Source organism: Streptomyces huasconensis (assembly GCF_021028635.1).
Lineage (GTDB): Bacteria > Actinomycetota > Actinomycetes > Streptomycetales > Streptomycetaceae > Streptomyces > Streptomyces huasconensis.
Genome location: NZ_CP086119.1, coordinates 6927402 through 6983816 on the forward strand (window position 1 = coordinate 6927402; position 56415 = coordinate 6983816).

Below are 56415 nucleotides of genomic sequence, written 5' to 3' on the forward strand. Positions count from 1 at the left end.
GGTCATCGGCCCCTCGGGGTCGGGAAAATCAACACTGTGCCGGACGATCAACCGACTGGAGACCATCCAGTCCGGGGAGATCAGACTCGACGGGCAGCCGCTGCCCGACGAGGGGAAGGCACTCGCGAGGCTCCGCGCCGAAGTCGGCATGGTCTTCCAGTCCTTCAACCTCTTCGCGCACAAGACCGTGCTCCAGAACGTCTCCCTGGCCCAGGTGAAGGTGCGCGGCCGCAAGAAGGACGAGGCCGACCGCCGCTCCCGTGAACTCCTGGAGCGGGTGGGTCTGGCCTCGCAGGCCGAGAAGTACCCCGCGCAGCTCTCCGGCGGCCAGCAGCAGCGCGTGGCCATCGCCCGCGCCCTGGCCATGGACCCCAAGGCGCTGCTCTTCGACGAGCCGACCTCGGCCCTCGACCCCGAGATGATCAACGAGGTCCTGGAAGTCATGCGGCAGCTCGCCCGCGAGGGCATGACGATGGTGGTCGTCACCCACGAGATGGGCTTCGCCCGCTCCGCCGCCAACCGCGTCGTCTTCATGTCGGACGGCCGCGTCGTCGAGGACCGGGCCCCCGAGGACTTCTTCACCCATCCGGAGAGCGAGCGCGCCCGGGATTTCCTCTCCAAGATCCTCAAGCACTGACGGGGGCGACGTGCTCGTGAAGAAACCCACCATGCCCACCGCCCGGCTCATCGCCGCCCTCGTCCTGTCCGCACTCGTCGCCACCGCCTGCGGCAAGGACGGCAGCCCGCCGACCAAGGGCCCCGCGGCCGGAAAACTCCCCGAGTACCGGGTGGCGACCGGCTTCCAGCTGCCCGAGTCGGGGACCTGGCGCAAGGCCAAGAGCCGCGGCCGCTTCATCGTGGGGGCCAAGGAGGACCAGCCCTACCTCGGCGAGAAGGACCCCGCGAGCGGCACCTACTCGGGCTTCGACATCGAGATCGCCAAGATGATCTCGGCCTCCCTCGGCCTCGACCCCCGGCGGATCGAGTTCAGGACCATCGCGTCCGCCAACCGTGAGACCGCCCTCCAGAACGGGCAGATCGACTACTACGTAGGCACCTACACCATCAACGACAACCGCAAGAAACTCGTCGGCTTCGGCGGCCCGTACTACATGGCGGGCCAGGGCCTGCTCGTACGCCACGACGAGGAGGACATCAAGGGCCCGCAGGACTTGGACGGCAAACGCGTCTGCTCGGCCGCCGGGTCCACCCCCTTCCAGCGCATCCAGCAGGACTACCCGAAGGCCACCCTCGTCGCGTACGACACGTACTCCGTCTGCGTCGACAACCTGCTGACCTACCAGGTCGACGCCGTCACCACCGACGACGCCATCCTGATCGGCTACGCGGCCAAGGTGCCCGACGAACTCAAGGTGGTCGGCAAGCCGTTCTCCGAGGAGCCGTACGGGATCGGGGTGCCCCGGAGCGACAACGCGCTGCGGTTCGCCGTCGACGACGCGCTCGCCGCCCGCGAGAAGAACGGCGACTGGAAGAAGGCCTACGACGCCACCCTCGGGCTCTCCGGCGTCCCGGCGCCGAAGCCACCCGCCATCGACCGCTACCCGGCGAACTGAGGAGGCGTCATGAACGTACTGACCGACAACTTCTCCACGTTCGGCGACGGCTTCCTCGGCACCGTCGAACTCACCGTCTACGCCTCGCTGCTCGCGCTCGTGCTCGGCTTCCTCATGGCCTCCTTCCGGGTCGCGCCCGTCGGCTCCTTCCGGACCTTCGGCACGGTGTGGGTGACCGTCCTGCGCAACACTCCGCTCACCCTGCTCTTCTTCGCCGTCCTGCTGGGCCTGCCGCGCTTCGGGCTCGTCCTGCCCTTCAAGGTGTTCGCCGTCCTCGCGCTCGGCTGCTACACCTCCGCCTTCATCTGCGAGGCGCTCCGCTCGGGCATCAACACCGTGCCCAAGGGGCAGGGCGAGGCGGCCCGCAGCCTCGGCATGTCCTTCGGGCAGACCCTGTCGATGGTGATCCTGCCGCAGGCGTTCCGGTCCGTCATCGCCCCGGTCGGCTCCAACCTCATCGCGCTCGCCAAGAACTCCGCGATCGCGGGCGCGTTCAGCGTCACCGAGCTGCTCGGCACGTACAAGACGCTCAACGAACTGGGCTACAACATCATCTGGACGTTCGTCTGGATCGCCCTCGGCTACCTGATCATCACCCTCGCCATCAGCGCGATCTTCAACATCCTCGAACAGCGCTGGGGAGTCGCCCGATGAAAGTCCTCGCCCACGACTCCACCGCCCTGTACGACATCCCCGGGCCCAAGACCGTGCGGCGGCACAAGCTCTACGGGGTGCTCTCCACCCTGGCCGTGCTCGCCCTCGTCGCCTGGATTCTCTACCTCCTCTTCGACACCGAACAGTTCACCGCCACCAAGTGGTCGCCCTTCGAGTACGAGGGCATCCAGGAACTGCTCCTGCGCGGCCTCGGCAACACGCTCAAGGCCTTCGCGATCTCCGCCGTCCTCGCGCTCGCGCTCGGCGGACTGCTCGCCATGGGACGGCTCTCGGACCACCGGCCGGTGCGCTGGGTGGCCACGCTCCTGGTGGAGTTCTTCCGGGCCATGCCCGTCCTGGTGATGATCTTCTTCGTCTTCGTGGCGCTGAAGGTGCAGCCGCTGCCGGCGCTCGTCGCCGGACTCACGCTCTACAACGGCTCGGTGCTCGCCGAGGTCTTCCGCTCGGGCGTCAACTCCATGGAGCGCGGCCAGAAGGAGGCCGCGTACGCCCTCGGGATGCGCAAGACCCAGGTCATGAGCCACGTCCTCGTGCCCCAGGCCCTGCGCGCCATGCTGCCCGCCATCATCAGCCAGTTGGTGGTGGCCCTGAAGGACACCTCGCTGGGCTTCCTGATCACCTACGAGGAGTTCCTCCACGCCGGGAAGCTGATCGCGTCGAACCTCGACTACGATTTGCCCTTCATCCCCGTGGTCATGGTGATCTCACCGATCTACATCGGGATGTGCATGCTGCTGTCGTGGTTCGCCCAGTGGGTGTCCAAGCGTCAGCGGCGCAATCCCAAGACGGAGGCCGCGGAAGTCGCGCCGGCCGAACCAGGGACGCTGCTGCCGGGCCGGTAGCAGCGGAAGCAGGCCCACCCGGCAGCAGCCGGAGATCACTGCTCGCGCAGCGGGACGGACACGTACGACGGGTCCGCCTGCGGTGAGGAGAAGGTCAGCTGCGCGCCGGACGGGTTGTGCTCGATGTAGAGCGGGTCGACCGTGTCGACGACCAGGGCGAGCCGGTGGCCTGCCGGTACGTCATAGGCCGTGGAGAACAGTTCGAGGTCCACGCCGAACGGCTTGCCGGGCGTCTTGCCGTGGAAGGTGTACGGCGCGTTGCTGACCAGCTTGCCGAGGCCGAGCGGGCCCACGTCGTACAGGTATGCGACGAGGGTGCCGCTCTCCTCGGTGCTGGTGAGCGTGGTGTGCAGCTTCGCCGTCCCGCGCACCCGCTGGGCCGACGCGTACCGCTCCGACTGCCACACGCCCGTGTAGCGGCGCGGCAGCAGCGGCACCGAGGCCGTCGGCGGGATCTTCAGGAACTGCTCCAGGGCGTTGGAGAGGATCGCGATGCCGCCGTTGGCGCCCGAGTCGACGTTCGTACGGATCGTGGTGGTCCCCGCCATGGCGATCTTCTTGCGGGTGGGGCCGACCGACTTCCAGTCCGGATAGCCCTCGTAGCCGCCCGTGGAGCGGGACTTGAGCTGGACCGGCTGCTCCTTGTCGATGCCGTTGGCCTCGCCCTTGAGGTGGTGGTCGAACCAGCGCTGGGTGGAGGTCCAGGTGTCGTTGGGGAGCCCGAGCAGACCGGTCGCCTCGGCCGTCGCGTGGTCGCCGGGGCGGAACTCCAGGCGCTTGGGGCCGGTCAGACGCTCGTAGAACTCGGCGTACTGGTTGGGCGGGAAGAGGGTGTCGCCCCAGGCGTTGCCGAGCATGATGGCCGCGCCGTTCGCGTTGATCTTGTCGAGGTGGGTGACGGGGGAGCGCTTGGCGCCCCAGGTGATCATCTCGTCCTCCTTGTCCAGGTTGGAGGCGAGGAAGTCCTTGAGCGTCTGCTGGAGTTCGGCGCTCGGGCGGCCGGTCAGGGCCCCCGCGCCGCCGAGCAGGGCGGCGGCCTGGACGTGCTGCGTGCGCCCGCTGTAGATGGAGTCGATCAGGTTGGCCCAGCCGCTCATCGCGGCCACCGCCTTGATCCGCTTGTCGTGCCCGGCCGCGAGCAGGCTGATGCCCGCGCCGTACGAGACGCCCGCCATGCCGACCTTCGTCGGGTCGGCCGGGGTGTTCGCCAGCGTCCAGTCGATGACCTTGGAGGCGTCGGCGATGTCCTCGGGACCCGCGGTCTCGATCTCGCCGCCGGACTGCCAGAAGCCGCGTGAGTTGTAACTCACCACGACATAGCCGGAGTTCGCGAGCTTCTGGGCCTGGGCGACGTACTCGATCTGGGGCATGGCCCAGCTGGTGGGCAGCACGATCGAGGGGTATCTCGTCCCGGGCTGCGCGCCCTTGGGGGTGAAGACGTTGGCCTTGAGCACCGTGCCGCCGTCGCCGGGGATGTCGACGAAGCGTACGTCGGTGGCGCTCGCCGTCGGGGGCGCGGTGGCGGGCGCCGCCTGCGCCGCCGGGGCGAGGCCGAGGGCGGTACCGGCGACGAGGGCCGCCGATACGGTCCCCACGGCGGTCGTACGCAAGGCATGGTGCGGCAGTCCCACGGGTCACTCCTCACTCGGGCGGTGCAAAGTGACCCGACGGTAACCGCCGAGCTTTACCGGGGGTAACCCGTCGGTAAGTTACGCCCCGGTAACGATTGTTGACGGACGTACCGTCAGCTCAGCGCGCTCTTGGCCTGCCACTGCGACCAGGAGAGGTTCCACTCGCCGTAGCCGTTGCCCGGGTCCGGCGTGCCCTTCGAGCCGCTGCCGGTGACCTCGAAGGGGTCGCCCACCTGAGCCTCGCGGTAGAGCCAGCCCGCGTCGCCGGTGCTCATGCCGACGCAGCCGGAGCTGCGGTTGGTGTTGCCGAAGTACGCGACGTTCCACGGGGCCGCGTGCGCGTACATACCCGACCAGGTCAGGCGCATCGAGTAGGGGACCATCTTGTTGTAGCTGTCGCTGCCCGACAGGCCGACGGTCTCGGAGCGCATGTTGATCGTGCCCTCCTTCGACATCAGGACGGAGGTGCCGCCCCAGGAGGCCTTCTCGCCGCCGGGGGTGCCCGCCGACATCGGCAGCGACCTGACCGTCTTGCCGTCCCGGACCAGCGTCGTCGTCTTGCTGTCCAGGTTCACCTTCACGACCTGGCTCTTGCCGACGGTGAAGTTCGTCGCGTAGTCGCGCACGAACCAGTCGTCGCCACCGGAGTCGATGCCGTTCAGCCGGGCGTCCAGCTTCACCTTGGTGCCCGACTTCCAGTACTCCTTGGGGCGCCAGTCGACGCGGTCCTTGCCGTCGTAGTTCTTGATCCAGCCCCAGGAGCCGGTGGTGCCGTTCGAGGTCGTCACCTTCAGCTGCTTCTCGACCTCGGCCTTGTTCCGCACCGGGTGGTCGAAGGTGATCGACAGGGGCTGGGCGATGCCGACAGTGGTGTGCTTGCCCGGGGCGAGCGTCACCTTGTTGACCTGCTGGGGCGCGGCCGTCTCGAAGGACGCCTTCGCGCTGCCGCCCTGCTCGCTGACGGCCTCGACCCGGTACGCGGTGCCGGGCGCCGCCACGCGCCGCGACGTCCAGGTGGTGCCGTTCGCCGAGACCTTGCCGGGCAGCTGCGCGCCCTTGGCGTCGGCGACCGTCACTTGCTTCAGCTTGCCGTCGGCCAGCTTCACCGTGACCGGCTCGCCCGCCTTCGCCTGCCGCCCCGTGAGGTTCACCGAGATCTTCGGCTTCTCGGCGGCGGCGGCCTTGCCGTCGGCCGCGTCGCCACCGCCCGAGCAGGCGCTCAGGGCGGCGGCAAGGACCGCGACTCCCGCGGTCGCCGCGTGGCGGGTGCGAAGGGGGCGTCGGCGGCTCGAAGAGCTCTGCGGGGACAAGGAAACGTACCTCCGTGCGAATGTGGACTGCCCGGAGAGAGGGCGTACGGGGCCGGCGGGTTGCCTGTTGTCCGGAAATTGACCGCTAGGTCACAGAAGGCCCCGGCGAAGTGCGCACACCGTGAGGGGGCGGTCACTTCGCGCGATGCGAGGCGCGCGACGAGGGCGCGGGTATCGGCGTCCGGGCGGCCTGCGTCACGTCCGCGACGAGTTCGACGACGTCCGGTCCGTACGCCTGTGAGTTGACGACCTTCAGCAGCAGCACGAAGGAGTCGTTGCCGTGCTTGCGCGCGAGCTTCTCGTGGTGGCGGGCGAGATAGCGGGCGGCCGCCTGGCTGGTGACCGCGCGCTGGCCGCAGAAGAGGAAGACCGGCCGTGCCTCCTGCCCCTGGCCGGCGGTGAGCCGCGCGAGGATCACGTACTCCGTGAGCCCCGCCTCCAGGCGGTACCGCTCGGCGCCGATCTGGAACGCGCCTCGGTCGGGTGCCGGCTCCGGCTCGGCGTTCACCCGCACGCCCGGGAGGAGCGAGTGCATGTGCGCCGCCATGCGACGGTTCACCACCGGGCTGCCCACGCAGAACTCCGTGCGGTCGCCGAAGCCCTGCCGGGCCGTGTCGTGCGCGACGATCTGGGAGTGCGCGCCGCACTCCTTGATCACCGCGGCCAGCTCCAGGAGCGCGGACACGTCGGGGTGCACCACCATCAGCTCGCCGCCGCCCGCGTCGCGGTTGACCACGAGCAACGACTCGGAGTTGTCCGGCAGCCCGAAGAACGCCTGCTTGCGACGGAGCCCGCGCTTGCCCAGCCGGCCGCGGACGAGCCAGCCGAGGAGGGCGCCGAGGCCGACCGCGATCAGGCCGAGGACGAGGTTGCGCACGTCTTCCGTCATGGGGGCGCATGCTAGCGGCACCTCGGAGACACGTTCGAGGGGGTCCTGACGTGGCGGGGCCCTCGAAGTTACGCTGCGCGGACGGCTGTTGACTGGAGGTACGAATGCGTCGCGCTGTCACACGTCATCTGACGCTATGGGCGGTCGGAGGGGTATTGGTGTCGGTCGGTGCCGCCGCGCCCCCTGCGCCCACGCGCTCGGCGGAACACACCCCGCCGGCCCCGGAGAAGGTGCCGGTCGCCGTCGGGTACGGCGGCGCGGTCGCCAGCGTCGACCCGGACGCCTCCGCCGCGGGCATCGAGGTGCTCCGCAAGGGCGGCAACGCCGTGGACGCGGCCGTCGCCACCGCCGCGGCCCTCGGTGTCACCGAGCCGTACTCGGCCGGTGTCGGCGGCGGCGGATACTTCGTCCACTACGACGCCAAGTCCCGCAAGGTCAGCACGATCGACGGCCGCGAGACGGCCCCGCGCACCGCGGACGCCGGGCTCTTCCTGGAGAACGGCAAGCCGATCCCCTTCGCGGACGCGGTCACCAGCGGCCTCGGCGTCGGCACCCCGGGGACCCCCGCCACCTGGCAGTCGGCGCTCGACGCCTGGGGCACCAAGAAGCTCGGCACGCTCCTGAAGCCCGCCGAACGCCTCGCGCGCCACGGCTTCACCGTCGATGAGACCTTCCGCGCCCAGACCGCGTCGAACGAGCAGCGGTTCAGGGACTTCCCCGCCTCGGCGAAGCTGTTCCTGCCCGGCGGGAAGCTCCCGGTGGTCGGCTCCACGTTCAAGAACCCCGACCTGGCCCGTACGTACGGGGAACTGGCCCGCAAGGGCGTGGGCGCGCTCTACCACGGGAAGCTCGCCAAGGACTTCGTACGCACCGTCAACAAGCCGCCCGTCGACCCGGCGTCCGGCCGCGTGGCCCGCCCCGGCGACCTCTCCCTGAAGGACCTCGCGGCCTACGGCGTCAAGCGGCAGAAGCCCACGAAGACGACGTACCGCGGGCTCGACGTCTACTCCATGGCTCCCTCGTCCTCCGGCGGCACCACCGTCGGCGAGGCGCTAAACATCCTGGAGCGCACCGACCTCTCCAAGGCGTCGAAGAAGAAGTACCTGCACCGGTACATCGAGGCCAGCCGCATCGCGTTCGCCGACCGGGGCCGGTGGGTGGGCGACCCCGCCTTCGAGGACGTACCGGCGAAGGAACTCCTCACGCAGCGGTTCGCGGACACGCGGGCGTGCCTGATCAAGGACGACGCGGTGCTCAAGAGCCCGCTCGCGCCCGGCGACCCGCGCCACCCCAGGCCGTGCGCCTCGGGGGACAAGGCGGCCCCGACGACGTACGAGGGCGAGAACACCACGCACCTCACGGCCGCCGACAAGTGGGGCAACGTCGTCGCCTACACCCTGACCATCGAGTCGACGGGCGGCAGCGGCATCACGGTCCCCGGCCGGGGCTTCCTCCTCAACAACGAACTGACGGACTTCTCCTTCGCACCCGCCGACCCGGCGGTGCACGACCCGAACCTGCCGGGCCCGGGCAAGCGCCCGCGCTCCTCGATCGCGCCCACGATCGTGCTGAAGCACGGCAAGCCGGTGGTGGCGCTCGGCTCGCCGGGCGGCGCGACCATCATCACGACCGTCCTGCAGACCCTCACCGGCTTCGTCGACCGGGGCCTGCCGCTGGTGGACGCGATCGCCGCGCCGCGCGCGAGCCAGCGCAACGCCGCGCAGACCGAGCTGGAGCCGGGTCTGTGGGACAGCGAGCTGCGGGCTTCCCTGGAGTCGATCGGGCACTCCTTCAAGCGGAACCCGGAGATCGGCGCGGCGACGGGTGTCCAGCGGCTGCCGGGCGGCAAGTGGCTGGCTGCTGCGGAGAAGGAGCGCAGGGGCGGCGGCTCGGCGATGGTGGTGCGTCCCGCCGAGTGAGCCGCCGCGCCCTGGGGGCCTCGCTGAGGTGAGGCCCCTATGCGGGCAGGCCTTTATGCAGGGGCGGCCTCTATGCGGGGAGGCCGCGCAGTTCTGCTCCGGTTCGTTGGCGGCCCAGCGGACAGCGGATGGGTGGCTCCGGGTCGTCGTGCAGGTGGCGCAGGGCGGGCAGCGCCTCGTGCACGGCGGCGAGCTGGGCGTCACCGCGTCCGCCGCGGGCCTCGCGGACGTCGGCGAGGTCCGCGATGAGCAGCAGCAGCGTGCTCCGCGAGAGGTTGTCCGGGTCCCGCGTCAGTTCGACCAGGAACGGGATGGCCGGGACCGCCGCCGCCGAGGAGGCCTCCTTGGAGACGAGCAGCCGGTCGGTACAGGTCGTGCACCGCGTCCATGGCGGTCTTCTTGTCGTCCGAGGCGACCTTGCCGATCAGGTCGGGGACCATGTGGCCGGGTCCGCGGGAGGTCCACAGTGGGCCCCAGTCGACCCCGTCCAGGCGCAGGCGGGGATCGCGGTGCGGCCAGAGTTTCGCGGGGTCGAGCCGGAGTACGGAGGTGCCGTCCGCGTCCGTGACGAGCAGGTCGGCGTCCGGGTCGAGGCCGAGGTGTGTGCTGCCGGTGCCCAGGCGCAGCGTGGCCACCGCGTCGGAGCCGAGGTCCCAGACACGGACCAGGCCGTCGGCCCACGCGGCGGCGAGCGCGGGCCCGGTCTCCAGCTGGGCGGTGGTCAGCGCGCGACGGGCGTGCGGCGGCGGGCGAAGGGGCTTGTGGCGGGTGCTCCAGTAGCGGATCACGCCGTGCTCGTCGCCGCTGAGGACGAGGCGCTTGTCGCCGCGCAGCTTCAGGCAGGTGAGCGCGGTGACGGGGGCGCGGTGCAGTGACAGGCTGAACGTCTCGGGGTGCTCGTCGTCGGTCTCCAGGACGTGGACGTGGCCGTCCGCGTCGCCGGCCACGAGGGCCGTCGCGTCCTGCTCGGCGGCGACCGCCCCGACGGCTCCGGGCCCGGGGCCGAGCGCGGCGGCGGCGCCGGGCACGGCGGGCGGCGAGGCGGGGCGGCGGGAGACGACCGCCCAGCGCCCCCGCGGCTCGGCGTTCCTCTCCGGCAACGAGACCGGCCCGAGGTCCTCCAGGTGCTGGGGCACCTCACTTGGCGGCCGGATCGCCTTCTCGCCGGTCCAGTCCACGCCCAGGGTCTCGGCGACCGCGATGAGCGCGTCGCGCGTCCGGGCGTTGATGACGACCTGAAGTCGGCGCCGTGCCCGCGCCCGTGCCGTATGACCGCGTCCGGGGGCCGTACGAGAACGCGTCGGTGCCCCTCTCCTGCCAGGGGAGCAGCCCCAGTGACCCGTAGCGTCCAGCCGTAGTGCGCGGGCATCCGCTCGAAGGCCGGCTGCGTCAAGAACTCGGACAACGAACGGTTCTGCTCGACCCACGCGCCGCCGACGCTGACGACGACGCGGGGGGCGGGCTCTTCGGCCTCGGCGGCGAGATGGCCCCACTCATGGCTGTAGTAGTACTCGGACATGAACACACACGCCGGGGTCCTCGTACCCTCACTCGCGCTGGACGGCCTCCAGCAACTCCCAGCGCGGCCGCGCCTGCTGATGCCGCCTCAGCCGCTCGGCGAACTGTCCGTAGTCGATGATCTCTGGTGTCGCCGACGCATCGTACGAATGATCTACGAGGGTGAATGTCCCCGCGGTGTCACAGTGCCGTCAGGACCCTGGGGCCGTCCGGGGTGATCGCCACGGTGTGCTCGGCGTGGGCCGCGCGGCTCCCGTCGTTCGTCCGCAGTGTCCAGCCGTCCGGCGCCTGGTGGTAGTCGTCACCGCCGCCCGCGATCACCATCGGCTCGATGGCCAGCACCATGCCCGGCCGCAGGGGCATGCCGCGGCCGGGACGGCCCTCGTTCGGCACGCCGGGGTCCTCGTGCATGCGGCGTCCGATGCCGTGGCCGCCGAAGCCCTCGGGGATGCCGTACCCCGCCTTGCGGCATACGGTGCCGACGGCGTGGGCGATGTCCCCGATGCGGTTGCCGACGACCGCCGCCTCGATGCCCGCCGCCAGGGCGTGCTCCGCTGTCTCGATGAGGCGTACGTCCTCGGGGCGCGGGGTGCCGACGACGAAGCTGACCGCCGAGTCGCCGGCCCAGCCGCCGAGCTGGGCGCCGAAGTCGATGGAGACCAGATCGCCGTCGCGCAGGCGGTAGGCGGTCGGGATGCCGTGCACGATCGCGTCGTTCACCGAGGTGCACAGGACCGCGGGGAAGGGGACGGGGGCGAAGTCCGGCCGGTAGCCGAGGAAGGGGGAGGAGGCGCCGGCCTCGCGGAGCACGTCGTGCGCGATCGCGTCCAGGTCGAGCAGCGATACGCCGATGTCCGCGGCCTCGCGTGCGGCGGTCAGCGCCTGGGCCACGACGCGGCCCGCCTCGCGCATCGCGTCGATCGATCGGTCTGTCTTGAGTTCCACCATGCCCATTACTATACCGGTATTTAAATGGGCGTCGTACGATGGCCGCATGGTTCGTACTCCCTTGACCCCTGAAGAGCGTGAGCGCGGCGAGCGGCTCGGGCAATTGCTGCGGGAAGCGCGGGGGGAGCGGAGCATGGTGTCGGTGGCCGCGGAGGCGGGGCTCTCCGCGGAGACCCTCCGGAAGATCGAGACGGGGCGGGCGCCGACGCCGGCGCTCTTCACGGTGGCGGCGTTGGCTTCCGTCCTGCACCTTTCCCTGGACGAGATCGTGCTGCGCTGTGAGCTGGTGCCGGTGTGAGGACGGGGCTGCCGAAACCCAGCGGTATCCCCTTCCCCGCCGCTCCGCGCCGGAAGCTTCCCACTCACCCGCCCGGAACCCGGCGTCGAGACGTGGGGGTAGGGGCGGGCGGGAGTAGCTCGGGGTGAGGTGTCGGGGTGGGGGTGCCCGGGACTTGGCGTTGAGGTGTCTGCGTGGGGACGCGCGAGGAGCCCGCCGTCCGGCCTCCAGTGCCGAGGCGTTTAGGTGAAGGCGCGGCGGGGGCGCCCCGCACCCGGCGGCCCGGGGGACGGCCCTAGGGTGGATGGCGGCCCGCAGCCGCGAACGCACCGGAGGGGGCGTGGGGGTATGTGCGCGCGGAGCACAGTGGTGGTCATGCCGAGGCGATGAGCAACCGCAGGCCCGGGCCAAGATGGCGAGCACGGACATGCCCCCGCGGCCCCGCCCCGCACGTGAACCCCAGGCGCCTCACGCACGCCCCCCGAATCCCGCCGGAAAACTGCGTGTAGTCGTCCAGTAACACGTCTGATGTTATCTTCCGGACCGGAAGACTCCAGTCTCCACGGGGCGGTGCTGGTCGGATGACAGTGGGACAACTCCCGGACCAAGTAGGGGAGTTCGCAAGGTATTTGAGGGAACTGCTGGACCGCCTGGACCAGGCGACCGGCTGGTGCGGCGTGTTCTGGCAACGCGACCCGGACGGCATGCGCGCCTGCCTGGACGGCGTGGAGGTCCCGCCCTGGGACGTGGTGCAGGCCCTGCTCCACGACCTGGCGGCCGACCGAGGCATCCCCGAAGCCGAGCGCGAGACACGCAGGGCCCGCACGCTGCACCGGGCGTCCCTCACCGCGTACGACGCCCGCCCCGGCGCCCGCCAGCTGCTGGCGGACCGGCTCGACCTGATGGTCGCGGAGCAGCGGGCCGCCCTGGAGCGGCAGGCGGACCTGGGCCGCCAACTGGCCGAGGCGACCACCCCCGACGAGGCGGACCGCCTCAACCTCGACCTCGCGTGGGTGCGCGACGACCACGAGCGGGCGACCGCCCGATGCGCGGAACTCCAGGAGCGGCTGGCCCGCCTGGACGCCGACGAGTTCCACGTCTTCGGCCCGCCCCCCACCGAGGACACGCCCGCCCGCACTCCCCGCGTCCCGGAGCAGACCAGAACCCGCCGCCCCCGCGGAGCCCGCTACGCAGGCCTGCCGGACACAGACACGGACACGGACACGTACGAGCAGACCGACGCACCCACACCCGCACCCACACAGGCACCCGCCCCCGCCCCCACCCAGGCACCCGCCCCCACCCAGGCACCCCCCACCACCCAGACCGTCCAGACCCTGCTCCACCTCCGCCACGAGGGCCGCACCGGCGAGGCCCACGCCGTCCTCGTGGAGGCCGCGGCCTGGCCCGCCCCCCACCTCCCGCCGCTCGCCGTGGAACTGCACCGCGCGGGCCTGGCCGCAGACTGGGCCACGCTCCTGTGGGAGGCCGCCTCGCTGCCCCCCGACCGCCTGGTCGCCCTCGCGGACGCGCTCGCGGGCGCGGGCCGCGCGGGCGACTGCCGGAAGCTGCTGCGGCAGGGCGTCGCGCGCCCGGCGCCGGAGATCGCCGAGGCGGTCCTCGCGCTGATCGACGCCGGCCGGGAGCGCGAGGCCCGCGCGCTCCTCGACTCCTACCTCCGCGTCCGCACCCCCGAGGACGCGGCGCGCTGCGCGCACACCGACCCGCGCCGCCTCATCCCGCTGCTCCTGGAGACGGCCCGGGCGGTCTCGGAGGACCGCCGCTGGGACGTGGCGCACGCCCTGCGCGTGGCGGGCTTCACCGCGTGACGACGGCTGCCCCCGGCCGCCCCCCTCCTCGTCCGCCCGGGTACGAAACAAGATCGATTCCGCCGGTTGCCGACGATGGTCTTGCTCACCCCCTCGACGCAGGCTTACGTTCTCCTAATCCACGCACCGTGTCTACGGGCGTAGAGGCTCTCTGGCGTCCCCTCGAACGTCCCCTCAAGGGCTGTCCTCCCCAGGGCAGTGAAGGAGCAGCTCATGGCCAACGTCGTACGCGCCGCACTGGTCCAGGCGACCTGGACCGGCGACACCGAATCCATGATCGCCAAGCATGAGGAACACGCCCGCGAGGCGGCCCGCCGGGGCGCGAAGATCATCGGGTTCCAAGAGGTCTTCAACGCCCCCTACTTCTGCCAGGTCCAGGAGCCCGAGCACTACCGCTGGGCCGAGCCCGTGCCGGACGGCCCCACCGTCACGCGCATGCAGGCCCTCGCCCGCGAGACCGGCATGGTGATCGTCGTCCCGGTCTTCGAGGTCGAGCAGTCCGGCTTCTACTACAACACCGCGGCCGTGATCGACGCCGACGGCGGCTACCTCGGCAAATACCGCAAGCACCACATCCCGCAGGTCAAGGGCTTCTGGGAGAAGTACTACTTCAAGCCGGGAAACCTGGGCTGGCCGGTCTTCGACACCGCCGTCGGCAAGGTCGGCGTATACATCTGCTACGACCGCCACTTCCCGGAGGGCTGGCGCCAACTGGGCCTGAACGGCGCGCAGGTCGTCTACAACCCCTCCGCCACCCACCGCGGCCTCTCCTCCCACCTCTGGCAGCTGGAACAGCCCGCCGCGGCCGTCGCCAACGAGTACTTCGTCGCCGCGATCAACCGCGTCGGCCAGGAGGAGTACGGCGACAACGACTTCTACGGAACGTCGTACTTCGTCGACCCGCGCGGCCAGTTCGTGGGCGAGACCGCGAGCGACAAGACGGAGGAACTCCTCGTCCGGGACCTCGACTTCGGGGTCATCGAGGAAGTACGTCAGCAGTGGGCGTTCTACCGCGACCGACGCCCCGACGCCTACGAAGGGCTGGTGCGGCCGTGACCGACCTGTACGACCGCCACAGGGCGGTCATGCCCGAGTGGCTCAATCTCTACTACCAGCAGCCCATCGAGCTGACGCACGGCGAGGGCCGGTACGTCTGGGGCGCCGACGGCAGGAAGTACCTCGACTTCTTCGGCGGCATCCTGACCACCATGACCGCGCACGCCCTGCCCGAGGTCACCAAGGCGGTGAGCGAGCAGGCGGGCCGGATCATCCACTCCTCGACGCTCTACCTCAACCGCCCGATGGTCGAACTCGCCGAGCGTGTCGCGGCGTTGTCGGGCATCCCCGACGCCCGTGTCTTCTTCACCACCTCCGGCACGGAGGCCAACGACGCCGCGCTGCTGCTCGCCACGGCGCACCGCCGCGCCAACCAGATCGTGGCGATGCGCAACAGCTACCACGGCCGTTCCTTCACCACCGTCGGCATCACCGGCAACCAGTCGTGGTCGCCCACCAGCCTCTCGCCGCTCCAGACGCTGTACGTGCACGGGGGCGTCCGCAGCCGCGGCCCGTACGCCTCGCTGAGCGACGCCGAGTTCACCGCGGCCTGCGTCGCCGACCTGCGGGACATGCTCGGGCAGGCCCGCGGGGAGGTGGCGGCGCTGATCGCCGAGCCGATCCAGGGCGTCGGCGGCTTCACCTCGCCGCCCGACGGGCTGTACGCCGCCTTCCGCGAGGTCCTCGCGGAACACGGCATCCTGTGGATCTCCGACGAGGTGCAGACCGGCTGGGGCCGCACCGGCGAGCACTTCTGGGGCTGGCAGGCCCACGCCCGCAGCGGCCCGCCGGACATGCTGACCTTCGCCAAGGGCATCGGCAACGGCATGTCGATCGGCGGTGTCGTCGCCCGTGCCGAGGTGATGAACTCCCTCGACGCCAGATCCATTTCGACCTTCGGCGGTTCACCGGTCACCATGGCGGCGGGCCTGGCCAACCTCACGTACCTCCTGGAGCACGACCTCCAGGGCAACGCGCGGCGCGTCGGGGGCCTGCTCATCGAGCGGCTGCGGGCGATCTGCGCCCAGCTGCCCGGCGTACGCGAGGTGCGCGGGCGCGGTCTGATGATCGGCATCGAACTGGTCGAGCCGGGCACCGGCGAGCCCGACCGGCGGGCGGTCGCCGCCGTGCTCGAAGCGGCCCGCGAGGGCGGCCTGCTCATCGGCCTGGGCGGCGCTCACAGCACCAGCGTCCTGCGCCTCACCCCGCCCCTGTCGCTGACCGTCGCGGAGGCGGAGGAAGGTGCCACCATCCTCGAACAGGCCCTGCGCAGCGCCTAGTTCCACACCGCCCCCCCGTGCAGAAGAGGGAGCGCACCACATGAGCACCCGCACCCTGATCCGCGGCGGTCTCGTCGTCACCGCCGCCGAGGAGATCCACGCCGATGTGCTGATCGGGGACGGCGGGATCGCCGCGCCCACCGCGAACGGGAACGCCGCTGCGGCGAACGCGTGGACCGTCGAGCACACCATCGACGCCACCGCCAGGTACGTGATCAAGGCCGGGGTGGACGCCCATACGCACATGGAGTGCCCGTTCGGCGGCTCCTTCTCGGCCGACACCTTCGAGACCGAGTGCCTGGCATGCCGGGTATGAGAGCGAGCCGACAGGCGGGTCGCAGCGAAGAGGAGCACAGTCATGACACGCACCCAGATCATCGGCGGTCTCGTGATCACTGCCGCGGAGGAGACACACGCGGACGTCCTGATCGAGGACAGCCGTGTGGTGGCTTGGGCCGCCCCCGGCACCCAGAGCTGGACGGCGGACCGCACGATCGAAGCGACGGGCAAGTACGTCATCCCGGGTGGCGTGGACGCGCACACGCACATGGAGATGCCGTTCGGCGGCACCTTCGCCTCGGACTCCTTCGAGTCCGGCACGCGGGCGGCGGCGTGGGGCGGTACGACCACGATCATCGACTTCGCGATCCAGTCCCAGGGGAAGAGTCTGCGCGCGGGCCTGGACGCCTGGTACGCGAAGGCCGACGGGAAGTGCGCGGTCGACTACGGCTTCCACATGATCATGTCGGACGTGAACGAGTCGTCCCTCAAGGAGATGGACGCCTTGGTCGCCGAAGGAATCACCTCGTTCAAATTGTTCACCGCTTACCCTGGGGTCTTCTTCAGCGACGACGGCCAGATCCTGCGCGCGATGCAGAAAGCCGCCTCCAACGGCGGGCTGATCATGATGCACGCCGAGAACGGCCTCGCCATCGACGTCCTCGTCGAGCAGGCCCTGGCGCGCGGTGAGACGGACCCCCGCTACCACGGAGAGGTCCGCAAGGCCCTCCTGGAGGCGGAGGCCACTCACCGCGTGATCAAGCTGGCGCAGGTGGCAGGCGCGCCGGTGTACGTCGTCCACGTGTCGGCGGAGGAAGCACTCGACGAGATCGCTTCGGCCCGCCACGAGGGCCTCCCCGTCTTCGGCGAGACCTGCCCCCAGTACCTCTTCCTCTCCACCGACAACCTCGCCGAGCCGGACTTCGAGGGCGCGAAGTACGTCTGCTCGACTCCCTTGCGCCCCAGGGAACACCAGGCCGCCCTCTGGCGAGGTCTGCGCACCAACGAGCTCCAGGTCGTCTCCACCGACCACTGCCCCTTCTGCTTCACCGGCCAGAAAGAACTGGGCCGCGGCGACTTCTCGAAGATCCCCAACGGTCTGCCCGGAGTGGAGAACCGCATGGATCTCCTCCACCAAGCCGTCGTCGACGGCCACATCACCCGTCGGCGCTGGATCGAGATCGCCTGCGCGACCCCGGCCCGGATGTTCGGCCTGTACGGGCGGAAGGGCACCATCGCGCCGGGCGCGGACGCCGACGTCGTCATTTACGACCCTGCCGCGGAACAGACCATCTCGGCGGCTACGCACCACATGAACGTCGACTACTCCGCGTACGAAGGACGGCGCATCAGGGGGCGGGTCGAGACCGTGCTGTCCCGGGGTGAAGTAGTGGTCGAGCAGGGCGTGTTCAAGGGGAGGGCGGGGCACGGGACGTACCTCGCCTGTGCTACTTCCCAATACTTGAAGTAGGCGGCTCCTCTCCATCCGCTGCCGCAGGTTCGTAGAGGTCGGTGTGATCGTGTTCGCCACGCCGGGGCCGTCCTCGTCTCCGTCGCTGCACTCGCGAACAGCCACCGTCCCCTGTATCAGGGTGCCTTCGGCGTCGACCGTCGTGTCACATGAGCTGTCGTGGCCTCTCTGAGAGATAGCCGAAACGGCGCACCATGTGTTCTTCACCGACGATTCATTCGTGCTTCCGCCGGCCGGATAGATGCACTGCGAACAGAGCTGCGCGTAACGGGTTTCCGTCGGCCGGAGGGCCCAGTCCTGGTCCACCTGCCCGCGGGAGGCACACGCGAACGCGGCCTGCCTCCCCTGGCGGCCGCAGCGTGTATCCGCCCGTCACCACGCCCTCCAGTTGCCTCAACGCCGACTCCGAATTGTGGGATTCACCCACCTGTGGGCCGCGCTGACCAGCACATACTCACTTGATCCGCGCGAAATCTCGCCCACGCCAGGAACCTCCCTCGCGGCAGCCGTGCGTCGTGATCAGAAGACACGCGGTGGATCGGGTGAGAAGCCGCAGGCGGTGACCGGGCAATCGGAGATCTTGATTCCAATTGTGCAGAACGGCGGGCAGTTCGGAGTCGCCGTCACTCTCCGCTGTCAGGGCGCGAATGCACCTTCACTGGGCAAACCGGTGAGAGAAACGGAGAGTTGGGAAGACAGGGCTGGCGGAGTGATCTCTCGTGCTTTACGCTCCCGATGTTTTGGTGATCAGGGTGCAGATGTTGTGCCTGAGGCGCCCAACGGGGGGAGATGTCATGGTGGTTCGTTCGTGTTGGCCAGGTTTTCTGGGTGCTTCCGCTCCCCGGTCCGGGGTTGAGTGGACTTAGCCGCCGCCGATTCCGGTGAGCGCGCTGCCCCTTACGGACACCATGTGGCCGGGCTGGTTCGCTGCCCGGCCGGGTCGGAGTCGGAGTGAGGCCGGGGCGGGGGAGCGGGGAGGGCGAAGCTCCCCGTAAGGCGGCTTCGAAGATTCCGAGTAATTGAACCTTTCAACGTTTGGTGCCGCTTCTGCGTGCGGCCAGCGTGATGTCAGCGTGCATGCCTCCCTCGGCGGAGAGTTGCCGGCCTTCCGGGACGACCATTTAAGGATGAGTGATGAATCGGTTGCTTCAGCGTCGCCATGTGGTGATCATTCACCGGTGGCGGGCGGAGTACGTCGACTACGCGGCCGTGCTCGACCACACCGCCCAACGCGTCACCTACGTCACGACCGAAGTTGGTCTCGCCGGGGTCCCGGAGCCGGCCGCGGGCGTGGAGATCGTCGCGAACACTGATGACCTCGTCGCGGTGCGCAAGGCCGTCTCGGTACTCGCGGACCAGTACGGGCCGCCGCGGCTGATCGTCGCGCTGAAGGAAGACGATCTGCTGACGGCGGCAACGCTCCGGGCTGAGTGGGGCTGTGCGGGAACCCAGCCGGGACAGGCGTTGCCCTTCCTCGACAAACTCGTGATGGCCGAGACTGTCGCGGCCCGCGGCCTCGCGGTGCCCGCCTTCGCGGCGGTCGACGGCGCCGACCAGGTCCGCGCCTTCGCCGCGGAGCACGGCTGGCCCGTCATCGTGAAGCCGCGCATCGGCAGTTCGAGCAGCGGCGTCACGCGACTGCGCGGCCCGGCCGACGTGGACGGGGTCGACCTCACCGGGCAGCCGATGCTTGTCCAGGCCTACAACCCGCACCTGATCTACCACGTGGACGGCGTTTACCTGGACGGCCGCCTCGCGGCGTACCGCGCCTCGCGGTACGTCAACGACTGCCTCTCCTTCCGAACCGGCGCCTATCTGGGATCGGTCGAGGAGGACGACCCGGTGATCGTGTCGGCGGTCGGTGCCGCCGCTGAGCGCTTCCTCGGCGCCTTCGACACCGATCCATTGGTGTTCCATCTCGAACTGTTCGTCGCGCGGCCGGAGGGCACGGGGGAGCCCGAATGCACCTTCCTGGAGGTCGGCGCCCGGGTGGGCGGCAGCGAAATACCGTTCCTGTGGCGGGAGGTCCACGGGTATGACCTGATGGCGGCGGCGCTCAAGCTGCAATTGGGTGAGCCCATCGAGTCGCCGCGGCTGACGAACGAAGAGGTCGCCGGCTGGTTGCTGGTGCCCTCGCCGGCAAGGCGGCCCTGCCGTATCACCGAGGTCACCCCACTGCGCGGGCGTGTCCAAGGCCTGTACGCCGAGGCGCTGTTGGGCCGCGGCGAAGTACTTCCCCTGGCCGACGCCTATTACGAGCATGTCGGCGGCCGGTTCCGCTTCCGGGGAGCCACAAGCCGGACGGTCGAGGAAGCCATCCGAACCGCCGCTGCCGATTTCCGGGTCAGCGCCGAGCCGCTGGGAGACGTGGCATGAAGCACGTAGTGCTGGTCGATCCGTACGCGCCGGCGCGGGGGCTGCCGCCCGAGTTCCTCCGGGCCGGGTACCCCTGTGTGCGTGTGCAGAGCACGGCGGAGGTCCCGGCCGTGTACCGGGGCCCGCTGGATCTCAGCGGCTATGTCGCGAACGTGATCCACGACGGCGACATCGAGGACACCATTCGGCGGTTGTCCGCGTACGAACCGGTGGCCGTTCTTACCGGCAGCGAACTCGGTGTTGAACTGGCGGACAAGCTCAGCGAGTCGATGGGCCTGGACACCAACGGCACCAAGCTGAGCACCACAAGGCGGGACAAGTTCGAGATGATCGAGCGGGTGGCGTCCGTCGGGCTGCGGGCACCGCACCAGATGCTCGCGACCGACGAGGCCGAACTGCGGGCCTGGCACGAGAAGGTGGGCGGCCGGATCGTCGTCAAGCCGCTGCGCAGCGCCGCCGGCGATGGTGTCACGTTCTGCGACGGCCCCGATCAGTCCGCGGCGGCCTTCGCGGCGATCATGGGGCGGGAGAACATCTTCTCGCTGCCGAACCTCGGGGTCGTGGCGCAGGAGTATCTCGTGGGTGCGGAGTACATCGTCAACACGGTGAGCCGCGCCGGACGGCATCATGTCACCGACTGCTGGGGATCAGGCCGGCTGTCCGTGAATGGCATCACGGACCTGCTGGTGGAGAGCGTTCTCCTTGATCAGGACGCGCCCGGTCTTGACCGGATGACGGCGTATGCCTTCGACGTTCTGGACGCGCTCGGCATCCGGTACGGTCCGGCCCACCTTGAGATCAAAATGACCCCGGACGGTCCTTGTGTCGTCGAGGTGGGTGCGCGGATCTCGGGGGGCGAGCTGCCCTATTTCGCGGCCGAGGCGATCGGTGAATCACAGCTCGACTGGACCGTCGACTGCTATGTCCGCCCGGAACGCTTCGATGAGCGCTGTGGTACGCCATACCGCCTCCAGCACCATTTTGCCTGGTCCGCATTGGCCTCGCCGACCCAGGGGAAGCTTCTCGGCTACCGGGGGATCGAGCAGATCGAGGCGTTGCAGAGTTTTCGGTCACTGCGGATATTCGTCACGCCGGGAAACCCTGTCCAGCCCACCGTGAACGACCTGACCTACCCGCTCACCGTCACACTGCACCACGCTTCCGAGGGCGTCCTGCAACGGGATCTGAACACGATCAGATATCTCGACGGGATCGGCTTCTACGACGTCGACCAAAACCAGTAGAACGGCACAATAATGCGCATTGTCGACCTCACTCACGGATTCTATGAGGGCATGCCCTCCTATCCGGCTGACTGGTATCCGCGCTTTACCTTCGACCGGGCGATGACGCCGCAGACGGATCCGTACGGCACGAACCGCACGTTCTCGACGCTGCACATCTTTCCGCACAACGGCACCCACATCGAATACAAGCAGCACTTCTACCCGGAGGCCGAGGGCATCGCGGACGTTCCGCTCGAAACCCTCGTCGGACGGGCGTGCGTGGCGGATCTGTCCCACAAGGGGGACCTGGAGCCGGTGACGGCCGAGGACTTGGACAAGGCCGTGGGCGATCTGTGGTCGCCCGGCGACCGCCTCCTCATCCGCACCGACTACCTGCGCCACAACTGGGGCGCCGCGGACTACTGGGACCGTCCGCCCTACATGACTCCATCGGCCGCGCGGTGGGCCATCGACAACGGAGCCGTGCTCGTCGGCTTCGACTGCCTGACCGAACGCCCCGGCGACGCGGAGTCCCCGGTGCACCACGCTCTGCTGGCCGCTGGCATCCCCATCCTGGAGTACGTGACCAACCTGCACGATCTGGCGCAGCCGGTGGTGCAGCTGTTCGCCCTGCCGATCAAGGTGGCCGGCGTAGAGGCCGCGCCTGCCCGAGTGGTGGCAGTGGAGTACGAGAACACGGCCGATCCCCTGAATGGCCGTTGACATGGCCACCGCTGTGGAGTCTCTCGCGGCCGTACGTAGCGGCTTGCGCGCCGGCGACGTCGTGTACAGATACGAGCTGCGCGGACCCGAGGTCGACCCGGTTGTCGCGGCGGCCGCGCTGCGCGGCTCGGACCGGATCATGCTCAGCCGTGAGGCCGCCGAACCCGAACCGGCCGTGCTGCTGGCGGTCGGGGAGCTTGCCGTCGCCCAACGGACGGGGCCGGCGCGCGATCGCTCGGCGCCCACTCTGGTCACCTCGGCGATCGATTTCCTGACCGGTCTCGAATTCGCGGCCGATGCGGCGCCCGACGAGCGCAGCTGGTACGGATGCATCGCGTACGACGCGGTCACCGATTTCGAGCGACTGTCGCTGCGGCCGACGAACATGCCGACCTACGACATATTCCTGCCCGAGGTGCTGATCCGCTTCGACCGGACCGGTTCCACGGTGGTTGGCCGGGGCGCCACGGTGTCGCAGGCCCGGGACGCCGCCGAGCGCGCCGAGCGGATACTCCGGGCGGCCCGGGAACGTGCGGCCTCGCCGGCCCGTGTCGGCGTGGGCGCCTTCGGGCACGGACCGGACGAGTATCTGGAGGCCGTGCGCCGGGCCAAGGAGTACATTCTGGCCGGCGACATCTTCCAGGTCGTGCTGTCGCTCCGGTACTCCGCGCCCGGCGAGGTGGACGGCCTGAGGGTGTACCGGCAGCTGATGGAGTTCAACCGCTCGCCCTACCACTTCTGGTACCACAGCGGCGAGTTCGAGGTGGTCGGCGCGTCACCGGAACCGTGCGTCACCCTCGCCGGCAGTGACGTTCTCATCCGGCCGCTCGCCGGGACCCGCCCCCGAGGTGCCGATCCCGTCGCGGACCGCGCGGCTGAGCAGGACCTCCTCTCGTCGGAGAAGGAACTTGCCGAGCACCGGATGCTCGTCGACCTGGCCCGCAACGACCTCGGGCGGGTGTGCGTGCCCAACTCCGTCCACGTGCCGCGCCTGATGGAGATCGAGCGCTACTCCCATGTCATGCACTTGACGTCGGATGTCCGTGGGCAGTTCCGTCCCGGCTGCCGCACCGACGATCTCCTGCGCGCCGGCTTCCCGGCCGGCACCATGACCGGGGCCCCGAAGCTGAGGGCGATCGAGATCATCGACGAACTGGAGCCGGTCGGCCGAGGCCTCTACTCGGGCGCGGTCGGCTCGTTCGGAGCCGGCCACGCGGACCTGTACCTGACGATTCGTTCGCTCGTCATGCACCAGGGCGAACTGCATCTGCAAGCCGGCGGCGGGATCGTCTACGACTCCGATCCGCTCGCCGAACGGGAGGAGTGCGTGGCGAAGCTCCGGGCCGCCGCCCGTGCCGCTGGCGTCCGTCTCGGGCCGGAGGTGCCCGCGTGATCGTCGTCATCGACAACTACGACTCCTTCGTCTACAACCTCGCGCAGTACGCCGGTCAGCTCGGCCACGAGTGCCGCGTCGTCCGGAACAACGAACTGACCGTCGAGGAGATCGGCGCGCTGAACCCGAGCCTGATCCTCGTCTCACCCGGTCCGGGCGGACCGCGGGACGCGGGGATCTCGCTGGAGCTCATCCGCGGCCAGCAGGTGCCGATCCTCGGCGTCTGTCTCGGGCACCAGTGCATCGCGGAGGCATTCGGCGCACGGGTGGTCCGGGCGGCGGTGCCGATGCACGGCAAGCTCAGCCCGGTGTTCCACCGGGGCGAGGGCGCCTTCACCGGGTTGCCGAGCCCGTTGGAAGTGACGCGCTACCACTCGTTGACCGTCGACCCGGCATCCCTGCCCGACGAACTCGTCGTCACAGCCTGGACCGAGACCGGAGAGGTCATGGGACTGCGCCACCGCGACCTGCCGATCGAGGGCGTGCAGTTCCATCCCGAATCCCTGTTTACCGAGAAGGGCCTTGACATGGTGGCGAACGCGCTGAAGGCAGCTGAGCGGGTGACGGCGTGAGTGACCACGACGACACCGCCGCGCGCCGGTACCTCCAGAGCATTCTGCAGTGGCATTTCAGCCCGGAGACCGGATCGCCCTTTTGGCTGAAGCGCCGGGACAGCCTCGGGTTCGACCCCCTGCGTGACGTGGCGGACTTCGCCGATCTGCGGAATTTCCCCGACGTGAGCGACGAACTGCGCACCGTTCCGGTCGACCTCCTGGTACCGGCCGGTTCGGCCGACAGCCCGTTCGAGGTGTACGAGTCGGGCGGAACGCTCGGCGCGCCGAAGCGTGTCGTCGAGCACACGTCCCGGCAGGAGGGCGTGGATTGGGTCGAGACCGTGCTGCCCGCGTTCGGCGGCGAAGGCCACTGGCTGCACGTCGGGCCGACGGGGCCGCACATCGTCGGCCGGTCCGTGCGTCGGCTCGCGCACCTGCGCTCGGCCAAGTTCTTCACGGTGGACTTCGACCCACGGTGGGTGAAGCTGCTGATCCGCACCGAACGACGGCCGCTGGCCGAGGAATACGTCCAGCACGTCCTCGACCAGGTCGAGATCATCGCCGAGTCGCAGGACATCCGCGTACTGTTCATCACGCCGCCCGTGCTGGAGGCGCTGTGCGCCCGCGAGCGCCTGTACCACCTGCTGGCCGATCGCGTCACCGGCATCATCTGGAGTGGAACCAGCATCAGCGGCACCTCCCTGCGGCTGCTCCAGACCGAGTTCTTCCCCAACGCCGAGGTGCGCGGCATCTACGGCAACAGCCTCATGGGCATAGCGCCGCAGCGGTCCCCCGAACCCGGCGACACGCACCCGTGTGTGTTCCGGACCTTCCAGCCCCGTTCGGTCGTCGAAGTCGTGGACCCGGACACCGGGGAGCGAGTGGCACCCGGCGAGCGCGGCCGCGTACTCGTTCACCTGCTGACGAAGGACCTGTTCCTGCCCAACGTGCTGGAGCGCGACTCCGCGGTCCGGATCCCGGCCGGTCCAGCGGCGTACGGCGACGACCTCGCCGACGTGCAGCCCTTCCGTCCGACAGCCGGCACACAGGTGATCGAGGGCGTGTACTAGATGACCACCTCCCAACTGCAGCCGCTGGTCGGCGGCGAGACGCTCGTCTGCGACGAGACCGTCGAACTGCGCGGCGTCGACGGCGCACCGGTGGCGGAAGTCGGAGTGTCTCCGACGCTCCTGCTCACCCTGGCGCTGCGCCGCGCGCGCGGCGCAGCGGTCTCACCGGAAGTGTTCAGCCGGGCCGGCACGCTGTTCGCCGAGGCCGAACTGGCCGGCGAGTCGGCCGACACGTACCGCCGCCGTGTGGTGGCCGCGACGGGCCTGCCCCACCGGGTGGTCGGCGACGGGCTGCGCAGCGTACGGAACGGCCTTGCCCAGCTGGAGGAGAGCAACGCACGACAGCTGCCGGCGCCGACGGCAGGCGTCCACTGGGTGCCCCGCGGACGGACCCTCGGGATCGTCACCCCATCCAACCACGTCGACCCGCACCTGACCTGGGTCCGTGCGCTGGCGCTCGGATACGGCGTGGTCGTGCGGCCGGGAACACGGGACCCGTTCACACCGTTCCGCCTCGCGGCCGCCCTGCTGGCGGCCGGGTTGCCGCCGCACTGCCTGAGCGTGCTGCCGGGCGATCACCGTCTGGGCGAGCAGCTCCTCGACGCGACCGACCTGGGCATCGTCTACGGCGGACCGACTGCGGTGAGCCGTTGGGCGGACCACCCCCGCGTACTGACGCGAGGGCCCGGCCGCAGCGCCGCCCTGCTGGACCAGCAGTTGACGCCGGACATCATCGAGGCGTTGGCCCGCTCCGTCGCCGGGGACGGCGGTGTCCGGTGCGCCAACACCTCGGTGATCCGCACCAGCGGGGATCCGGCGGAGGTCGCTGAGGCCCTCGCAGCCCGCCTGGATGATCTGCCGACGCTCCCGGCGGCCGACCCCGACGCCCTGCTGCCCACGTTCTCCACGGAACAGGCCGCGCACCTACGTCGTACAGTCGCCGCGCTGGACCAGGCCGGCCTGCGGCGTCACTCGGCCTCGGACGGCCCGGTCCCCCTGCCGGACGGCTCGTCCGCCGGGCGGCCGGTCGTGCTCAGCTCCACCGACCCGCGGCATCCGGCCATCGGGACCGAGCTGCCGTTCCCCTTCGTCGTCGTCGCGCCATGGTCGGCCGCCGACGGCTTGGCGCCGTTCGGCCGCACCCTCGTGCTGTCGGTCTTCAGCGACGATGCCGGCCTCCCGTCGACCGCCCTCCTGGAGCCGCGGATCCGAAGGGTCGTCATCGGCGGGGCTACGCCCTGGACGAGCGGCCCCGAACTGCCGCACGACGGCAGCCTGACCAGCTTTCTGCTGGAGCCCAAGGCGCTCCTCTCGGACAAGGAACTCGTCGCATGAAACGTGTAGTGGTCACCGGAGCGTCCGGAGACCTCGGTACCGCAGTCGTGAGCCGCGCGGTGGCTTCGGGGGCGGAGGTCCTCGCCCAGTTCCACACCCGCCCTCCGGCCATCTCTCATCCGTCCGTCGTGCCGGTCCAGGTGGATCTGACCCACGACGACGGGCCCTTTGGGCTTGTCTCGGCGCTGCCCTGGGAGGGTGTGGACCTGCTGGTCAACTGCATCGGCGGGGCGCGGCCGACGCCGTACGCCGAGCTGAGCACCGCGGCATTCCGGGACAGCATGCGGCTCAACGTCGATGTGCCGTTCGCGGTGACGCGGGAGCTGCTCGGTCCGTTGGCCGCGGCGACCGGTGCGGTCGTGAATCTTTCGAGCGTGGTGGCGTTCACCGGCGGCGCGTTCGGCCCGCACTACGCGGCCGGCAAAGCGGCAGTGGTCGGCCTGACCCGGTCCGCCGCCCGCGAGCTCGGCGAGTGGGGCATCCGGGTCAACTGCGTCGCGCCCGGTCCGGTCGCCTCGGCGATGACCGACTCGCTCCCCGAGGACGTACTCGCCGGCCTCCTGGCCACCACCGCGTTGCGACGTGTCGTGACACCGGACGAGGTGGCTGACGCGGTGTTCGCGATCGCGGCGGCCACCGGCGTCACCGGACAGACGTTGGTCGTCGACGGCGGCCGTTTCCTCCACTGACCTTTTCCGCACACACAACAGACGTCCGACGTCTGAGAGGAGCTTCAGTGCTGCTTGTCTGCAGGGCTGCCGATACAGAGACGGTGCGCGAGCGGATCCACGCCCGCGTTCCGGCCCCGCACGGCACGACCATGTGCCGCATCGGCGATCAGCTGATCGTGCACGTGCCGGGCGCCCAGAGCGTGGTGGCCGAGGTGCTGAACGAATCCGGCCTGGTGGAGCGGACGGTGGCCGACCACTCGGATGCGCCGCTGACCGACCGCCAGGCCAATCCGCTCGGATCCGTGGTCGCCCTCGGCGGCACGGCGACGGTCGGCGGCGTCGACTTCGCGCTGATCGCGGGGCCCTGCGCGGTCGAGACCCACGAACAGATGTCCGCCTCGGCGGAGATGGCGAAGGCCGGTGGCGCCGTCGCTCTGCGCGGCGGCGCCTTCAAGCCACGCAGCTCGCCTTACAGCTTCCAAGGGCTGGGCGATGAGGGGCTGCGGATCATGGCCAAGGTCGGGACGGAGACCGGCCTGCCCATCGTGACCGAGGTCGTCGACCCGGCGACGGTCCAGCTGGTCGCCGAGCATGCCGACGTGCTCCAGGTCGGCACCCGCAACGCACAGAACTTCAGTCTGCTCAAGGCGGTGGGCCAGGCAGGGCGGCCCGTCGTGCTCAAGCGCGGCTTCGGGTGCACCGTGGGCGAGTGGCTGCAGGCCGCCGAGTACGTGCTCGCCGCCGGAAACCCCGATGTCGTACTGTGCGAGCGCGGCATCCGCAGCTACGAGCCGGCGACCCGGTTCACCCTGGATCTCAGCGCGGTGGCGGTGGTCAAGCACAACAGCCACCTGCCCGTCATCGTCGACCCCAGCCACGGCACCGGCCATCGCCACCTGGTCAAGCCGCTCGCGCTGGCGGCCGCGGCCGTCGGCGCCGACGGGCTGCTGATCGACATCCACAACGACCCGGCCTCCGCTCTGTGCGACGCCGATCAGGCGCTCGATCGCGAGCGCTGGTTCGACCTCACCGGCGCGTTGCGCGGCGTCCTCGCCGGCGTGGGCCGAGGCCTGACGCTGCGTGAGCCGGAACTGGCGGGGCAGGCATGATGACGCCGCGTCCGGACGTCGCCGTGATCGGCGGCGGAGTCGTCGGCCTCGCGGTGGCGTGGCGCTGTGCCCAGCGCGGGCTCGACGTGCACGTCTACCACGACGAGCTGCCCGGCACGGCCTCCGCGGTCGCTCCCGGCATGCTGGCGCCGGTCAGCGAGGCGGACTTCCCCGATCCGGCCCTGCTGAAGTTCGCCCACGACGCGCGTGTCGGCTGGCCCGCGTTCGCCGCGGAGCTCGCCGAGGCGAGCGGGATCGACCTCGGATACAACGCGGGCGGCCTGCTCCTTGTCGCCCACGCCGACGAGGATCGCTCACGACTGGCCGCGATGTACGGCTTCCGCGACGGCTACGACGTCCCGTGCACGCGTCTGGACGCCGCCGAACTGCGGGCTCGGGAGCCGATGCTCTCGGCCGAGAGCGTCGGCGGCGGTTTCGCCACCGAGGACCACCACGTCGACGCGCAGCGGGTCCGGCAGGCGTTGCGAGTCGCCGGAGAGGCGCTCGGCGTCCGTTACATCACACGCCGGGTCACGTCGCTCGACGAGGTCACGGCGGGCTCGGTGCTCGTCGCCGCAGGGGCCTGGTCGCCCTCGCTGCACGACTGGCCGGGCACGCCGGTCCAGGGCCAAGTGGTGCTGCTGCGCGATCCGTCCGGCGGCCCCGGCCTCCGGCACGGTATCCGAGGCGTCGTGGGCGGCGAGCCCGTCTTCCTGGCCGGCCGCGACGGGAGCCGGACGATCGTCGCCGCCACCGTGGACCACACGGGCTTCGACGCACGGCCCTCGGCGCGAGCCACCGACTCGCTGCTGCGCAAGGCGATCACGCTCGTGCCGGCACTCGCCGGCCACGAGGTGATCGAGACCCGAGTCGGCCTGCGGCCCGACACCCCTGACCACCTGCCGATCATGGGCCGCGTCCCGGATCGCCCCGGCGTCTACGTCAGCACCGGGCACTACCGGCACGGTGTCCTGCTCGCACCGGTAGCGGCCGAGCTGATGACCACGTTGATGGTCACCGGCGCCGACGGGGTCCCGGCGGCTTTCACCCCTCAGCGGTTCCGCTCAGCGAAGGAAGGTGCGTCGCGGTGACAGCTCCACCTGACCAGTCCGCACCGCCGGCGAAGCGCCGGCCGGTGATGGCGCGGTTGGACCCGGCACGCCTGCTGCCCGTCGCCTGGCCCGTGTACATCGAACTCATGTCGGGCGTCATCGCCGGCATCATCTCGGTCGTCTGGATCGCCAAGCTCGGTGCCTCCGCGCTGGCCACCGTGACCATGGCCAGCACTCTGGAGAACGTGCTCACCAGCGTCATCCTGGCGGTCAGCGGCGGCACGACGATCGTGCTGTCCGGCGCCGTCGGCGCGAACGAGTACGGGCGTCTGCGATCGGTTCTGCGCGCCGCGCTCCGCCTCACCACCCTCGTCACCGCGGTGATCTGCGTGGTGCTCTTCGTGCTGCGCGAGCCGCTGGCCAGGCTGATCCTGGGCTCGGGCGAAACAGCCGCGGTCCAGCTCTCGGTCGACTATCTCGCCGTCGCGGTGCCGGGCATCGCGGTGTTCTATGGCCAGCACCTCGTGGACAGCACGTTCAAGGCCAACGGCGACACGCGTACGCCGATGCGCATGGCCATCCTGTCGAACCTGATCCTCGTCGTCGTCGACCCGATCCTCATCTACGGGTGGCTGGGTGCCCCGCGGCTCGGCGTCACCGGTGCGGCCGTGGCGCTGGTGGCGTCGAGGGCCATCACCCTGACGGTGACCCTGTGGCTCTACCGCACGTCCGCGCTGCGCCGCCAGATGCAGGCCGCTCCGGACGCGCCGGCCTCCACCGGGCCGGACCCGGTCCGCGAGATCCTCAAGACCGGCCTCCCGCTGGGCGTGGACTTCCTGGTACGGATGGCCGCCGGCATGCTGATCGTCGGAGTGGTCGCCCGGTTCGGAACGGATCAGGTCGCCGCGTACGGAACCGTTACGCGGACGCTCCTGTTCCTCACCATGGCCGCGTACGCGCTGCGACAGGCCGCGACCATCATCGCCGCCCAGGCCACGGGCGCGGCCGATGACGAACTGCTCGCTCACAGCCGCACGTCGTCGGTGCGGCTCGGTATCGCCTGGTCCCTCGTCGGCGGCCTGGCGGTGCTGACTCTCGGCGGTCTCGCGGTCGACGCGGTCACCAGCGAGGCCGCGATCCGCGCGGCGGCCTACGACCAGATCCCGTGGCTCGCGGTCTACATCACGCTGCTGCTCTGCAACGTCACCCTCAGCGGCATCTTCCTGGGGGGCGGCCACGGCAAGATGCTCGCCGCCTCCACCACGGTCGGTGCGGCCCTGCAACTCTGTCTGGCTCCCCTTCTCGCCCTTACGCCGTTGGGGCTGGTGGGAGCGTGGATCGCCATGATCATCAACGCCGGGACCCAGACGGCGGTTCTCCTCGTGCTGGCGTCCCGTCAGACCCGCAAAGTCAAGGAGGTTACGGCATGAATCCGCCCGTGACACTCGGAATCGCCTCCCTCGCCCACGTCCTGGGCGAGCCCCGCGACGTCGCCGAGACAGCCGGCTCCTACGTGGACGACCCCGAACGGGTGATCCGCTGGGGCTACCGCACCTACCACCGGGCCGCCCCGGGCGTCGGTCAGACCCGCATGGCGGCCGACGCCGCCCGTCGGGCGCTCGACGCCGTCGGCCTCTCGGCGTCGGACATCGACTACCTGGTCGTCGCCGACAGCGGCGTGCCGGAGTACCTCAACTGGGACGCATCCGCCGCTGTCGCCCGCGAGCTCCAACTGGGCTCGACACCGACCCTGCTCGCCACCCAGGGCTGCGCCTCCGCGGTCACCGCACTCCAGCAGATCGCCGGGCTCATGGCGGTCCGGGACGACATCCAGCGCGTCCTGCTGGTCGCGGTGCACCGGGTCAGCGAGGCGCACATCAATCGGATGCGCAACAACACCTGCCTCGGCAGCGACGGCGCGGCCGCCGCGGTGGTCCAGCGCGGGCACGACCGGCTGCGGTGGTTGGCGACCGATCAGATCGTCGACCCGCGGTATGTGGACTTCTTCCGGGTCGAGTACGGCGGCAGCGCGGCCCCGACGGGAGCCAACCTCGAAGTGGACCAACTGGCCTTGGTCCACCAGTACTTCCGCCGCGAACCCGAGCAGCTGGCCCAGTTCGTCAAGGACGTCGACCACCAGGTGGCCGCCGTCGTCGAACGCGCCTGCGAGCGCGCCGGCGTGCCGACCTCGGAGATCTCGCGCCTGATCTATCTGAACGACAACCAGCACTCGCTGGCCGGCGTCGCAAAGACCACGGGCGTCCCGCTGGAGCGGACGAACGCGGCGCTCTCCGCCGAGCTGAGCCACGTCGGCTGCGCCGACCAGCTGCTCTGCCTGAGCATCTACCAGGAGCGGGGCGATCTGGCCCCCGGCGACCTCGTGGCGCTCGCCGGCCTCTCCGGAGGCATGCAGTGGTTCTGCAGCCTCGTACGGGTCTGAGGCGGGACCGGACATGACCGACGACATCGACCTCGGCCGCACCGAGGAACTGGCGCTGGACGACGACCGCACCGCGATCCTGCGGCTCCCGGACGAGCCGCTGCCCGGCCGGACCGTCCCGGCGGTCGTGCTGCTGCACCCCTTCGGCGCCTGGGACCGGGACGCCTTCCTGCCCGCCGAGGCCTCCGGGAACGGCCCGGTCCGGCTGTTCGGCGATCTGGGCGCCGCCCTGGTCCGGGCCGGAACCGGCGCCGCCACGTTCGACACCCGGTTCCTGACCGAGGACCGCCGTGCAGGCGCGGGTTCGCCTCGGTTCACGTTCACCGGCCTCGTCGACGACGCGGTCCGGGCGGCCGAACAGGTCCGGGCCCACCCCGACGTGGACGACAGCCGCGTTCTGCTGCTCGGCGTCTCCATGGGCGTCGAGGTGGCGTTGGCCGCGGCCGAGCGACTGGGCGGCGACAGCCGCCTGGTGCTCGTCGCGCCGAGCGCGCAGGCCCGCCCCGTGTTCCAGCGCTGGATGGGTCTGGACCGGCGGCTGGAATGGCTGACCGCGGCCGGGTTCGCCGGCGCGGACGGCACCGTCGATCTTGCCGCGGCGCAGGCCGACGACACCGGACGCAGCGGCTGGTGGGAGGAGTTCGACCTGGTCGACCGGTTCGGCCGGAGTGCCGACCTCGAAGTGCTGCGCGCCGAGCTCGCCCGCGAGTACGACGACTGGGAGCAGCAGGCGCTGGCGCACGGCGATGAGTCGGCACCCGCCTCGTTCTGGCGCGACTGGTACCTGCAGCCCGCCCCGTACCGCCGACTGGCCGGGATCACCGGCCGGATGATGATCCACGTGGGCGCCGAGGACTGGACGACGCCGCCCCGGCAGGCCCACCTCCTGCACCACGCGGCGCTCACGCGGGGCCTGCGCTCACAGCTGACGGTCCATCCGCGGCTCGGACACCTGATGTCGCCCCGCTCGGCCGACGGCCGACGCACCTACGGGCCCTTCGCCCCGGCCTTCCTGGAGAGTCTCGTCGCATCGGTCGAGGCGGTACTCCGTCCCGACCCGACTCTCTGAACCAACTGAGCCGACCGAACCAACCGGATCAATCCACGAAAGGACTCTCCCGATGGAGAAGCTCACCCTCGACGCACTGATCGAACTGCTCAATGAGTGCAACGACTTCGAGGACCCCGTCGACCCCGTCCCGGACGTGCTCGACGCCACCTTCGACGCGCTCGGATTCGACTCGCTGACGCTGCTCAACGCGATATCGAAGCTGGAGCGCCAGTACGAGATCGAGCTCCCCGAGACCGTCACCTCCGACGCGAAAACGCCGCGCGAGCTCCTCGCGGTCGTCAACGCCCGCCTCGCATAGCGACGACCCGCAGAACGGAGAACACACGACGTGTGTGGAATCACCGGTTGGCTCGACCGTAACCGCGGACTCGAGAGCGATCACGAGCTCGTGCGGCAGATGACCCGGACCATGGAGTGCCGCGGCCCGGACGAGGAGGGGATGTGGATCTCCGGTCCGGTCGCGTTGGGGCACCGGCGGCTGTCGATCATCGACCTCGAAGGCGGCAAGCAGCCGATGGTCGCCGATCACGACGGCGATCGCACGCTCGCGGCCCTGACCTTCTGCGGTGAGGTCTACAACTACCGAGAGCTCCGCGAGGAGCTCGTCTCGTACGGCCACGCGTTCCGGACGAACAGCGACACCGAGGTCGTCCTGCGGGCCTACCTCCAGTGGGGAACGGACTTCGCCCGCCGCCTGAACGGCATGTACGCCATCGGCGTCTGGGACGCCCGGAGCGAGGAGCTCATCCTCGTCCGGGACCGGATGGGCGTGAAGCCGCTCTACTACTACCCCACCCCGGGCGGCGTCCTGTTCGGTTCCGAACCGAAGGCGATCCTGGCGAACCCGCAGGCGCGCCGGACCGTGGACCGGACCGGCCTGTGCGAGGCGCTGGACATGGTGAAGACGCCCGGCGTGGCCGTGTTCAGCGGCATGCACGAGGTCATCCCGGGCGAGATCATCCGCTTCGACTCCTCGGGCATGAAGAAGTCCCGCTACTGGACGCTCGAAGCGGCCGAACACACCGATACCCGCGAGCAGACCATCGGGCATGTCCGGGAGCTGCTGGAGGACATCGTCGGACGGCAGCTGATCTCGGATGTGCCCGTGTGCACCCTGCTCTCCGGCGGGCTCGATTCCTCGACGATCACGGCGCTCGCCGCCCAGGTCCTGGAGCGAGAGGGCCGCGGCGACGTGAACTCGTTCTCGGTGGACTTCAAGGGCTCGAACGACAGCTTCGAACCCGATGCGGTCCGGGGCGCTCCCGACGCGCCGTTCGTGCGGGACCTGTCCGCGCACGTCGGCACCAACCACCGGGAGATCCTGCTGGACAGCGCCGAGCTGTCGGACCCGGCGGTCAGGGCGGCCGTGCTCCGGGCCACTGACGTGCCGCCGGCGTTCTGGGGCGACATGTGGCCGTCGCTCTACCTCCTGTTCCGTGCGGTCCGGCAGCACTCGACGGTGGCACTCTCGGGTGAGTCCGCCGACGAACTGTTCGGCGGCTACCTCTGGTTCCACCGGCCCGAGGCGGTCGACGCGACCACGTTCCCGTGGCTCACCTCCGGATCGGCCCGGTACTTCGGCGGCACGTCGCTGCTCGACGGCGGCCTGCGGGAGAAGCTCGACATAGCCGGTTACCGGGCCGAACGGTACGCCGACGCCTTGGCCGAGGTGCCCGTGCTGCCCGGCGAGAGCGACGTCGACCGGCGGATGCGCAAGGTGTCGTACCTCAACCTGACACGGTTCGTGCAGACCCTCCTCGACCGCAAGGACCGCATGAGCATGGCGGTCGGCCTGGAGGTGCGCGTCCCGTTCTGCGACCACCGCCTGGTCGAGTACGTCTTCAACACGCCGTGGGAGATGAAGACCTTCGACGGCCAGGAGAAGAGCCTGCTGCGCGCGGCGGCCCGCGACCTCCTGCCGGCTTCCATCCTGGAACGGAAGAAGACCCCCTATCCGGCGACCCAGGACCCGGGCTACGAGGCCGCGCTGCGGGTCGAGATGGCCGAGGTGCTCGCCGACCCGAACGCCCCGGTGCACCCGCTTCTGGACCGGGCGAGAGTCGACAAGGTCCTGGACAGGTCGCTCAGTGCGACGAGCCTCCCGTACAGCCGCGGCGGTCTGGAGATGGCGCTCTGGCTCAACCGCTGGCTGACGGCGTACGACGTGACCCTCGACATCTGACGAAGGAGGGCAAGACGATGGACTTCAGTCTGTTCTACTTCGCCAACGAGCAGGGAGCGGATACCGGTTCGACAGACCGGTACGGCCTGCTGCTCGAGGGGGCGAAGTTCGCCGATACCCACGGCTTCACCGCCGTGTGGACGCCGGAACGGCACTTCCATGAATTCGGCGGCATCTACCCGAACCCATCAGTGCTGGGCGCGGCCGTCGCGGCCGTCACCGAGCGCGTCGGCATTCGCGCCGGCAGTGTGGTGGCGCCGCTGCACCACCCGGTGCGCATCGCCGAGGAGTGGGCGGTGGTCGACAACCTCTCCGGCGGCCGGGTCGGCGTGTCGTTCGCTTCCGGATGGCACCCGCAGGACTTCGCGCTACGCCCGGAGAACTTCACGGACCGCAAGGACAAGCTCGGCACGATCGTTGAGGACGTGCGCGAACTGTGGCGCGGAGGCTCGACGTCCGTGGTCGACGGCGCGGGTGAAACGCAGCTTGTGCGGTCCTACCCGCGTCCCGTGCAGGCGGAACTCCCGGTCTGGATCACGAGTGCGGGCGGACCCGACACCTTCCGGGCGGCGGGGCGCGCGGGGGCGGGCATGCTGACCCATCTCGTCGGGCAGGACCTGGACCAACTGTCCGACAAGGTCGCCCTCTACCGCGAGGAGTACGCGGCACAGTCCGGCTCGGCCGGGGGCCGCGGGCACGTCGTGCTGATGCTCCACGCGTACCTGCACGAGGACGAGGCCGTCGCCAAGGAGACCGTGCGGGTGCCCCTGACCACTTACCTGCGCAGCTTCGCCGGGCTGACCATGGGTTCGGGCCCGAAGGGCCGGCGGGTCGACCCGGAATCGCTCAGCCCGCGGCATTTCGACGCCATGGTCGAGCGGTCCTTCGAGCGGTACTACGACGAAGGCGGTCTGCTCGGCACCGTCGACAAGGCCGTCGACGTCGTCGAGCGGGTCCGCAAGGCCGACGTCGACGAGATCGCCTGTCTCATCGACTTCGGGGTGGCCCGAGACAAGGTCGTGGCAGGTTTCGAACTCCTCGACTCGTTGCGGGCGGCCACGTCGGAAGACGGCCGATGACCCGCACCGAGAGCGCGGAGCGCGTACGGCTGCCGGAACACCCGTCCAGTGAGTTCCGGCGGTCGGCCGGCCGGTTCCCCACCGGCGTGACGGTGTTGACCTGCGTACGGGACGGGGAGCCGCACGGCATGACGGTGAACTCGTTCACCACCGTGTCGCTCGACCCGCTGCTGGTGCTGGCGGTGCTCGGGACCGGCTCCCAGACGACGGGTCAGCTCCTGGCCGGCGACGGGTTCGCGGTGACCGTGTTGAGCTCCCGCCAAGAGCAGACGGCACGGTCGTTCGCGGACCCGTCCCGGGCCCGGGGCGGCGCCGCGTTCTCCGGCGTGGCGCACGCACCCGCACGCCGCACCGGTTCGCCCGTGCTCCTCGACGGGATCGTCTACTTCGACTGCGCGGTCGAATCCGTCCATACGGCCGGCGACCACACGATCCTCGTCGGCGCCGTACAGGCGTTTGGCCCGCTGTCGGAGGAGCCCGCACTCCTGTTCAGCCGCAGTCGCCTCGGCGCGGAACCGGATCTGCGGCAGCCGTGACAGGGGCGGGGTACGTGAGAGAGGCGGGGTACGTGAGAGAGACGGGGTAGGCGTGGACGGATGGGACGCCGGACTGCTGACAGTTGCCGCCGCTGTCGCGGGCGCGGTCAACGCGGTGGTTGGTTCGGGTTCGCTGATCACGTTCCCCGCCCTGGTCGCCATGGGGTATCCGCCGATCCTGGCAACCGTCTCCAACAATGTCGGACTCGTGCCGGGCATGGCCGGCGCCGTGTACGGCTACCGGCGGGAGCTCGCCGGGCAGGGGCAACGCCTCTGGTGGCTCGCGTCGGCCGCCGGCTGTGGCGCGGTGATCGGCAGCAGCCTGCTGCTCTGTCTGCCGGCTTCCTGGTTCAGGGCAATCGTGCCGGTACTGATCGGAGCGGCCTGCGTGCTGGTGCTTGTGCAGCCGTTTCTCTCCCGGCGGCCCGATACCGGGCTCCGGCGCGGCGGTGTATGGCTCTGGCTCGGTGTGTTCGGCACCGGTATCTACGGGGGTTACTTCGGTGCCGCGCAGGGGGTTGTCCTCATCGGACTCCTTGGTGCGTTGACGGCCGAACACCTGCAGCGGCTGAACGCGCTGAAGAACGCGTTGGCGCTGACAGTGAATCTGGTGGCGGCGATCGTCTTTGTCGGCGTCACCACCGTTGAGTGGCGCGTTGTCCTGATCATCGCGGCCGGGTCGACTCTCGGGGGAGTTCTGGGTTCCCGGTACGGGCGTTCGCTTTCGCCGGCGGTCCTGCGCGCCGCGATCGTTGCCGTCGGGGTACTCGCCATGGTCGATCTTGTGGCGAGAGGCTGGTGATCCACCAGTTCACTCTCTGATTGCCTTGGACCGTGGTGTCGAGCCTCGTATTCCTCGGGCGGGAGGTGGCGGCACTGCCCGCGGTGCACGCGGAGTTCCTCGTCCGCGCCGCGCTCCACGTGCCCGTACCGGGACTGAGGGCGCGTGCCCGGCGGTCTCAGGCCCCGCCGCGCCATTCCCCGGCAAGGACCGCCCAGTCCTGCGTGTCGTGGCGGGTGCCGTCGTAGGGCCAGGCCTCGCGCCGGACCCCTTCGAGGGTCATGCCGAGCCGCTCGGCCACCGCCGCGCTGCGGGCGTTGTCGGCGCGGCAGTGCCACTCGGCGCGGTGCATGCCCCGGGTGGTGAACGCCCAGTCCAGCACCGTGCGGCACGCCGCGGTGATCAGGCCGCGGCCCTCGGCGGCCGGTTCCAGCCAGCAGCCGACCTCGCAGGTGCCCGCCGCGGCGTCGAAGGCCACGAACATGACGCCGCCGACCAGGGTGCCGTCGAGCCATATGCCGTACAGGCGCGCGCCGTCGGCGGCCTGCCGCTGTGCGTACCGGCGCAGGGTGGCACGGGCGCCGTCGAGATCGTCGGTGACGAACGCGGCGCCCACCCAGGGCCGGATGTGCTCACGCGCCCGGTCGAGGTGGGCGGCGAACTCCTCGGTGTGCCACGTCTCGAGGGGGCGCAGGTCGGCGCCGTCCCGCAGCGGGAGGGAGAACATGAGGACCCCATTCACACAACAAGCGTTACGGTTATGTACGGTGGCAGCATGCCACGTCCCAAGGGAGATCACGAGGCCCGTCGCCGTGACGTCTCCGAGGCCGTCTGGCGGGTGCTGGCCGCGCACGGCTTCGGCGGCCTGACCATGCGTGCCGTGGCCGCCGAACTCGGCGCGAGCACCGGTCTCCTGACGCACTACTTCCGCACCAAGCGCGACCTGGTCGCCCACGCCCTCGACCTCCTGGAGCGGCGCACCGAGGCCCGCCCCAGACGCGCCGCGGGGCAGGGCCTGGCCGCCGTGCGGGCCGCGCTTCTGGACATCCTGCCGCTGACGGACGAGGCCACCGGCGGCAACCGCGTCTGGGTCTCCTCCTGGGACACCGCGCTCGCCGACCCCGGTCTGCGCGCCGACCACGCCCGCAGATACGCGCGGAGCCGCGACAGGCTGCGCGAGCTGATCGCGGAGGCGCAGCGGCTCGGCGAGATCGCCCCCGGCGACCCGGAGCGCCTCGCCGCCGGCGCCCAGGCCTTCGTGCTCGGCCTGGTGGTCCAGGCGCTGCTCGACGCCCCGGCGTTCCCGGCGTCCCGCCAGATCCGGCTGGTCGACGACCACCTCGCCGCGCTGACCCCGGACGGCCGCGTCACGAACGGGGGCTGACGCACGGCGAGGTGCTCTTGCCATGGGCCGGGCGGACGTTCAGGATTGTCCCTTCTCGGATCACCTCCGAGGCCTCATCCGGCACGTGGACCAGGAGGTCCGGCTGTGGATTTCGGACTTGTGCTGCAGACCGATCCGCCCGCGTCGGCGGTCGTCGGACTCATGCGGCGGGCGGAGCGGAGCGGCTTCCGCCACGGCTGGACCTTCGACTCCGCCGTCCTGTGGCAGGAGCCGTTCGTCATCTACAGCCGCATCCTCGAACACACCACACGGCTGACGGTGGGCCCCATGGTCACCAACCCGGGCACCAGGACCTGGGAGGTCACCGCCTCCACCTTCGCCACCCTCAACGACATGTACGGCAACCGCACCATCTGCGGCATCGGCCGCGGCGACTCCGCGATGCGCGTCGCGGGCCGCGAGCCGAACACGCTGGCCCGGCTCGGCGAGGCCATCGACGTCATCCGTGACCTCGCCGAGGGGCGCGAGGCGGACGTCGACGGGCAGCGGCTGCGGCTGCCGTGGGTGCGGGACGGGAAGCTGCCGGTGTGGATGGCGGCGTACGGCCCGAAGGCGCTCGCGCTCGCCGGGCGGAAGGCGGACGGGTTCATCCTGCAACTCGCCGACCCGTACCTGACCGCGTACATGGTGAAGGCCGTGCGGGACGCGGCGACCGCCGCCGGGCGCAGGGCGTCCGACGTGAAGATCTGCGTCGCCGCGCCCGCGTACGTCGGCGACGACCTCGCGCACGCCCGCGAGCAGTGCCGGTGGTTCGGCGGCATGGTCGGCAACCACGTCGCCGACCTCGTCGCCCGGTACGGCGCGGAGTCGTCGGCGGTGCCGCAGGCCCTCACCTCGTACATCAAGGCCCGGCAGGGATACGACTACAGCCACCACGGGCGGGCCGGGAACCCCGACGCGGCGTTCGTGCCCGATGAGATCGTCGACCGCTTCTGCCTCCTCGGCCCGGTCGAGTCGCACCTCGAACGGCTGCGGGAGCTGCGCGAGTTGGGCGTCGACCAGTTCGCCGTGTACGCGATGCACGACGCCCGGGAGGACGTCATCGACGCGTACGGCTCGTCGGTCATCCCGGAGTTCTCCTGACGTCGGCCCCGAGGCCGGCGACGAACGCGAGCAGCAGGTCCGCGGCGCGCGGGGGTGCCTGCGGCGTGGGGGTCTCACCGGAGCTGTGGAGGAGTTCCAGCCGCAGGCCGGGAACGGCCCGGTAGCGGTCGGCCGTCCGGCGCCGCCGGAGGTGGTCCGCGCCGCCCAGGACGGCCAGCACAGGCAGGTCCAACCGGCTCAGTCGCTCGGGGAGTTCGCGTTGCCCGAGGCAGTTGAAGGCGTCCCGTGAAGCCGCGGTGAGCGCGAGGTACGTCATGCCGCGCACCCTCATGACGATCCGGTCGGGAACGTCGGTCTCGCGCCGGGCGGCAGTCTCCGGGCCCCGGCCGGCCGGGTCGTCGCCCAGCATGCGCCCCACCCAGCGGCCGAGCCCGGGCACGGCGACGAGACGCCCGGGCCACCGCGGCGGGAGCCCCGCGTCAGGGCCTTCCCCGGTGTCGAACAGCGCCAACGCGGCGACGAGGTCCGGGCGTTGCTCGGCCAGGGCCGTGCCCACCAGGCCACCCGTGGCGTGCCCGGCCACGACGGCATCGCGCACGCCGAGGCCGTCCAGCGCGGCGGCGACCCGGCGGACGTGGACCGGCAGGCCGTCGTCGCTCCCGGGCGAGCGCGCCGGACCGCCGTGCCCCGCGAGGTCGAGACGGATGACGCGGTGGGTCCGCGCCAGAACCGGCACCACGGGCCCCCACCAGTCGGGGGAGCCGGTGAGCCCGTGGATCAGGACCAGGGCGGGCGCGTCGGGGGAGTCGTTCTCGGCTCGGCGGGACCGGGTGCCCCGCATGACGCGAGGTGTGCCGGTCGGCACCGGCTGTGCCGAGGGGTCCGCTCCGGGGCGGGGTGCGCGTGAGGGCATGGCCGTCTCCGTTCGGGCGGGGGCGCGGCTGTCCCCATCTCACCGGCCGGGCGCCGTCACGTCTTGGACGAATGTTCCCCCGCCGAGAGGCTCAGCTCGGCCGGCGTGCAGGCCGCGAAGTGCCGTACGTCGCGGTGCAGGTGGGGCTGGTCGGCGTAGCCGCACGCCGACGCCACCTCGGCCGTGTCCCGGCCCGTCGACAGACCGCGTACGGCCCGGTCGAAGCGGACGAGCATCGCGGCACGCTTGGGCGTCATCCCGATCTGCGCGGCGAACCGGGACCACAGCCGCTTGCGGCTCCAGCCGCAGGACGCCGCGAGGTCGCCGACGCGCACCTGCCCCTGCCGGGCGACGATGTGCCGCCAGGCGGCCACCACCTCGGGGTCCATCGCCGCGCCCGCCCCGAGCCGCTCGGCGAGGAACTCCTCCAGCAAGGCGAAGCGGGCCGCCCAGCCGGACGCCGCCCACAACTGTTCGCGCAGCAGGGCCTCCTGACGGCCCCACAGGTGTGCCAGGTCGATGACGGCTCCGCCCTCGCGGTCGGGTGGTGAGACGTCCAGCGTGGCGTAGGCCGTGACGGGGGAGAGGCGGATCTCGACGCAGTCGATGCCGCGCCCTTTGATGCGCGTCCGCCCGAGCGTCAGGCCGGCGCCGATGCTGCACAACTCCCGCCTGGCGTCCGCCTCTTCGACGCTCAGCGCCTCCTCGCCCAGCTCCAGCACCACGGTCACGGCCGGGTGGGGGAGCACCCGCGCGTCGAGCCCGAGCGCGTCCCGGTCGCGGAAGCCCGCCATCTCCACTCCGGCGAACGGCACCCCGCCGACCGGGCGGGCGACCTCCCACCCGGTCGGTGCCCAGGCTTCGGGCGGGTCCGCTTCCATAGGGCGAGGCTAGCGGCTGTGCGCCCGCCACGCCTCGCCGATCCCGCGCATCAGCGGCGGGTACACGACCAGGTGCCGGAACGGGGCGATCGCGGCCATGTAGGCCTTGCCCCACAGGCCGTTGGGCTTCACCAGGACCGCCATCTGCCCCCGGTAGCCGCCCTCGCCGTCGGGCACCCAGCTCAGGTGCATCACGCCGTGGACGGTGCGGTTGCTCATCTCCGAGGCCCATTCGTCGTCCGTCAGATAGACGGACGAGAAGGGCAGCTTCTCGAACTCCGGCCCGGCCGGGCCCTCGCGCAGATCGGCGGGCAGCCGTTCGCGCAGCGTCGCCACCCGCGAGCCGACACCGGCGTCCGGGCGGTCCCAGCCGAACAGCTTCCCGAGCTTCCAGCGGATCGCGAAGAGGGCGCGGGCGACGGCGGACGGGTTGTCCGACGTGTCGCCCTCGACGGTGTCCCGCACCAGCAGCGGAAAGTCGCCGGGCCCGCCCGGAGTCGGCAGCGCCCACACGTCGTAGAGGCGGAAGTCGGGGGTGATCTCGTGGATGCGCCAGGGCCGCGACGTGTGCGCGGTGTCGGGGAGCTTCATGCGTCTGCCTCCGTCTGTTCGGTGAGTGTGGACGTACGGGGGTCGAGCCCGAGGACGCCCGCGACGGCGCGGACGGCGAGCAGCTCGTCGTGAGGCTCCTGACCGGCCAGGGCGATCACCGTGCCGTCGAGTGCGCCGACGAAGGCCAGGGCGAGGGTGCGCGTCGGCGGGCCCGGCGGGATCGCGCCCGCCTCCCGCGCGGCGCCGATGAGGTTCTCGCAGCGGGTGACGAGGAGTTCGTAGGACCGTTCGATCTCCTGGCCCACGGGGTGGTCCTGCCCGCTGAACTCCAGCCGGAGCGCGGTCGCCACCCGCGCGCCGTTGCGCCGGCAGTACACGGCGTGGCCGCGCGCCAGGGCGAGCAGCGCCGCGACCGGCTGCCGCTCGCGCTCAAGGAGGGGCTCGACCTCCTGCGTCCAGGTCTCGCCGATCCACTGGATCACGGCGAGGGTCAGCTCCTGCTTGTCCTTGAACTGGTGGTAGAGGGCGCCGCGCGTGTACCCCGCATCCCGCGCCACCCGTTCGAGTACGAGGTTGCCGTAGCCGTAGCGGGACAGGCCCCGCGCGGCTGATGCCAGGAGGGCGCCACGGGTACGGGCACGCCGGTCCGCCTGGGTGACTCGCTCAACACCTACATGCATGTATGTATGTTACTTCGGCGTGCCACCGCCCCGCACCCGGCCCCTCCTTTCGCGCCTCTTTCCACCGCGGGCGGTCTTGCGGTTCCAAGGGGGCTGCCCTTCGTGGCCATGACATGATCCGTACGTGACCGTCATACCGGGACAGCCGCTCAGGTACGCCGTCGCGCTCGCGGCGACCGCCCTTCTCGTGTCCGGATGCGGGCTCGGCGCGGAGCTGGACCGTGAGGTGAACCCGGACCGTGAACCGACGTCCGGGGCGGCGCAACCCGAGCCCAGCGGTACGGGCGGGCCGTCCGACCCCTCGCTCGGGCCCACCGGCGGCCCCTCGACCCCGACCGAGCCGCCCTGCCCGAAGTCCGGCGTGAGCATGGCCCCGGGCATGGTGTCCGCCACGATGGGGCTGCGCGCGATGTCGGTCAGGGCGATCAACTGCGGCAAGGACGTCCTGGAGCTCAACGGCTACCCCGACATCCGCGTCCGCGGCCTGGACCGGCAGCTCTTCGACGTGACGGTGCTCAAGGGGACGGAACCGATCACCGCCATGGACGACCCGGGGCCGAGCCGCATCAGGCTCAAGCCGGGGCAGTCCGCCTACACCTCACTGGTCTGGCGGTACTCCGCCGTGGACGCGTCCACCCTGCGGGGCAGCGGCGTGTACGTCGAGATCGGCCCCGCCAAGGGCGCGCCGCGCGAGACCATCGAGCCGGACGGCGGCCTCGACATCGGCGAGACCGGCATGCTCGGCACGACCGCCTGGCAGCGCAGTCCCGAGGACGACGGGGGCGAGACCGGGGCGGACGGCGGCCGGCCCACCGCGGGGCCGTCGTCGGCGACCCCGGCGGGCTGACCGCCGTACGGCTCAGGGCACCCGCGCCGTCCACTCGGCGGTGCCGAACTTGGTGCGGACGAGTTCCTCGGCGCGGGCCAGTTCCTCGTCGGTGACCTTGCCCTCCGCGAGGCCGTAGCGGGCGCGGAAGAAGTCGATCATGCGGTCGATGACGGTCTCGCGCGGCAGACCGGTCTGGCGGCGCAGCGGGTCCACCCGCTTCTTGGCGCTCTTGGTGCCCTTGTCGGAGAGCTTCTCCTTGCCGATGCGGAGCACTTCGAGCATCTTGTCGGCGTCGATGTCGTAGGACATCGTCACGTGGTGCAGGACCGCGCCCGGGCCGCCGCCGGGCCCCACCACGCGCTTCTGTGCGGCGCCCGCGATCTTCCCCGCGTCCGTCGCGATGTCGTTGAGCGGCTGGTACCACGCCTTGATGCCCATGTCGGCGAGCGCGCCGAGGACCCAGTCGTCGAGGTAGGCGTAGCTGTCCTGGAAGGAGAGCCCCTGCACGAGGGCGTCGGGCACGGAGAGGGAGTACGTGATGGTGTTGCCCGGCTCCACGAACATCGCGCCGCCACCGGAGATGCGGCGCACGACATCGATGCCGTGCCGCACCGCGCCCTCCTGGTCGACCTCGTTGGCCAGCGACTGGAAGCTGCCGATGATCACCGAAGGGGCGCCCCACTCCCACACCCGCAGCGTCGGCGGCCGGCGGCCCGCCGCGACCTCCTGCGTCAGCACCTCGTCCAGGGCCATGTGCAGGGCGGGCGGCTGGGGCCCCTCGTGGACGAGCTGCCAGTCGTAGTCGGTCCAGTCCGTGGCATGGGCCAGGGCACGCCGCACGGCGATCCCCACGCCTTCCGCCGTCAGGCCGTACATCACCGTGCCCTCGGGGAGCGCCGCCTCGATGCGGGCGGCGAGGCCGGCGGCGTCGGTGTCGGCGGGCGCGCCGTCCAGCGCGGCGTTGATCGCGTCGAGGGCCTCGTCCGGTTCGAGGAAGAAGTCGCCGGCCACACGGGTGCGCCGCAGCTCGCCGCCCTCGACGTCCAGATCCACCACGACGAGCTTGCCGCCTGGGATCTTGTACTCACCGTGCACTGTGCTTCCTCCATGCCCGCGGGCCGCGTCGCCCTCGGCTCGCTGTTCCGAATCGTCCCCCACGCTAGCCGAGTGCCGGATCGTCCGTCCGGGCGGAAGATGGGGCGGGAGGGACAGCGGGGGCCGACGGGGGACAGGAAGGGAAGACGCGCGTGAGGGCGAGCACATGGAGCAGGCGATGAGCGGGCACGCGGCACCGGGCGGCGCGCCGGGACCGCGCGTCCTGGTGACGGGGGCGACGGGCTACATCGGCGGCCGCCTCGTCCCCGAACTCCTGGCCGCCGGATACCGCGTACGCTGCCTGGCCCGCACCCCCGAGAAGCTCCGCGACCACCCCTGGACGCCCCGCACCGAGGTGGTACGAGGCGACGTCACCGACGCTTCCTCGCTGGCCGGGGCGTTGCGCGGCGTCGACGTCGCGTACTACCTGGTGCACGCCCTCGGCACCGGCAACGGCTTCGAGGACACCGACAGGAAGGCCGCCGAGACCTTCGCCGACCAGGCCCGCGCCGCCGGGGTACGGCGCGTCGTGTACCTCGGCGGCCTCACTCCGTCGGGCGTGCCGCCCCGCGAACTCTCCGCCCACCTGCGTTCCCGGGCGGAGGTCGGGGAGATCTTCCTGCGCGCGGAGGTCCCCGCCACCGTCCTGCGCGCGGCCGTCGTGATCGGCTCCGGTTCCGCCTCCTTCGAGATGCTCCGCCACCTCACCGAACGGCTGCCGGTCATGGTCACGCCGAGCTGGGTCGGCACCCGCATCCAGCCCATCGCCGTACGCGACGTCCTGCGCTACCTCGTCGGCAGCGCGCGCATGCCGCCCGAGGTGAACCGCGCCTTCGACATCGGCGGCCCCGACGTCATCACGTACGAGGAGATGATGCGGCGGTACGCGGTGGTCGCCGCCCTGCCGCGCCGCCTCATCGTGCGCGTGCCCATGCTGAGCCCCGGCCTCTCCAGCCTCTGGATCGGCCTCGTCACCCCGGTCCCGCGCGGCCTCGCCCGGCCCCTCGCCGAGTCCCTGCGGCACGAAGTGGTCTGCCACGAACACGACATCGCGCGGTACGTGCCCGACCCGCCCGGCGCCCCCATCCCCTTCGACGAGGCGCTCGCACTGGCCCTCCAGCGGGTCAAGGAGGCACAGGTCGCCACCCGCTGGTCGTCGGCGGCGCTGCCCGGCGCGCCGAGCGACCCCCTGCCGACCGACCCCGACTGGGCGGGCGGCAGCCTCTACACCGACCGGCGCCAGATCACCGTCGACGCCTCGCCCGAAGCCCTGTGGCGGATCATCGAGGGCATCGGCGGGGAGAACGGCTGGTACTCCTTCCCGCTGGCCTGGGCCGTGCGGGGCTGGCTGGACCGCGCGCTCGGCGGCGTAGGGCTGCGCCGGGGCCGCCGGGACGCGGCACGGCTGCGGGTGGGCGACTCGCTGGATTTCTGGCGGGTCGAGGAGATCGAGCCGGGGCGGCTGCTGCGGCTGCGGGCGGAGATGCGGCTGCCCGGTCTCGCCTGGCTGGAGATGCGGGCCGGCCAGGACGCGGAGGGCCGCACGTGCTACCGGCAGCGCGCGCTCTTCCACCCGCACGGACTGCTCGGCCACGCCTACTGGTGGAGCGTCTCGCCGTTCCACGCCGTCGTCTTCGGCGGCATGGCCCGCAACATCGCCCGGGCCGCGGCGCGGGAGGCGGCGCGGGAAGACGGCGGGAGCGCGAGAAGTGGGGCGAGCGGCCGTTCTCCCGCCGGAGCGGCGCGATGAACACCTCCATTGTCCTGTTCACCTCCGACCTGCGGGTGCACGACCATCCGCCGCTGCGCGCTGCACTCACCGGGGCGGACGCGGTGGTGCCGCTCTTCGCCCTCGACCGGGCCATCGAGGACATCGGCTTCGCCGGGCCGAACCGGAAGGCGTTCCTCGCCGACTGCCTCGCCGACCTGGACCGGCGGCTGCGCGACCGCGGCGGGCGCCTGGTGGTGCGCGGCGGCGACCTCGTCGAACAGGTGCGCGCCGTCATGGCGGAAGCGGACGCCGCCGACCTCCACCTGGCGGCAGGCGTCAGCCGGTACGCGCACGACCGCGAGCGGCGGCTGCGCGAGGCACTGGCGGCGGACGGCCGCCGCCTGCACGTCCACGACGCCGTGATCACCGCCGTCCCGCCCGGCGAGGTGACCCCCGCGGGCTCGGACCACTTCGCCGTCTTCGGCCCGTACTTCCGCCGCTGGTCCGGGTGCGGCCCGCGGGCCGTCCTCAGCGCCCCGCGCGCTGTGCGCGTCCCCGACCACGTCCGCTCGCATCCGCTTCTCGCGCGCGAGGACCTCACCGGCCTCTCGCCGGGGCTCCCGCGCGGCGGCGAGAGCGAGGGCCGGGCGCGGTGCAACGCCTGGCTGCGGGACGGAATCGACCGGTACGGCGAACGCCACGACGCCCTCGCGGACGACGCCACCTCGAAGCTCTCGCCCCACCTGCACTTCGGCACCCTGTCCCCGGTCGAACTCGTCCACCGCGCCCGCGCCCGGGCGACCCCCGGCGCCGAGGACTTCGTCCGGCAGCTGTGCTGGCGGGACTTCCACCACCAGGTGCTCGCGGCCAGGCCCCGGGCGGCGACGGCCGACTACCGCACCCGCGGCGACCGCTGGCGCTCACCGGACCCAGCGGACTCGGCGGACTCGGCGGACTCGGCGGACTCGGCGGCGGAGGACGTCCGGGCGTGGCAGGAGGGGCGCACCGGATATCCGATCGTCGACGCCGCCATGCGCCAGCTCCTGCACGAGGGCTGGATGCACAACCGCGGCAGGCTGCTCACCGCGAGCTTCCTGACGAAGACCCTGTACGTCGACTGGCGGGTGGGCGCCCGCCACTTCCAGCGCCTGCTGGTCGACGGGGACCTGGCCAACAACCAGCTCAACTGGCAGTGGATGGCCGGGACCGGCACGGACAGCCGCCCCAACCGCGTCCTCAACCCCGTGCTCCAGGGCAAGCGGTACGACCCCGACGGCGCCTACGTACGCCGCTGGGTGCCGGAGCTGCGTGAGGTGCCGGGCGCCGCGGTCCATGAGCCGTGGAAACTGTCGGCAGAGGAGCGGGCGCGCCACGGCTACCCCGAGCCGCTGCTCGAACTGGCCGAAGGGCTGCGGCGGTTCAAGCGGGCCCGAGGACTCGACTGACCGCCGGCGTCCACGGCCGACGCCTCAGCCGACGTACCGGCGGGCGGACGAGTGCCGCTGCGCCTCCTCCAGGGCCCGCAGCCGCGCCTCCGCCGCCCGGGGCAGCACCCGGCGTTCGCGCACCACCCACGGCAGAGCGGCCGCGGCTTCCGCGAAGGCCCGTACGGAGACGAGGTCACGCGGAACCGTGCGGGCCAGGTGCACGGTCCGGCGCAGGGCGGGCCGCGCCGGACGCCGCAGCCAGGTGAACCACAGGGTGTTGCGGATGCCGTGGGCCCGGCGGAGCGTCGCGTCCCGTACGCGGGAAGGGTGATGATGGATCGTCAGGTGGTCGGCGTACACCAGCCACCAGCCGGCCGCCGCCAGGTCCGCGGCGAGCAGCTCCTCCTCGCCGCCCAGCCACAGCCGGGGGTGGAAACCGCCCGCGGCGCGGAAGGCGTCGGCGCGCAGCACGGTCGCCGCGGCGAGGAAGGAGCCGAGGGCGGGCCCGGGCAGCCAACGGGGCCCGGGAACAGGGGAGTCGCGCAGCTCCTCGGTGATCGGGTCCTCGGTGCCCCCCGGCTCGACCAGGATGCGCGCCGTGACGGTGGCGAGCGCGGGGTGGCGGTCGAGGAGGTCGGCGGCGCCGGACAGCGAGCCGGGCGCCCACCAGGAGTCGTCGTCGCAGAACGCCACGTAGGGAGTACGGACCTCACGTACGGCGAGATTGCGGCCGACCGCCCCGAGGTTGCGGCCGGGGCGCAGCAGCCGCACCGACGGGTGGTGGCGGGCGACGGCGTCCGCCGTGCCGTCGGTGGAGGCGTTGTCGACGACGATCACCTCCGGCTCTTCGGGCAGCTCCGCCAGCCGGTCGAGGGTGCGCAGCAGCTCGGGGCGGCGGTTGTGGGTGATGACGACGACGGTGGTGCGGGGGTCGGTCATGCCGGTGCTCCGTCCAGGGTGCGGGCGGCTTGTTCGAGATGCGGGGGGAGGGGGCGGCGGGCGCGCAGCGCGGCCGGCAGCCGTGCGAGCGTCTGCCGCAGGGCCTGGCGGGCGGCCGGATCGCGGCGGGCCTCGGCGGCCAGCCGGCGGGTGCGGGCCACGGCGTGCGGCAGGGGGCGGCGCAGCCACAGGGTGAGGAGTTCGTTGCGGCGCAGCCTGGCCGGGCGGCCGCCGCGCGGGGCCGGGTCCGGGTGGTGGTGGGCGACCACGTCCGGGCAGTGCGTCACGCCCCAGCCGTGTGCGGCGAGGTCATAGGCGAGGAGGGTCTCCTCGCCGCCGAAGAACAGCAGCGGGTGGAAGCCGCCCACCTCCAGGTAGGCGCTGCGGCGGACCACGGAGGCGCAGGCCAGGAAGCCGAGGACCTGCGTGCCCGGCAGGTCGCCCGCCGGGCCGAGCGGCGACGTGGCGAGGACGTCGTTGAGCGGGTCGGGCCCCTCGTCGGGCCCCACCAGCGTGCGGGCGGAGACCAGGCCGAGGCGGGGGTAGGCGTCCATCAGCTCGGCCGCCTGCTTCAGGGCGCCGGGCGCCCACCAGGAGTCGTCGTCGCTGAAGGCCACGTACCGGGTGCGCAGGGCACGCACGCCGTCGGTGCGGGCCAGGGCGCCCCGGTTGCGCGGCAGGGCCACCACCTGGACCTCGGGGAAGTCGCGGGCGAGGCGGGAACGTGTGTCGTCCGTGGAGGCGTTGTCGACGACCAGGATCTCAGGGCGTTCGGGCAGGTCGAGCAGGTGCCGCAGGGTGCGGACCAGGCTGTCGGCGCGGTTGCGGGTGGCGATCACGACGCCGAGGTCGGAGTCGGGGTTGGCGCTGGGGTCGGTGCTGTGGTGGGTGCTCGGGTCGGGATCGAGGGTGAGGCCGGGGGGCGGTTTCTGCTTCATGAGGTGTGGGGGGTGGATCGCGGGGATGCGCATGGGGGTGCTGCTCCGGCTCGGGCGGCGTTCGGGGGAGGGGCTGCGGACTGCGTACGGAATCACCCCGGTCCCGCTGGTCCCGCGCCCGGTGGCGTCTGAAACCCTCGGGGCCGCGGCAAGGCTCGGTACGGCCTCACGGGGCGACCGTCTCGCCGGTGATCAGCTCGACGAGGGCGGGCAGGCCGCCGTCGGCCAGCGCGCGGCGCTGACGGTCCGCCGAGGTGCCCTCCTGGAGCAGGCGGTGCATCAGCGAGGTCACCTCGCGGGTGTCGTCCGCCTCGTCCAGGGCGGGCGTGACGTGGTCGAGCAGCATGCACAGCACGTCACCGGCCCGCCGTGGCTGCCCGGCCGGATCGATCAGCGTGCCGCTGAGGCCGTGCCGGGCCGCGTGCCAGTTCGCCGCCTGCAGCAGCTCCGGCGTGCACTCCGGGAGCGGAGCGCCCGCCTTCTCCTCGCGTATGGCCGTGGCCACCAGCGCCCGTACGATCCCGGCGAACATGACCGCCGAGTCGGCGCGCAGCTGGACGTCCGTGCAGCGCACCTCGACCGTGGAGTAGCGGTCGGAGAGCCGGGCCTGCCAGTACAGCTGGCCGGTGTCGCTGATGATGCCGGTGTCCAGCAGGGTGCGGATTCTGCTCTCGTGGTCGGCGAGCGAGGCGAAGCGGGGAGGCGGCCCGCTGACCGGCCAGCGGCCGAACACCACCGTGCGCCAGCTCGCGAAGCCGGTGTCGTGGCCGTCCCACAGGGGCGAGTTCGCGGACATGGCCACCAGCGCCGGCAGCCAGACGCGGATGCGGTTCAGGATGGCGACGCCCATCTCCTGATCCGGCACGGCCGCGTGCACGTGCATGCCATTCACGAGCTGCTCGGCCACGAGCTGCGGAGCCTGGGAGCGCATCGCCAAGTAGCGGGCCTTGCGGGTCACCGGCACGGGAGCCGCCGTCCGGTACGGGGCCGTCGCACAGGCGGCGATCCGGCAGCCGCTGCGCTCCGCCGCCGCGCCGAGCGCGTGCCGCAGCCGCAGCAGGTGGCCGCCGACCTCCTCCAGGTCGGTGCAGATCGGCGTGGCGACCTCCACCTGCGCCTGGAGCAGTTCCGGCTGCAGTTCGCTGTCCTCGGCGATCGGCCCCAGTCCGGCCGCCGCCCGCACTTGGTCCCCGAGCGGTACCGGCAGGCACGTGTCCGGATCGAGCAGCAAGTACTCTTCCTCGACCCCAATAGTGATCATGTCGTATCGGATACCCCCGGATGGAAGGGGTAAATCGGACATCGTGGTGAACGGTTCGGTTGCTCCTGCCGTTCGGGTGACCTCGGGTCCGCCGGAGGCGTGCCGTCGACGTGCGGGTCCTCGCCCCCTGTGTGCACGATGCGTCCGCAAGGAGTTCCCGCCTCCCCGATGGCAAGGAGACCGCTGTGGCCGACGTCAGTCCGATCGACCTCCAGAAGGCGCTCAAGGGTGCCCAGTACCCCGCAAGCCGTGACGACCTGGTCAGCCTGGCCAGGGACAACGGCGCGGAAGACTCCCTCGTCCAGAAGCTGTCGGGCGCGTCGACGGACCGGTTCGACGGTCCTGACGACGTCCAGAAGGTGGCTTTCGGCAACGGGTGAGGGAGGGGGCGGCACTTCAGCGTCCGGCGTCTGGGTCTCGTCCTCTTCCGTCTCGTCCTCTTCCGTCTCGTCTACTTCCGTCTCGTCTCGTTATGGTTCTGGCCGCCGGGCGGCCTGCCCGGCGGCCAGTCGTTCTTGATCGGAACCTGCCGGGAGCGACGCGGAAGCGACGAGGTGAGAGGCCGTATGTTCACGACGCGTCCCACGCTGCAAGGCACCTTCGGCATGGTGTCGTCCACCCACTGGCTCGCCTCGCAGTCCGCGATGGCCGTCCTGGAGGACGGAGGCAACGCCTTCGACGCCGCGGTCGCCGCCGGGTTCGTCCTGCACGTCGTCGAGCCCCACCTCAACGGGCCCGCCGGCGAGGTCCCGATCATCCTCGCGCCCGCCCGCGGCGACGTACGCGTGCTCTGCGGTCAAGGGCCCGCCCCCGCGGGCGCCACCGTGGCCCACTACCGGTCCCTCGGGCTCGACCTCGTCCCCGGCACGGGACCGCTCGCCGCCGCCGTGCCCGGCGCCTTCGACGCGTGGATGCTGCTGCTGCGGGACCACGGCACGAAGTCCCTCGCGGACGTCCTCAAGTACGCCATCGGGTACGCGGAGGACGGGCACGCCCCCGTCGAGCGCGTCGGCGAGACCGTGGAGACGGTGCGGCGGCTCTTCGAGGAGGAGTGGCCGTCCTCCGCGGAGGTCTATCTCCGCGGGGGGCCGGGTGGGGATGAACCGCCGCGTACGGGCGAGTTGTTGCGGAACCCGGCGTTGGCGGCGACGTGGCGGAGGTTGCTGGCGGAGGCGTGTGCGGGCGACGTGGGGAGAGGCGAGGCGGGGGAGCGGCTGCGGGTCGCGCAGATCGAGGCCGCCCGGGAGGTGTGGCGGACCGGCTTCATAGCCGAGGCGCTCGTGCGGCAGGCCGGACGGCCCACCCTGGACACGAGCGGGGAGCGGCACGTCGGGACGCTCTCGGCGGAGGATCTGCGGGGGTGGTCCGCGTTCTACGAGGACCCGGTCACGTACGACTGGAACGGCTGGACCCTGTGCAAGGCCGGGGCCTGGAGCCAGGGCCCCGTCTTCCTCCAGCAGCTCGCGCTCCTGCCCCGCGACGTCGCGGAGATGCCCGCGTACGGGTCCGCCGAGTACGTCCATCTCCTCGTCGAGGGCTGCAAGTTGGCCATGGCGGATCGGGAGGCCTGGTACGGCGACGCGGGGGGCTCCGCCGGTTCTGTGCCGATACGTGAGCTGCTCTCCGAGGAGTACAACGCGCGGCGGCGGAAGCTGATCGGGGACGAGGCCTCGTACGAGCTGCGGCCCGGGTCGCCCGGTGGGCGCGAGCCGCGGCTGGCCGCGCATGCGGTCGCGGTGGCCGCGGGGGGTGGGGGCGGCTTCGACACGGTGGGGGGTGCGGCGGTCGGGGGCGGGGAGCCGACCGTGGCCGGGGACGGAGGGACGCGGGGGGACACCTGCCACCTGGACGTCGTCGACCGCTGGGGCAACATGCTCTCCGCGACGCCCAGCGGGGGGTGGCTCCAGTCCAACCCCGTGGTGCCGGAACTCGGGTTCCCTCTGGGTACGCGGCTTCAGATGGCGTGGCTGGAAGAAGGGCTGCCGAACTCGCTCACGCCCGGGAGGCGGCCGCGGACCACCTTGACTCCGTCTCTGGCGCTGCGGGACGGCGTTCCCGTCATGGCCTTCGGCACGCCCGGGGGTGATCAGCAGGATCAGTGGCAGGTGCACTTCTTCCTGGGGGTGGTGCTGCGGACCGCGGTCCGGGGTGGCCTGGACCTGCAGGGCGCGATCGACGCGCCCAACTGGCATACGGACGGCTTTCCGGGGTCCTTCCATCCGCGGGGGATGCGGGCCGGGAGCCTGACCGTGGAGTCGCGGATGGCTCCGGAGGTGGTGGCCGAGCTGCGGCGGCGGGGGCATGACGTGCTGGTGGGGGGTGCGTGGTCGGAGGGGCGGTTGTGTGCGGTGGCGCGAGATCCGGGGAGCGGGGTGCTGTCGGGGGCGGCCAATCCCCGGGGGATGCAGGGGTATGCGGTGGGGCGGTGAGGGGTTGGGGCGGGGGTGTGGGGGGTGCGGGTGGGCGCCTGGGGTTCGTCTGTGGGGCGGGGTCGAGGCGGCTGCGGTCGGTTCGCCTGGGGTGTGTCTGTGGGGCGGGCCGCGGGGGTATGTCCGTGCTCGCCATCTTGGCGCGGGCCCTTTGCTGCTTCGGGGCCGTCATGACCACCGCTGTGCTCCGCGCGCACATACCCCCACGTCCCCTCCGGTGCGTGGGCGACTGCGGGCCGTCGGCGGCCCATGCCCCCTCAGGCCGCTGGGCGCCTGCGGGCCGTCGGCGGCCCATGCCCCCTCAGGCCGCTGGGCGCCTGCGGGCCGTCGTCGGCCCATGCCCCCTCAGGCCGCTGGGCGCCTGCGGGCCGTCGTCGGCCCATACCGCCCTCGGTCGCTGGGCGCCTGCGGGCCGTCGCCGCTTGCTGCTCCCTCGGGTCGGCGAGCCCCTGCCGCAGCGTCTCGAGGCGGATTCACCCTCCCCCCCCGGCCCCTAACACAGCGTCTCGGCGCGGGTAACGGTCGCCCCGGGCCCGCCCCCAGCCCATCCATCTCGACGCGGAGCCACCCTCCCCCCCCGCCCCTACCTAGCCCTCTCGACCCCAGTTGACGGGCGGGTGGGTGGGAGACGTCCGGCGCGGAGCGGCGGGGTAGGGGATACCGCCGGGTAACCGTTCGCGGCTGGGCAGGGGGACCCCAGGGCGAGGCCTGTTCAGGGGGTGGTCATCTGGGGGGCGGACAGGATGTCCTTGCGGCGTGCTCTCATGGGGGGATGATCGATGAGTTCTTGACGTACGGCGTACGTGACGTGGAAGAAGCCCTGCGGAAGGTCGCGGCCGCCGAGGTGACCCCCCGCTTCCGGCAGCTCGCCGCAGGCGACATCGTGGAGAAGAGCGGCCCGCACGACGTGGTGACCGTCGCCGACCGCCGCGCGGAGGAGCAGCTGACCGTCGACCTGCCCGCCCTCCTGCCGGGCTCCGTCGTCGTGGGCGAGGAAGCGGTGCACGCCGACCCCACGACGTACGAGGCCATACGCGGGGACGCGCCCGTGTGGATCGTCGACCCGGTCGACGGGACGAGGCAGTTCGTGCACGGCGACCCCGGCTTCTGCATGCTCGTCGCCCTCGCGGTCGACGGAGAGGTCCAGGCCTCCTGGACGTACGCACCCGCGCTGGACCAGTTCGCCGTGGCCGTGCGCGGCAAGGGCGCCTGGCTGAACGGACAGCGGCTGACCGCCGGGTCGCCCGAGCCGGGGCGGGACCTCGAAGTGGCCACCTCGCACCCCGACTTCACCACCGAGGACCAGAAGCGGGCGCTGCTCGGCCTGCGCGTGGACGGCGTACGGCCGAGGCCGTGCGGATCGGCGGGCCTGGAGTATCTCGCCGTGGCCCGGGGCGAGTTGGACGCCGTCGCGTTCTCGTGGGAGCTGGCCTGGGACCACGCGGCGGGACTGCTGCTCGTCGCCGAGGCGGGCGGCGCCGCCCTGACCCTGACGGGTGAGCGGTTCCGTACGGCCGGGGGGAACGCCCTGCCGTTCACCGCGGCGCGCGACGCGGCCACGGCCCGGCGCGTGGTGGACCTCCTCACGAGCGAGGTCTGAGCCCGCGGCCCGCGAGGGGCCACCGCGGCGGCGGCGCTGTCGGTGCCGCCGCCTATCCTGGGCGGCAGTGGCCATCGGCTGACGAAGGAGTCCGAAGGTGCCGTCGATGCTTGATGCCGTCGTCGTGGGAGCGGGGCCGAACGGCCTGACCGCCGCCGTAGAGCTGGCCCGCCGCGGCTTCTCCGTGGCCGTCTTCGAGGCCAGGAGCACCGTGGGGGGCGGCGCGCGCACCGAAGAGCTGACGCTCCCCGGCTTCCGTCACGACCCCTGCTCGGCCGCCCACCCGCTGGGCGTCAACTCCCCGGCGTTCCGCGCCATGCCCCTGGAGCGGTACGGCTTGAAGTGGCTGCACGCCCGGCTGCCCATGGCGCACCCCTTCCTGGACGGCAGCGCCGCCGTGCTGGCCCGCTCGGTCGCCGAGACCGCCGCCTCCTTCGGCCCCCGGGACGCGGGGACGTACCGACGCCTGGTGGAGCCCTTCCTCCCGAAGTGGGACGTCCTGCTGCGGGACTTCATGTCCCTGCCGCTCAGTTCGCTGCCGCGCGATCCCGTCACCCTCGCCCGCTTCGGCCTCGCGGGCCTGCCCCCCTCGACGTGGCTGATGCGCCGCTTCCACGACGACCGGGCCCGCACCCTGTTCGCGGGTCTCGTCGCCCACGTCATGGCCCCGCTCGACGGCATCGTCACCAGCGGCGTCGGCATGGTCTTCGCGCTGGCCGCGCACGCCCGCGGCTGGCCGGTCGCCCGGGGCGGCTCCCAGTCCATCTCCGACGCGCTCACCGCGTACCTGAAAGATCTGGGCGGCTCCGTCCACACGGACTTCGAGGTCAAGCGGCTCGACGACCTGCCGCCCGCGCGCGCCTACGTCTTCGACACCTCGCCGACCGCGCTCGCCCGCATCGCGGACCTCGGCAGCACCTATGCCGGGTATCGGTACGGCGCCGGCGTCTTCAAGGTCGACTACGCCCTGGACGGCCCCGTCCCCTGGACCGCAGAGGAGGCGCGGTCCGCCGGGACCGTGCAGGTCGCCGCGGACCGGGCCGAGATCGGCGCCGCGCTGCACGCCGCCTCCCGCGAGGGACGCGCGCCGGACCCGCCGTTCCTGATCACCGTCCAGCCCAGCGTCGCCGACCCCACGCGGGCCCCCGAGGGCAAGCACGTCTTCTGGGCGTACGGCCACGTGCCGAACGGCTGGGACGGCGACCTCACCGACGCGATCGAACGGCAGCTGGAGCGGTTCGCGCCCGGCTTCCGCGACCGCGTCCTGGCGCGCGCCACGTCCGGCCCGCCCGAACTCGCCGCACGCAACGCCAACTATGTGGGCGGAGACATCGCCTGCGGCGCCGCCAGCGGACTCCAGCTGCTGCTGCGCCCCAAGCTCTCCCTGTTCCCGTACGCGACGAAACACCCGGCGGTCTTCATCTGCTCCTCCGCCACACCCCCGGGCCCCGGCGTCCACGGCATGTCCGGGCACAACGCCGCCAAGGCCGTCTGGAAGCGGCTGAGGGCCGACGGATGAACGAGGAGAAGCACGCGGCCGTACCCATCACCCTCGTCCTCGGCGACATCACGGCACAGCACGCCGACGCCATCGTCAACGCCGCCAACTCCTCC

52 protein-coding genes and 1 pseudogene (2 of these 53 running past the window's edge) are annotated in these 56415 nt (G+C 71.5%); 39 read left to right on the forward strand and 14 right to left on the reverse strand.

Translation table 11 applies throughout. The features are described 5' to 3' along the window. The 4 genes in view from J2N69_RS30930 to J2N69_RS30945 are tightly spaced (at most 31 nt apart) and all read left to right on the forward strand, a layout consistent with a single transcriptional unit that may run on beyond the window. On the forward strand, positions 1-637 hold the 3' portion of the coding sequence (locus J2N69_RS30930; RefSeq protein ID WP_230903642.1) for an amino acid ABC transporter ATP-binding protein. Its footprint begins 107 nt before the window's first position; 637 of the gene's 744 nt are visible here — the last part of the coding sequence; the start codon falls outside the window, past its left edge; the stop codon is at positions 635-637. Between the two features lie 31 nt (positions 638-668). Further along, positions 669-1574 carry a glutamate ABC transporter substrate-binding protein gene (locus J2N69_RS30935; RefSeq protein WP_230903643.1) on the forward strand — a complete coding sequence of 302 codons (906 nt, stop codon included), beginning with the start codon at positions 669-671 and terminating at the stop codon, positions 1572-1574. A gap of 9 nt (positions 1575-1583) precedes the next feature. Next, complete coding sequence (locus tag J2N69_RS30940) at positions 1584-2228, forward strand: amino acid ABC transporter permease (RefSeq protein WP_230903644.1); 645 nt, start codon at positions 1584-1586, stop codon at positions 2226-2228. After that, the gene (locus J2N69_RS30945) at positions 2225-3091 is read left to right on the forward strand and encodes an amino acid ABC transporter permease (RefSeq protein ID WP_230903645.1); all 867 of its coding nucleotides are present in this window, start codon (positions 2225-2227) and stop codon (positions 3089-3091) included. The genes J2N69_RS30940 and J2N69_RS30945 overlap by 4 nt, the downstream gene beginning before the upstream one ends. A 35-nt stretch (positions 3092-3126) precedes the next feature. Here J2N69_RS30945 and J2N69_RS30950 read toward each other — a convergent pair whose 3' ends face one another. The 3 genes from J2N69_RS30950 to J2N69_RS30960 form a co-directional block, all read right to left on the reverse strand. After that, the gene (locus tag J2N69_RS30950) at positions 3127-4722 is read right to left on the reverse strand and encodes an alpha/beta fold hydrolase (RefSeq protein WP_230903646.1); all 1596 of its coding nucleotides are present in this window, start codon (positions 4720-4722) and stop codon (positions 3127-3129) included. A 113-nt stretch (positions 4723-4835) separates the two neighbouring features. Next, a complete protein-coding gene (locus J2N69_RS30955; protein WP_230903647.1) occupies positions 4836-6032 on the reverse strand; it encodes a L,D-transpeptidase in 1197 nt (398 codons plus the stop codon). A gap of 133 nt (positions 6033-6165) precedes the next feature. After that, a complete protein-coding gene (locus J2N69_RS30960) occupies positions 6166-6921 on the reverse strand; it encodes a hypothetical protein (RefSeq protein WP_230903648.1) in 756 nt (251 codons plus the stop codon). 104 nt (positions 6922-7025) lie between these two features. On the opposite strand from J2N69_RS30960, the gene ggt reads away from it, so the two are divergent. Beyond that, complete coding sequence (ggt, locus tag J2N69_RS30965) at positions 7026-8840, forward strand: gamma-glutamyltransferase (RefSeq protein WP_230903649.1); 1815 nt, start codon at positions 7026-7028, stop codon at positions 8838-8840. Between the two features lie 200 nt (positions 8841-9040). Here ggt and J2N69_RS30970 read toward each other — a convergent pair whose 3' ends face one another. Next, the gene (locus J2N69_RS30970) at positions 9041-10018 is read right to left on the reverse strand and encodes a WD40 repeat domain-containing protein (RefSeq protein WP_230903650.1); all 978 of its coding nucleotides are present in this window, start codon (positions 10016-10018) and stop codon (positions 9041-9043) included. A 520-nt stretch (positions 10019-10538) separates the two neighbouring features. Further along, positions 10539-11306: a type I methionyl aminopeptidase gene (gene map / locus J2N69_RS30975; protein WP_230904945.1), complete on the reverse strand. Its 768-nt coding sequence runs from the start codon at positions 11304-11306 to the stop codon at positions 10539-10541. 46 nt (positions 11307-11352) lie between these two features. Between map and J2N69_RS30980 the strand changes: the two genes are divergently transcribed. From J2N69_RS30980 to J2N69_RS31095, 24 genes and pseudogenes are all read left to right on the forward strand, one after another. Then, positions 11353-11604, forward strand: coding sequence for a helix-turn-helix domain-containing protein (locus J2N69_RS30980; RefSeq protein ID WP_230903651.1), 252 nt, complete (start codon positions 11353-11355; stop codon positions 11602-11604). 560 nt (positions 11605-12164) lie between these two features. Beyond that, entirely contained in the window at positions 12165-13412 is a 1248-nt protein-coding gene (locus J2N69_RS30985) for a hypothetical protein (RefSeq protein WP_230903652.1), read from the forward strand. Positions 13413-13625: 213 nt separating this feature from the next. Continuing rightward, a complete protein-coding gene (locus J2N69_RS30990) occupies positions 13626-14468 on the forward strand; it encodes a nitrilase-related carbon-nitrogen hydrolase (RefSeq protein WP_230903653.1) in 843 nt (280 codons plus the stop codon). After that, positions 14465-15748, forward strand: a complete 1284-nt coding sequence (locus J2N69_RS30995) for an aspartate aminotransferase family protein (protein ID WP_230903654.1) — start codon at positions 14465-14467, stop codon at positions 15746-15748. The genes J2N69_RS30990 and J2N69_RS30995 overlap by 4 nt, the downstream gene beginning before the upstream one ends. A 40-nt stretch (positions 15749-15788) precedes the next feature. After that, positions 15789-16040, forward strand: a pseudogene (locus tag J2N69_RS31000) (dihydropyrimidinase); the annotation flags it as partial. A 66-nt stretch (positions 16041-16106) separates the two neighbouring features. Next, on the forward strand, positions 16107-17498 hold the full coding sequence (gene hydA / locus J2N69_RS31005; RefSeq protein ID WP_230903655.1) for a dihydropyrimidinase: 1392 nt from the start codon (positions 16107-16109) through the stop codon (positions 17496-17498). A gap of 1143 nt (positions 17499-18641) precedes the next feature. Next, positions 18642-19874, forward strand: coding sequence for an ATP-grasp domain-containing protein (locus tag J2N69_RS31010; protein WP_230903656.1), 1233 nt, complete (start codon positions 18642-18644; stop codon positions 19872-19874). Next, entirely contained in the window at positions 19871-21118 is a 1248-nt protein-coding gene (locus tag J2N69_RS31015) for an ATP-grasp domain-containing protein (RefSeq protein WP_230903657.1), read from the forward strand. Before J2N69_RS31010 ends, J2N69_RS31015 begins: the two co-directional genes overlap by 4 nt. 12 nt (positions 21119-21130) lie before the next feature. Beyond that, on the forward strand, positions 21131-21823 hold the full coding sequence (locus tag J2N69_RS31020; protein WP_230903658.1) for a cyclase family protein: 693 nt from the start codon (positions 21131-21133) through the stop codon (positions 21821-21823). Position 21824: 1 nt separating this feature from the next. Then, positions 21825-23216, forward strand: coding sequence for an anthranilate synthase component I family protein (locus tag J2N69_RS31025; RefSeq protein ID WP_230903659.1), 1392 nt, complete (start codon positions 21825-21827; stop codon positions 23214-23216). Then, a complete protein-coding gene (locus J2N69_RS31030) occupies positions 23213-23788 on the forward strand; it encodes an anthranilate synthase component II (RefSeq protein WP_230903660.1) in 576 nt (191 codons plus the stop codon). Before J2N69_RS31025 ends, J2N69_RS31030 begins: the two co-directional genes overlap by 4 nt. Further along, complete coding sequence (locus J2N69_RS31035; protein ID WP_230903661.1) at positions 23785-24840, forward strand: phenylacetate--CoA ligase family protein; 1056 nt, start codon at positions 23785-23787, stop codon at positions 24838-24840. The genes J2N69_RS31030 and J2N69_RS31035 overlap by 4 nt, the downstream gene beginning before the upstream one ends. Next, positions 24841-26175: an aldehyde dehydrogenase family protein gene (locus J2N69_RS31040; RefSeq protein ID WP_230903662.1), complete on the forward strand. Its 1335-nt coding sequence runs from the start codon at positions 24841-24843 to the stop codon at positions 26173-26175. Then, positions 26172-26864, forward strand: coding sequence for an SDR family NAD(P)-dependent oxidoreductase (locus tag J2N69_RS31045; RefSeq protein ID WP_230903663.1), 693 nt, complete (start codon positions 26172-26174; stop codon positions 26862-26864). Before J2N69_RS31040 ends, J2N69_RS31045 begins: the two co-directional genes overlap by 4 nt. 83 nt (positions 26865-26947) lie before the next feature. Further along, a complete protein-coding gene (gene aroF / locus J2N69_RS31050; RefSeq protein ID WP_230903664.1) occupies positions 26948-27955 on the forward strand; it encodes a 3-deoxy-7-phosphoheptulonate synthase in 1008 nt (335 codons plus the stop codon). Continuing rightward, positions 27952-29046: a glycine oxidase ThiO gene (thiO, locus tag J2N69_RS31055; protein ID WP_230903665.1), complete on the forward strand. Its 1095-nt coding sequence runs from the start codon at positions 27952-27954 to the stop codon at positions 29044-29046. The genes aroF and thiO overlap by 4 nt, the downstream gene beginning before the upstream one ends. Further along, positions 29043-30437: an MATE family efflux transporter gene (locus J2N69_RS31060; RefSeq protein WP_230903666.1), complete on the forward strand. Its 1395-nt coding sequence runs from the start codon at positions 29043-29045 to the stop codon at positions 30435-30437. Before thiO ends, J2N69_RS31060 begins: the two co-directional genes overlap by 4 nt. Next, on the forward strand, positions 30434-31447 hold the full coding sequence (locus tag J2N69_RS31065) for a 3-oxoacyl-ACP synthase III family protein (protein ID WP_230903667.1): 1014 nt from the start codon (positions 30434-30436) through the stop codon (positions 31445-31447). The genes J2N69_RS31060 and J2N69_RS31065 overlap by 4 nt, the downstream gene beginning before the upstream one ends. 13 nt (positions 31448-31460) lie before the next feature. After that, positions 31461-32516 carry an alpha/beta hydrolase family protein gene (locus J2N69_RS31070; RefSeq protein ID WP_230903668.1) on the forward strand — a complete coding sequence of 352 codons (1056 nt, stop codon included), beginning with the start codon at positions 31461-31463 and terminating at the stop codon, positions 32514-32516. A gap of 52 nt (positions 32517-32568) precedes the next feature. Continuing rightward, on the forward strand, positions 32569-32817 hold the full coding sequence (locus tag J2N69_RS31075; RefSeq protein WP_230903669.1) for an acyl carrier protein: 249 nt from the start codon (positions 32569-32571) through the stop codon (positions 32815-32817). A gap of 30 nt (positions 32818-32847) precedes the next feature. Next, complete coding sequence (gene asnB, locus J2N69_RS31080) at positions 32848-34701, forward strand: asparagine synthase (glutamine-hydrolyzing) (RefSeq protein ID WP_230903670.1); 1854 nt, start codon at positions 32848-32850, stop codon at positions 34699-34701. Between the two features lie 17 nt (positions 34702-34718). Then, on the forward strand, positions 34719-35780 hold the full coding sequence (locus J2N69_RS31085) for a MupA/Atu3671 family FMN-dependent luciferase-like monooxygenase (protein WP_230903671.1): 1062 nt from the start codon (positions 34719-34721) through the stop codon (positions 35778-35780). Next, on the forward strand, positions 35777-36316 hold the full coding sequence (locus J2N69_RS31090; RefSeq protein ID WP_230903672.1) for a flavin reductase family protein: 540 nt from the start codon (positions 35777-35779) through the stop codon (positions 36314-36316). Before J2N69_RS31085 ends, J2N69_RS31090 begins: the two co-directional genes overlap by 4 nt. A 52-nt stretch (positions 36317-36368) precedes the next feature. After that, on the forward strand, positions 36369-37118 hold the full coding sequence (locus tag J2N69_RS31095) for a sulfite exporter TauE/SafE family protein (RefSeq protein WP_230903673.1): 750 nt from the start codon (positions 36369-36371) through the stop codon (positions 37116-37118). Positions 37119-37275: 157 nt separating this feature from the next. Here J2N69_RS31095 and J2N69_RS31100 read toward each other — a convergent pair whose 3' ends face one another. Further along, on the reverse strand, positions 37276-37824 hold the full coding sequence (locus J2N69_RS31100; protein ID WP_230904946.1) for a GNAT family N-acetyltransferase: 549 nt from the start codon (positions 37822-37824) through the stop codon (positions 37276-37278). A gap of 48 nt (positions 37825-37872) precedes the next feature. On the opposite strand from J2N69_RS31100, the gene J2N69_RS31105 reads away from it, so the two are divergent. Continuing rightward, positions 37873-38481: a TetR/AcrR family transcriptional regulator gene (locus tag J2N69_RS31105; protein ID WP_230903674.1), complete on the forward strand. Its 609-nt coding sequence runs from the start codon at positions 37873-37875 to the stop codon at positions 38479-38481. A 105-nt stretch (positions 38482-38586) separates the two neighbouring features. Further along, complete coding sequence (locus tag J2N69_RS31110; RefSeq protein WP_230903675.1) at positions 38587-39585, forward strand: TIGR03842 family LLM class F420-dependent oxidoreductase; 999 nt, start codon at positions 38587-38589, stop codon at positions 39583-39585. On the opposite strand, the gene J2N69_RS31115 is transcribed toward J2N69_RS31110, so the two are convergent. The 4 genes from J2N69_RS31115 to J2N69_RS31130 are packed head-to-tail and all read right to left on the reverse strand — an operon-like array spanning position 39566 to position 42572. Continuing rightward, on the reverse strand, positions 39566-40459 hold the full coding sequence (locus J2N69_RS31115; RefSeq protein ID WP_230903676.1) for an alpha/beta fold hydrolase: 894 nt from the start codon (positions 40457-40459) through the stop codon (positions 39566-39568). The genes J2N69_RS31110 and J2N69_RS31115 overlap by 20 nt on opposite strands. Before the next feature lie 56 nt (positions 40460-40515). Then, complete coding sequence (locus J2N69_RS31120) at positions 40516-41340, reverse strand: helix-turn-helix domain-containing protein (protein WP_230903677.1); 825 nt, start codon at positions 41338-41340, stop codon at positions 40516-40518. A gap of 9 nt (positions 41341-41349) precedes the next feature. Beyond that, complete coding sequence (locus J2N69_RS31125) at positions 41350-41931, reverse strand: DUF2867 domain-containing protein (RefSeq protein ID WP_230903678.1); 582 nt, start codon at positions 41929-41931, stop codon at positions 41350-41352. Then, a complete protein-coding gene (locus J2N69_RS31130; RefSeq protein WP_230903679.1) occupies positions 41928-42572 on the reverse strand; it encodes a TetR/AcrR family transcriptional regulator in 645 nt (214 codons plus the stop codon). Before J2N69_RS31130 ends, J2N69_RS31125 begins: the two co-directional genes overlap by 4 nt. 124 nt (positions 42573-42696) lie before the next feature. Here J2N69_RS31130 and J2N69_RS31135 point away from each other — a divergent pair, with 124 nt between their 5' ends. Then, the gene (locus tag J2N69_RS31135; RefSeq protein WP_230903680.1) at positions 42697-43419 is read left to right on the forward strand and encodes a DUF4232 domain-containing protein; all 723 of its coding nucleotides are present in this window, start codon (positions 42697-42699) and stop codon (positions 43417-43419) included. Between the two features lie 12 nt (positions 43420-43431). Here the strand turns inward: J2N69_RS31135 and J2N69_RS31140 are convergent, their stop codons facing one another. Further along, positions 43432-44496, reverse strand: coding sequence for a lipoate--protein ligase family protein (locus tag J2N69_RS31140; RefSeq protein WP_230903681.1), 1065 nt, complete (start codon positions 44494-44496; stop codon positions 43432-43434). A gap of 178 nt (positions 44497-44674) precedes the next feature. Here J2N69_RS31140 and J2N69_RS31145 point away from each other — a divergent pair, with 178 nt between their 5' ends. Beyond that, positions 44675-46246: an SDR family oxidoreductase gene (locus J2N69_RS31145; RefSeq protein WP_230903682.1), complete on the forward strand. Its 1572-nt coding sequence runs from the start codon at positions 44675-44677 to the stop codon at positions 46244-46246. After that, positions 46243-47652 (forward strand): cryptochrome/photolyase family protein, encoded by a 1410-nt coding sequence (locus tag J2N69_RS31150; RefSeq protein ID WP_230903683.1) that lies wholly within the window; start codon positions 46243-46245, stop codon positions 47650-47652. Before J2N69_RS31145 ends, J2N69_RS31150 begins: the two co-directional genes overlap by 4 nt. Before the next feature lie 24 nt (positions 47653-47676). Here J2N69_RS31150 and J2N69_RS31155 read toward each other — a convergent pair whose 3' ends face one another. The 3 genes from J2N69_RS31155 to J2N69_RS31165 form a co-directional block, all read right to left on the reverse strand. Next, the gene (locus J2N69_RS31155; RefSeq protein ID WP_230903684.1) at positions 47677-48573 is read right to left on the reverse strand and encodes a glycosyltransferase family 2 protein; all 897 of its coding nucleotides are present in this window, start codon (positions 48571-48573) and stop codon (positions 47677-47679) included. Continuing rightward, positions 48570-49544 carry a glycosyltransferase family 2 protein gene (locus J2N69_RS31160; RefSeq protein ID WP_230903685.1) on the reverse strand — a complete coding sequence of 325 codons (975 nt, stop codon included), beginning with the start codon at positions 49542-49544 and terminating at the stop codon, positions 48570-48572. Before J2N69_RS31160 ends, J2N69_RS31155 begins: the two co-directional genes overlap by 4 nt. 133 nt (positions 49545-49677) lie before the next feature. Continuing rightward, positions 49678-50772 (reverse strand): carboxylate-amine ligase, encoded by a 1095-nt coding sequence (locus J2N69_RS31165; RefSeq protein WP_230903686.1) that lies wholly within the window; start codon positions 50770-50772, stop codon positions 49678-49680. Between the two features lie 185 nt (positions 50773-50957). Between J2N69_RS31165 and J2N69_RS31170 the strand changes: the two genes are divergently transcribed. From J2N69_RS31170 to J2N69_RS31190, 5 genes are all read left to right on the forward strand, one after another. Then, on the forward strand, positions 50958-51152 hold the full coding sequence (locus J2N69_RS31170; protein WP_230903687.1) for a DUF2795 domain-containing protein: 195 nt from the start codon (positions 50958-50960) through the stop codon (positions 51150-51152). Positions 51153-51338: 186 nt separating this feature from the next. Beyond that, the gene (locus J2N69_RS31175) at positions 51339-53201 is read left to right on the forward strand and encodes a gamma-glutamyltransferase family protein (RefSeq protein WP_230903688.1); all 1863 of its coding nucleotides are present in this window, start codon (positions 51339-51341) and stop codon (positions 53199-53201) included. 772 nt (positions 53202-53973) lie between these two features. Beyond that, entirely contained in the window at positions 53974-54801 is an 828-nt protein-coding gene (locus J2N69_RS31180; protein WP_230903689.1) for an inositol monophosphatase family protein, read from the forward strand. A gap of 106 nt (positions 54802-54907) precedes the next feature. Further along, positions 54908-56320, forward strand: a complete 1413-nt coding sequence (locus J2N69_RS31185) for a phytoene desaturase family protein (protein WP_230903690.1) — start codon at positions 54908-54910, stop codon at positions 56318-56320. After that, a protein-coding gene (locus J2N69_RS31190; RefSeq protein ID WP_230903691.1) for an O-acetyl-ADP-ribose deacetylase crosses the window boundary here: on the forward strand, positions 56317-56415 show its start. It continues 450 nt past the right edge of the window; the window shows 99 of its 549 coding nt (coding positions 1-99); its start codon is at positions 56317-56319; the stop codon falls past the right edge of the window. Before J2N69_RS31185 ends, J2N69_RS31190 begins: the two co-directional genes overlap by 4 nt.

Excerpts from the sequence above, each read along its gene's own strand:
- J2N69_RS30935 (WP_230903643.1), top strand. The coding sequence starts at position 669 with ATGCCCACCGCCCGGCTCATCGCCGCCCTCGTCCTGTCCGCACTCGTC.
- J2N69_RS30940 (WP_230903644.1), top strand. The coding sequence starts at position 1,584 with ATGAACGTACTGACCGACAACTTCTCCACGTTCGGCGACGGCTTCCTC.
- J2N69_RS30945 (WP_230903645.1), top strand. The coding sequence starts at position 2,225 with ATGAAAGTCCTCGCCCACGACTCCACCGCCCTGTACGACATCCCCGGG.
- J2N69_RS30960 (WP_230903648.1), bottom strand. The coding sequence starts at position 6,921 with ATGACGGAAGACGTGCGCAACCTCGTCCTCGGCCTGATCGCGGTCGGC.
- ggt (WP_230903649.1), top strand. The coding sequence starts at position 7,026 with ATGCGTCGCGCTGTCACACGTCATCTGACGCTATGGGCGGTCGGAGGG.
- map (WP_230904945.1), bottom strand. The coding sequence starts at position 11,306 with ATGGTGGAACTCAAGACAGACCGATCGATCGACGCGATGCGCGAGGCG.
- J2N69_RS30980 (WP_230903651.1), top strand. The coding sequence starts at position 11,353 with ATGGTTCGTACTCCCTTGACCCCTGAAGAGCGTGAGCGCGGCGAGCGG.
- J2N69_RS30985 (WP_230903652.1), top strand. The coding sequence starts at position 12,165 with ATGACAGTGGGACAACTCCCGGACCAAGTAGGGGAGTTCGCAAGGTAT.
- J2N69_RS30990 (WP_230903653.1), top strand. The coding sequence starts at position 13,626 with ATGGCCAACGTCGTACGCGCCGCACTGGTCCAGGCGACCTGGACCGGC.
- hydA (WP_230903655.1), top strand. The coding sequence starts at position 16,107 with ATGACACGCACCCAGATCATCGGCGGTCTCGTGATCACTGCCGCGGAG.
- J2N69_RS31015 (WP_230903657.1), top strand. The coding sequence starts at position 19,871 with ATGAAGCACGTAGTGCTGGTCGATCCGTACGCGCCGGCGCGGGGGCTG.
- J2N69_RS31020 (WP_230903658.1), top strand. The coding sequence starts at position 21,131 with ATGCGCATTGTCGACCTCACTCACGGATTCTATGAGGGCATGCCCTCC.
- J2N69_RS31025 (WP_230903659.1), top strand. The coding sequence starts at position 21,825 with ATGGCCACCGCTGTGGAGTCTCTCGCGGCCGTACGTAGCGGCTTGCGC.
- J2N69_RS31040 (WP_230903662.1), top strand. The coding sequence starts at position 24,841 with ATGACCACCTCCCAACTGCAGCCGCTGGTCGGCGGCGAGACGCTCGTC.
- J2N69_RS31045 (WP_230903663.1), top strand. The coding sequence starts at position 26,172 with ATGAAACGTGTAGTGGTCACCGGAGCGTCCGGAGACCTCGGTACCGCA.
- thiO (WP_230903665.1), top strand. The coding sequence starts at position 27,952 with ATGATGACGCCGCGTCCGGACGTCGCCGTGATCGGCGGCGGAGTCGTC.
- J2N69_RS31065 (WP_230903667.1), top strand. The coding sequence starts at position 30,434 with ATGAATCCGCCCGTGACACTCGGAATCGCCTCCCTCGCCCACGTCCTG.
- J2N69_RS31070 (WP_230903668.1), top strand. The coding sequence starts at position 31,461 with ATGACCGACGACATCGACCTCGGCCGCACCGAGGAACTGGCGCTGGAC.
- J2N69_RS31075 (WP_230903669.1), top strand. The coding sequence starts at position 32,569 with ATGGAGAAGCTCACCCTCGACGCACTGATCGAACTGCTCAATGAGTGC.
- J2N69_RS31085 (WP_230903671.1), top strand. The coding sequence starts at position 34,719 with ATGGACTTCAGTCTGTTCTACTTCGCCAACGAGCAGGGAGCGGATACC.
- J2N69_RS31090 (WP_230903672.1), top strand. The coding sequence starts at position 35,777 with ATGACCCGCACCGAGAGCGCGGAGCGCGTACGGCTGCCGGAACACCCG.
- J2N69_RS31100 (WP_230904946.1), bottom strand. The coding sequence starts at position 37,824 with ATGTTCTCCCTCCCGCTGCGGGACGGCGCCGACCTGCGCCCCCTCGAG.
- J2N69_RS31105 (WP_230903674.1), top strand. The coding sequence starts at position 37,873 with ATGCCACGTCCCAAGGGAGATCACGAGGCCCGTCGCCGTGACGTCTCC.
- J2N69_RS31115 (WP_230903676.1), bottom strand. The coding sequence starts at position 40,459 with ATGCCCTCACGCGCACCCCGCCCCGGAGCGGACCCCTCGGCACAGCCG.
- J2N69_RS31120 (WP_230903677.1), bottom strand. The coding sequence starts at position 41,340 with ATGGAAGCGGACCCGCCCGAAGCCTGGGCACCGACCGGGTGGGAGGTC.
- J2N69_RS31125 (WP_230903678.1), bottom strand. The coding sequence starts at position 41,931 with ATGAAGCTCCCCGACACCGCGCACACGTCGCGGCCCTGGCGCATCCAC.
- J2N69_RS31130 (WP_230903679.1), bottom strand. The coding sequence starts at position 42,572 with ATGCATGTAGGTGTTGAGCGAGTCACCCAGGCGGACCGGCGTGCCCGT.
- J2N69_RS31145 (WP_230903682.1), top strand. The coding sequence starts at position 44,675 with ATGAGCGGGCACGCGGCACCGGGCGGCGCGCCGGGACCGCGCGTCCTG.
- J2N69_RS31150 (WP_230903683.1), top strand. The coding sequence starts at position 46,243 with ATGAACACCTCCATTGTCCTGTTCACCTCCGACCTGCGGGTGCACGAC.
- J2N69_RS31155 (WP_230903684.1), bottom strand. The coding sequence starts at position 48,573 with ATGACCGACCCCCGCACCACCGTCGTCGTCATCACCCACAACCGCCGC.
- J2N69_RS31160 (WP_230903685.1), bottom strand. The coding sequence starts at position 49,544 with ATGCGCATCCCCGCGATCCACCCCCCACACCTCATGAAGCAGAAACCG.
- J2N69_RS31165 (WP_230903686.1), bottom strand. The coding sequence starts at position 50,772 with ATGATCACTATTGGGGTCGAGGAAGAGTACTTGCTGCTCGATCCGGAC.
- J2N69_RS31175 (WP_230903688.1), top strand. The coding sequence starts at position 51,339 with ATGTTCACGACGCGTCCCACGCTGCAAGGCACCTTCGGCATGGTGTCG.
- J2N69_RS31180 (WP_230903689.1), top strand. The coding sequence starts at position 53,974 with ATGATCGATGAGTTCTTGACGTACGGCGTACGTGACGTGGAAGAAGCC.
- J2N69_RS31185 (WP_230903690.1), top strand. The coding sequence starts at position 54,908 with ATGCTTGATGCCGTCGTCGTGGGAGCGGGGCCGAACGGCCTGACCGCC.